Origin of the sequence: Roseateles sp. (genome assembly GCF_052436255.1) — a bacterium.
Taxonomy (GTDB): Bacteria; Pseudomonadota; Gammaproteobacteria; order Burkholderiales; family Burkholderiaceae_C; genus Pelomonas.
Genome location: NZ_JBQVNP010000001.1, coordinates 1 through 55,362 on the forward strand (window position 1 = coordinate 1; position 55,362 = coordinate 55,362).

The 55,362-nt window shown below is 68.0% G+C and carries 47 protein-coding genes, 1 tRNA gene and 1 riboswitch (1 of these 49 only partly in view); of the genes, 23 read left to right on the forward strand and 25 right to left on the reverse strand.

The genetic code is table 11. The features are described 5' to 3' along the window. Positions 1-16: 16 nt before the first annotated feature. Positions 17-556, reverse strand: coding sequence for a PEP-CTERM sorting domain-containing protein (locus ACT6S0_RS00005; RefSeq protein WP_444761906.1), 540 nt, complete (start codon positions 554-556; stop codon positions 17-19). 59 nt (positions 557-615) lie between these two features. After that, entirely contained in the window at positions 616-4,149 is a 3,534-nt protein-coding gene (gene mfd, locus ACT6S0_RS00010; protein ID WP_444761907.1) for a transcription-repair coupling factor, read from the reverse strand. A gap of 120 nt (positions 4,150-4,269) precedes the next feature. Between mfd and ACT6S0_RS00015 the strand changes: the two genes are divergently transcribed. The 5 genes from ACT6S0_RS00015 to ACT6S0_RS00035 all read left to right on the forward strand — a co-directional run bounded on the left by ACT6S0_RS00015 (position 4,270) and on the right by ACT6S0_RS00035 (position 10,954). Next, positions 4,270-6,042 carry a DUF885 domain-containing protein gene (locus tag ACT6S0_RS00015; protein ID WP_444761908.1) on the forward strand — a complete coding sequence of 591 codons (1,773 nt, stop codon included), beginning with the start codon at positions 4,270-4,272 and terminating at the stop codon, positions 6,040-6,042. 209 nt (positions 6,043-6,251) lie between these two features. Further along, complete coding sequence (locus tag ACT6S0_RS00020) at positions 6,252-6,917, forward strand: response regulator (RefSeq protein WP_444761909.1); 666 nt, start codon at positions 6,252-6,254, stop codon at positions 6,915-6,917. Continuing rightward, positions 6,914-8,275: an ATP-binding protein gene (locus ACT6S0_RS00025; RefSeq protein WP_444761910.1), complete on the forward strand. Its 1,362-nt coding sequence runs from the start codon at positions 6,914-6,916 to the stop codon at positions 8,273-8,275. The genes ACT6S0_RS00020 and ACT6S0_RS00025 overlap by 4 nt, the downstream gene beginning before the upstream one ends. Next, positions 8,254-8,718 carry a (2Fe-2S)-binding protein gene (locus ACT6S0_RS00030; RefSeq protein ID WP_444761911.1) on the forward strand — a complete coding sequence of 155 codons (465 nt, stop codon included), beginning with the start codon at positions 8,254-8,256 and terminating at the stop codon, positions 8,716-8,718. The genes ACT6S0_RS00025 and ACT6S0_RS00030 overlap by 22 nt, the downstream gene beginning before the upstream one ends. Before the next feature lie 73 nt (positions 8,719-8,791). Further along, the gene (locus ACT6S0_RS00035) at positions 8,792-10,954 is read left to right on the forward strand and encodes a molybdopterin cofactor-binding domain-containing protein (RefSeq protein ID WP_444761912.1); all 2,163 of its coding nucleotides are present in this window, start codon (positions 8,792-8,794) and stop codon (positions 10,952-10,954) included. A gap of 109 nt (positions 10,955-11,063) precedes the next feature. Here ACT6S0_RS00035 and ACT6S0_RS00040 read toward each other — a convergent pair whose 3' ends face one another. Further along, positions 11,064-12,101 (reverse strand): RNA methyltransferase, encoded by a 1,038-nt coding sequence (locus tag ACT6S0_RS00040; RefSeq protein WP_444761913.1) that lies wholly within the window; start codon positions 12,099-12,101, stop codon positions 11,064-11,066. A 42-nt stretch (positions 12,102-12,143) separates the two neighbouring features. Here ACT6S0_RS00040 and ispD point away from each other — a divergent pair, with 42 nt between their 5' ends. Then, entirely contained in the window at positions 12,144-12,854 is a 711-nt protein-coding gene (gene ispD / locus ACT6S0_RS00045; RefSeq protein WP_444761914.1) for a 2-C-methyl-D-erythritol 4-phosphate cytidylyltransferase, read from the forward strand. On the opposite strand, the gene ACT6S0_RS00050 is transcribed toward ispD, so the two are convergent. The 5 genes from ACT6S0_RS00050 to ACT6S0_RS00070 form a co-directional block, all read right to left on the reverse strand. Next, positions 12,817-15,837 carry an MSCRAMM family protein gene (locus tag ACT6S0_RS00050; protein WP_444761915.1) on the reverse strand — a complete coding sequence of 1,007 codons (3,021 nt, stop codon included), beginning with the start codon at positions 15,835-15,837 and terminating at the stop codon, positions 12,817-12,819. The two genes, ispD and ACT6S0_RS00050, sit on opposite strands and share 38 nt — an antisense overlap. Positions 15,838-15,966: 129 nt before the next feature. Continuing rightward, positions 15,967-16,806: a fimbrial biogenesis chaperone gene (locus ACT6S0_RS00055; protein WP_444761916.1), complete on the reverse strand. Its 840-nt coding sequence runs from the start codon at positions 16,804-16,806 to the stop codon at positions 15,967-15,969. A 61-nt stretch (positions 16,807-16,867) separates the two neighbouring features. Further along, complete coding sequence (locus tag ACT6S0_RS00060) at positions 16,868-17,332, reverse strand: DUF4402 domain-containing protein (RefSeq protein ID WP_444761917.1); 465 nt, start codon at positions 17,330-17,332, stop codon at positions 16,868-16,870. A 5-nt stretch (positions 17,333-17,337) separates the two neighbouring features. Then, the gene (locus ACT6S0_RS00065; RefSeq protein ID WP_444761918.1) at positions 17,338-17,775 is read right to left on the reverse strand and encodes a hypothetical protein; all 438 of its coding nucleotides are present in this window, start codon (positions 17,773-17,775) and stop codon (positions 17,338-17,340) included. 12 nt (positions 17,776-17,787) lie between these two features. Continuing rightward, complete coding sequence (locus ACT6S0_RS00070; protein WP_444761919.1) at positions 17,788-18,462, reverse strand: DUF4402 domain-containing protein; 675 nt, start codon at positions 18,460-18,462, stop codon at positions 17,788-17,790. Between the two features lie 279 nt (positions 18,463-18,741). Between ACT6S0_RS00070 and ispF the strand changes: the two genes are divergently transcribed. Then, positions 18,742-19,245, forward strand: a complete 504-nt coding sequence (gene ispF / locus ACT6S0_RS00075; RefSeq protein WP_444761920.1) for a 2-C-methyl-D-erythritol 2,4-cyclodiphosphate synthase — start codon at positions 18,742-18,744, stop codon at positions 19,243-19,245. Here ispF and ACT6S0_RS00080 read toward each other — a convergent pair. Together ACT6S0_RS00080 and ompR are read right to left on the reverse strand one after the other, a co-directional pair. Beyond that, positions 19,226-20,545 carry an ATP-binding protein gene (locus ACT6S0_RS00080; protein ID WP_444761921.1) on the reverse strand — a complete coding sequence of 440 codons (1,320 nt, stop codon included), beginning with the start codon at positions 20,543-20,545 and terminating at the stop codon, positions 19,226-19,228. The genes ispF and ACT6S0_RS00080 overlap by 20 nt on opposite strands. Positions 20,546-20,609: 64 nt before the next feature. Continuing rightward, positions 20,610-21,344, reverse strand: coding sequence for an osmolarity response regulator transcription factor OmpR (gene ompR, locus ACT6S0_RS00085; protein WP_444761922.1), 735 nt, complete (start codon positions 21,342-21,344; stop codon positions 20,610-20,612). Positions 21,345-21,515: 171 nt separating this feature from the next. On the opposite strand from ompR, the gene ACT6S0_RS00090 reads away from it, so the two are divergent. After that, complete coding sequence (locus ACT6S0_RS00090; RefSeq protein WP_444761923.1) at positions 21,516-22,181, forward strand: SIMPL domain-containing protein; 666 nt, start codon at positions 21,516-21,518, stop codon at positions 22,179-22,181. Here the strand turns inward: ACT6S0_RS00090 and ACT6S0_RS00095 are convergent, their stop codons facing one another. Beyond that, positions 22,182-22,952, reverse strand: a complete 771-nt coding sequence (locus ACT6S0_RS00095; RefSeq protein WP_444761924.1) for a 3-hydroxybutyrate dehydrogenase — start codon at positions 22,950-22,952, stop codon at positions 22,182-22,184. Positions 22,953-22,997: 45 nt separating this feature from the next. On the opposite strand from ACT6S0_RS00095, the gene ACT6S0_RS00100 reads away from it, so the two are divergent. The 3 genes from ACT6S0_RS00100 to ACT6S0_RS00110 all read left to right on the forward strand — a co-directional run bounded on the left by ACT6S0_RS00100 (position 22,998) and on the right by ACT6S0_RS00110 (position 26,257). After that, on the forward strand, positions 22,998-23,879 hold the full coding sequence (locus tag ACT6S0_RS00100; RefSeq protein ID WP_444761925.1) for an alpha/beta fold hydrolase: 882 nt from the start codon (positions 22,998-23,000) through the stop codon (positions 23,877-23,879). After that, positions 23,876-26,146, forward strand: coding sequence for a RelA/SpoT family protein (locus ACT6S0_RS00105; RefSeq protein ID WP_444761926.1), 2,271 nt, complete (start codon positions 23,876-23,878; stop codon positions 26,144-26,146). Before ACT6S0_RS00100 ends, ACT6S0_RS00105 begins: the two co-directional genes overlap by 4 nt. 34 nt (positions 26,147-26,180) lie before the next feature. Then, a tRNA-Val gene (locus tag ACT6S0_RS00110) sits at positions 26,181-26,257 on the forward strand. 135 nt (positions 26,258-26,392) lie between these two features. Here ACT6S0_RS00110 and ACT6S0_RS00115 read toward each other — a convergent pair. The 11 genes from ACT6S0_RS00115 to ACT6S0_RS00165 form a co-directional block, all read right to left on the reverse strand. Beyond that, the gene (locus ACT6S0_RS00115; RefSeq protein WP_444761927.1) at positions 26,393-27,823 is read right to left on the reverse strand and encodes an ATP-binding protein; all 1,431 of its coding nucleotides are present in this window, start codon (positions 27,821-27,823) and stop codon (positions 26,393-26,395) included. Further along, a complete protein-coding gene (locus ACT6S0_RS00120) occupies positions 27,820-29,409 on the reverse strand; it encodes a sensor histidine kinase (RefSeq protein ID WP_444761928.1) in 1,590 nt (529 codons plus the stop codon). Before ACT6S0_RS00120 ends, ACT6S0_RS00115 begins: the two co-directional genes overlap by 4 nt. A 59-nt stretch (positions 29,410-29,468) precedes the next feature. Further along, entirely contained in the window at positions 29,469-31,658 is a 2,190-nt protein-coding gene (locus ACT6S0_RS00125; RefSeq protein WP_444761929.1) for a S8 family serine peptidase, read from the reverse strand. Between the two features lie 107 nt (positions 31,659-31,765). Beyond that, a riboswitch (cyclic di-GMP riboswitch) is annotated at positions 31,766-31,856 on the reverse strand. Positions 31,857-32,120: 264 nt separating this feature from the next. Continuing rightward, complete coding sequence (locus ACT6S0_RS00130; RefSeq protein WP_444761930.1) at positions 32,121-32,951, reverse strand: arginase family protein; 831 nt, start codon at positions 32,949-32,951, stop codon at positions 32,121-32,123. Continuing rightward, complete coding sequence (locus ACT6S0_RS00135) at positions 32,942-34,186, reverse strand: hypothetical protein (protein ID WP_444761931.1); 1,245 nt, start codon at positions 34,184-34,186, stop codon at positions 32,942-32,944. Before ACT6S0_RS00135 ends, ACT6S0_RS00130 begins: the two co-directional genes overlap by 10 nt. 13 nt (positions 34,187-34,199) lie before the next feature. Next, positions 34,200-34,868: a methyltransferase gene (locus ACT6S0_RS00140; RefSeq protein WP_444761932.1), complete on the reverse strand. Its 669-nt coding sequence runs from the start codon at positions 34,866-34,868 to the stop codon at positions 34,200-34,202. A gap of 97 nt (positions 34,869-34,965) precedes the next feature. Further along, positions 34,966-35,556 (reverse strand): adenylyl-sulfate kinase, encoded by a 591-nt coding sequence (cysC, locus tag ACT6S0_RS00145; protein WP_444761933.1) that lies wholly within the window; start codon positions 35,554-35,556, stop codon positions 34,966-34,968. A gap of 13 nt (positions 35,557-35,569) precedes the next feature. Next, positions 35,570-37,159 (reverse strand): hybrid sensor histidine kinase/response regulator, encoded by a 1,590-nt coding sequence (locus ACT6S0_RS00150; protein WP_444761934.1) that lies wholly within the window; start codon positions 37,157-37,159, stop codon positions 35,570-35,572. Next, complete coding sequence (locus ACT6S0_RS00155; RefSeq protein ID WP_444761935.1) at positions 37,156-37,608, reverse strand: response regulator; 453 nt, start codon at positions 37,606-37,608, stop codon at positions 37,156-37,158. The genes ACT6S0_RS00150 and ACT6S0_RS00155 overlap by 4 nt, the downstream gene beginning before the upstream one ends. Continuing rightward, entirely contained in the window at positions 37,574-39,046 is a 1,473-nt protein-coding gene (locus ACT6S0_RS00160) for a sensor histidine kinase (RefSeq protein ID WP_444761936.1), read from the reverse strand. The genes ACT6S0_RS00155 and ACT6S0_RS00160 overlap by 35 nt, the downstream gene beginning before the upstream one ends. Further along, positions 39,043-40,017 carry an ABC transporter substrate-binding protein gene (locus ACT6S0_RS00165; RefSeq protein ID WP_444761937.1) on the reverse strand — a complete coding sequence of 325 codons (975 nt, stop codon included), beginning with the start codon at positions 40,015-40,017 and terminating at the stop codon, positions 39,043-39,045. Before ACT6S0_RS00165 ends, ACT6S0_RS00160 begins: the two co-directional genes overlap by 4 nt. Positions 40,018-40,526: 509 nt before the next feature. Between ACT6S0_RS00165 and ACT6S0_RS00170 the strand changes: the two genes are divergently transcribed. Together ACT6S0_RS00170 and ACT6S0_RS00175 are read left to right on the forward strand one after the other, a co-directional pair. Next, on the forward strand, positions 40,527-40,970 hold the full coding sequence (locus ACT6S0_RS00170) for a universal stress protein (RefSeq protein ID WP_444761938.1): 444 nt from the start codon (positions 40,527-40,529) through the stop codon (positions 40,968-40,970). Positions 40,971-40,989: 19 nt separating this feature from the next. Continuing rightward, complete coding sequence (locus ACT6S0_RS00175; RefSeq protein WP_444761939.1) at positions 40,990-41,811, forward strand: universal stress protein; 822 nt, start codon at positions 40,990-40,992, stop codon at positions 41,809-41,811. Between the two features lie 15 nt (positions 41,812-41,826). Here the strand turns inward: ACT6S0_RS00175 and ACT6S0_RS00180 are convergent, their stop codons facing one another. Beyond that, on the reverse strand, positions 41,827-43,110 hold the full coding sequence (locus ACT6S0_RS00180; protein WP_444761940.1) for an MgtC/SapB family protein: 1,284 nt from the start codon (positions 43,108-43,110) through the stop codon (positions 41,827-41,829). 281 nt (positions 43,111-43,391) lie between these two features. Here ACT6S0_RS00180 and ACT6S0_RS00185 point away from each other — a divergent pair, with 281 nt between their 5' ends. From ACT6S0_RS00185 to adhP, 4 genes are all read left to right on the forward strand, one after another. Beyond that, entirely contained in the window at positions 43,392-43,763 is a 372-nt protein-coding gene (locus ACT6S0_RS00185) for a TraR/DksA family transcriptional regulator (protein ID WP_444761941.1), read from the forward strand. Further along, positions 43,760-44,251 carry a c-type cytochrome gene (locus ACT6S0_RS00190; RefSeq protein WP_444761942.1) on the forward strand — a complete coding sequence of 164 codons (492 nt, stop codon included), beginning with the start codon at positions 43,760-43,762 and terminating at the stop codon, positions 44,249-44,251. Before ACT6S0_RS00185 ends, ACT6S0_RS00190 begins: the two co-directional genes overlap by 4 nt. A 181-nt stretch (positions 44,252-44,432) precedes the next feature. After that, on the forward strand, positions 44,433-45,806 hold the full coding sequence (locus tag ACT6S0_RS00195; RefSeq protein WP_444761943.1) for an MBL fold metallo-hydrolase RNA specificity domain-containing protein: 1,374 nt from the start codon (positions 44,433-44,435) through the stop codon (positions 45,804-45,806). Between the two features lie 33 nt (positions 45,807-45,839). Then, positions 45,840-46,853, forward strand: a complete 1,014-nt coding sequence (gene adhP / locus ACT6S0_RS00200) for an alcohol dehydrogenase AdhP (protein ID WP_444761986.1) — start codon at positions 45,840-45,842, stop codon at positions 46,851-46,853. A 161-nt stretch (positions 46,854-47,014) separates the two neighbouring features. Here the strand turns inward: adhP and ACT6S0_RS00205 are convergent, their stop codons facing one another. After that, the gene (locus ACT6S0_RS00205) at positions 47,015-47,512 is read right to left on the reverse strand and encodes an ornithine carbamoyltransferase (RefSeq protein ID WP_444761944.1); all 498 of its coding nucleotides are present in this window, start codon (positions 47,510-47,512) and stop codon (positions 47,015-47,017) included. A gap of 236 nt (positions 47,513-47,748) precedes the next feature. Beyond that, complete coding sequence (locus ACT6S0_RS00210) at positions 47,749-48,201, reverse strand: Fur family transcriptional regulator (protein WP_444761945.1); 453 nt, start codon at positions 48,199-48,201, stop codon at positions 47,749-47,751. Between the two features lie 75 nt (positions 48,202-48,276). Here ACT6S0_RS00210 and ACT6S0_RS00215 point away from each other — a divergent pair, with 75 nt between their 5' ends. The 6 genes from ACT6S0_RS00215 to ACT6S0_RS00240 form a co-directional block, all read left to right on the forward strand. Then, complete coding sequence (locus ACT6S0_RS00215) at positions 48,277-50,370, forward strand: TonB-dependent siderophore receptor (protein WP_444761946.1); 2,094 nt, start codon at positions 48,277-48,279, stop codon at positions 50,368-50,370. 13 nt (positions 50,371-50,383) lie between these two features. After that, the gene (locus tag ACT6S0_RS00220) at positions 50,384-51,118 is read left to right on the forward strand and encodes an ABC transporter ATP-binding protein (RefSeq protein ID WP_444761947.1); all 735 of its coding nucleotides are present in this window, start codon (positions 50,384-50,386) and stop codon (positions 51,116-51,118) included. Continuing rightward, a complete protein-coding gene (locus ACT6S0_RS00225) occupies positions 51,115-52,542 on the forward strand; it encodes an ABC transporter permease (RefSeq protein ID WP_444761948.1) in 1,428 nt (475 codons plus the stop codon). The genes ACT6S0_RS00220 and ACT6S0_RS00225 overlap by 4 nt, the downstream gene beginning before the upstream one ends. After that, positions 52,539-53,900, forward strand: coding sequence for a DUF3526 domain-containing protein (locus tag ACT6S0_RS00230; RefSeq protein WP_444761949.1), 1,362 nt, complete (start codon positions 52,539-52,541; stop codon positions 53,898-53,900). The genes ACT6S0_RS00225 and ACT6S0_RS00230 overlap by 4 nt, the downstream gene beginning before the upstream one ends. Positions 53,901-54,024: 124 nt before the next feature. Further along, positions 54,025-54,747 carry a metal ABC transporter ATP-binding protein gene (locus ACT6S0_RS00235; protein WP_444761950.1) on the forward strand — a complete coding sequence of 241 codons (723 nt, stop codon included), beginning with the start codon at positions 54,025-54,027 and terminating at the stop codon, positions 54,745-54,747. Continuing rightward, positions 54,744-55,362 carry the 5' portion of a metal ABC transporter permease gene (locus tag ACT6S0_RS00240; protein ID WP_444761951.1) on the forward strand. 245 nt of this gene lie beyond the right edge of the window, so only the first 619 of its 864 coding nucleotides appear in the window; its start codon is at positions 54,744-54,746; the stop codon falls past the right edge of the window. The genes ACT6S0_RS00235 and ACT6S0_RS00240 overlap by 4 nt, the downstream gene beginning before the upstream one ends.

The following is a 55,362-nucleotide window of genomic DNA, read 5'->3' on the forward strand; positions in this document are numbered from 1 at the left end:
GGCCAGGCGTGGCGCCTCAGCGGCGGCGCCGCGCCACGAGCTGCGCCAGGCCGCCGATCAACAGCGCCGCGCTGGCCGGCTCGGGCACCGGGGTGGTGTGCAGGTCGAGCTGGAAGAACGCGCCCGCGCCCACCTGCAGGCCGCGCATGTCGACCTTGAGGCTGTGCTCGCCGAAGTTGATGCGCGAGGCGTCGAGGCCCGCGATGTTGGTCGACAGCTGTACGCCCGAGATGACGGTGGCGTCGTCGTAGAGCGAGGTGAACTGGAACCGGTTGTGCTGCACGTCCAGAAAGCCGGTGCCGGTGCCTGCATAGCTGTAGCGGATGGCGTTGGCGCTGAAGTCCAGGCTCTGGGTCGACGCGGTCAGCACCTTGCACAGGTCAGCGCCGCTGCCGCAGCTGAGTTCGACGCCGGTGCCCACCACGACCTTGTCCAGCGTGTTGATCGTGTCCGCCTTGTCCACGAGGTGGTAGTGAACGTTGACCGTCGAGTCCAGCAGGCTTGCGGCACTGGCCAGCGAGGGCAGCAGGGCGGCCACGGCAAGAAGCTTCTTCATTCGCGTCTCCAACGATGAGGTGGCGCGACTCTAGGCAGGCACTTCCTCGTCGCAAGCCCCTAGCTTTGCCGAATCGGTGTACCAAGTAACCGCAAAACCTCCCTCACCGCCTGGGCGCGGTCCTGCGGGTTGCTGAGAACTTTTTCAACGCGCAACTTCTCGTTACCCACCAGCTTGATGTTGCGGTTCTTCTGCACCAGCTCGATCACGCGCATCGGGTCGATGGGCGGGTCCTTGCGGAAGTTGATGTTGATCAGCGTGGGCGCCGCGTCGATCTTGCTGACGCCGTAGGGCTTGGCGAGCACGCGCAGGCGGTGGGTGTCGAACAGGGTCTGGCCCTGCATGGGCAGCTTGCCGAAGCGGTCGGTGATCTCCTCGAGCATGGCGTCGATCTGCTCGTTCTTCTCGGCCGTGGCCAGGCGCTTGTAGAGGCTCAGGCGGACCTGCACATCGCCGCAGTAGGCGTCGGGCAGCAGGGCGGGCGCGTGCAGGTTGATCTCGGTGGTGGCGGCAAAGGGCGACAGCAGATCGGGCTCGCGGCCGGCCTTCAGCGAGCGCACCGCTTCGCTGAGCATGTCGTTGTAGAGCTGGAAGCCGACTTCCATCATGTTGCCGCTCTGGTGCTCGCCGAGCATCTCGCCGGCGCCGCGGATCTCCAGGTCGTGCATGGCCAGGTAGAAGCCCGAGCCCAGTTCCTCCATCGCCTGGATGGCGTCCAGGCGCTGCAGGGCCTGTTTGGTCAGGCCCTGCATGTCGGGCACCATCAGATAGGCATAGGCCTGGTGGTGGCTGCGGCCGACGCGGCCGCGCAGCTGGTGCAGCTGGGCCAGGCCGAACTTGTCGGCGCGGGCAATGATGATGGTGTTGGCGCTGGGCACGTCGATGCCGGTCTCGATGATGGTCGAGCACAGCAGCAGGTTGTGCTTGCCCTGCACGAACTCGCGCATGACGCGCTCCAGCTCGCGCTCGGGCATCTGGCCGTGGGCGATGACGATGCGCGCCTCCGGCACCAGCTCCTCCAGCTTTTGCCGGCGGTTCTCGATGGTGTCGACCTCGTTGTGCAGGAAGTAGACCTGGCCGCCACGCTTCAACTCACGCAGCACGGCCTCGCGGATGGTGCCGCTGCTCTCGGCGCGCACAAAGGTCTTGATGGCCAGGCGGCGCTGCGGCGCGGTGGCGATGACGGAGAGATCCCGCAGGCCTTCCAGCGCCATGCCCAGGGTGCGCGGGATCGGCGTGGCGGTCAGCGTCAGCACGTCCACCTCGGCCCGCATGGCCTTCATCGCCTCCTTGTGGCGCACGCCGAAGCGGTGTTCCTCGTCGATGACGAGCAGGCCGAGGCGGTTGAACTTGACTTCGGCGGACAACAGCTTGTGCGTGCCGACGACGATGTCCAGCGTGCCGTCGGCAATGCCCTCCATCGCCACCTTGATTTCCTTGGCCGAGCGGAAGCGGCTCATCTCCGCCACCTTGACGGGCCAGGCGCCGAAGCGGTCGACGATGTTCTGGTAGTGCTGCTCGGCCAGCAGCGTGGTCGGCGCCAGGATGGCGACCTGCTTGCCGCCCATGACGGCGACGAAGGCCGCGCGCAGCGCCACCTCGGTCTTGCCAAAACCCACGTCGCCGCAGACCAGGCGGTCCATCGGCTTGGGCGAAATCATGTCCTGGATGACGGCGTGGATGGCGGCGCGCTGGTCGGGCGTCTCCTCGAAGCCGAAGGATGCGGCAAAGGCCTCGTAGTCGTGGCCTGAGTACCTGAAGGCATGGCCCTCGCGCGCAGCGCGGCGGGCGTAGAGGTTGAGCAGCTCGGCCGCCGTGTCGCGCACCTGCTCGGCGGCCTTGCGCTTGGCCTTCTCCCACTGGCCGGAGCCGAGCTTGTGCAGCGGTGCTTCTTCGGCCGACACGCCGGTGTAGCGGCCGATCAGGTGCAGCTGGGCCACGGGCACGTAAAGCGTGGCCTTGTCGGCGTATTCCAGATGCAGGAACTCGCTGCTGCCGTCGCCCACGTCGATGTTGACCAGCCCCTGGTAGCGCCCGATGCCGTGGTTGATGTGCACGACCGGGTCGCCCACCTTCAGCTCCGACAGGTCCTTGATCAGCGCGTTGACGTCGCTGACCTGCTCCTGCTTGCGCCGCCGCCGGGTCGTCGGCATGGTCGCGAACAGCTCGGTCTCGGTGAAGAGCTGAACCGGCTGCTGCCCGTCGTTCCAGAAGAAGCCGGTCGCCAGCGGCGCCGCGGTGATCGCGTATTTCTCGTCACCGGCCAGGAACTCGGCCAGGTCCTTGACCGAGGGCGGTTCGATCTTGCTGTCGCGCAGCTGCTCCAGCAGGCTCTCGCGCCGGCCTTCGCTTTCGGCCAGCAGCAGCACGCGGTGCGGCGTGGCCTTCAAGTGGGCGGCCAGGCGGGCCAGCGGCTCCTGCACGCCGCGCTCGACGCTGATGTCGGGCAGCGGCCGGGCGAAGTCGACGGGCTCCGTGCCACGCACCGACAGCACGGCATGCGGCTTGGTCAGGCCGAAGAAGTCCTCGACCGTCAGGAAGAGCTCGCTAGGTGCCAGCAGCGGCCGCTCGGGGTCGTGCTGCAGGAAGCGGTGGCGCTCGCGCGTGTCCGTCCAGAAGCGCTGGATGGCCTCATCCACCTCGCCGTGCAGGGCCAGGCCCGCAGGTTCAAGCCCCCAGTTCGCGGCTTCGCCGCTCCGACCCCCCGAGGGGGCTGCGTCACCTTGGGGCGGCCCGGCGGTGCCGCCGCCGAGGTAGTCGAAGATGGTGGCCGTCTGCTCGAAGAAGATCGGCAGGTAGTACTCGATGCCGCCGCTTGCCAGCCCTTCGCCGATGTCGCGGTAGATGCGCGCCTTGCTCGGGTCGCCGTCCATCTTCTCGCGCCAGCGCTCGCGGAACTTCTTGCGCGCGGCGTCGTCCATCGGGAACTCGCGGCCCGGCAGCAGGCGCACCTCGGGCACGGGATAGAGGCTGCGCTGGGTGTCGGGGTCGAAGGTGCGGATGGAGTCCACCTCGTCGCCGAACAGGTCCACGCGGTAAGGCACGTTGGAGCCCATCGGGAACAGGTCGATCAGGCCGCCGCGCACGGCGTACTCGCCCGGCTGCACGACCTGGCTGACATTGGTGTAGCCAGCCAGCGTGAGTTGCGAGCGCAGCGAGGCTTCGTCCAGCCGCTGCTTTTGTTTGAAGTTGAAGGTCGTGCCCGCCAGGAAGCCCGGCGGCGGGAGCCGGGTGAGCGCCGTCGACGCCGGCATCAGCACGACATCAATGCTCTTGCTCTTGCGCGACTGCAGAAGTTCCCACAGCGTGGCCAGGCGCTCGGAGATCAGGTCCTGGTGCGGGCTGAAGCTGTCGTAGGGCAGGGTCTCCCAGTCGGGGAAGACGGCGACCTTGAGTTCGGGCGCGAAGAACTTCAGCTCGTCTTCCAGCCGCTGCGTGTCGCCGGGCTCGGCGGTGAAGATGGCGGCCATGCGGCCGGCGTCGCGCTGCTGCTGCACGAAGCGCGCGAGCAGCAGGGCGTCGGCGGAGCCGACCGGGCGGGAGTGGGTGAACTTCTTGCCCGGCGCAATGGCCGGCAGCGAGGGCAGCGTCATGGGGGCTCTACAAACGACAACAGCCCCAAAGCGGGGCTTGACCGGATTCTAGGGACGCCATGTCCTTTGGACTGTCGGCAGAGGCCTCGCTAGCATCGCGACCTTCACACCGGAGATTCCATGCGCCGTCGTCACGCCCTGAGCCTGCTGGCCGTCAGCCTGTCACTCAGCCTGCCCGCCTGGGCCGCCCCTTCTGAAAGCCAACGCTTCCACCAATGGCTGGACGCCCAGTGGGAGCTGGTGCTGCAGCGCCAGCCCATCCTGGCCACATCATTGGGCGACCCGCGCTACAACGACCGCCTCGTCGACACCACGACCGCGGCCTACCGCGCCCAGGCCCGGCGCGAGCTGCAGGCCCAGCTGAAGGCGCTGGCCGGCTTCGACAAGGCCAAGCTGGCGCCCAAGGACCGCATCTCCTACGCCATTCTCAAGCTCGACCTGGAACAGAACCTGGCGGGCGAGCGCTTCCCCGAGTGGATGCAGCCCATCAGCCAGATCGGCGGCCTGCCCAACTTCCTGGCGCAGATGGGCACGGGCCAGTCCATCCAGCCCTTCAAGACGACCAAGGACTACGACGACTGGCTCAAGCGCCTGGCCCTGGCCGTGCCCGTCTTCGACGGCAGCATCGCCAATATGCGCGAAGGCCTGAAGGCCGGTGTCGTGCAGCCGCGCGCGGTGATGGACAAGGTGGTGCCCCAGCTGACGGCGCTGGCCGTCGCCGACCCCGAGCAGAGCCTGTTCTGGGGCCCGGTCAAGAACTTCCCCGCGGCCGTGCCGGCCGCCCACCGCGAGCGCATCACGGCCGAGATGCGCAAGCTGCTGGCAGGCCGGGTGCTGCCCGCCTATGCGCGGCTGCTGGCCTTCGTGCGCGACGAGTACACGCCCAAGGCGCGCGCCAGCACGGCCTGGTCGCTGCTGCCGGACGGCAAGGCCTGGTATGCCCACCGTGTGCGCCAGTCCACCACCGTCGCGCTGACGCCGGACGAGATCCACGCCATCGGCCTGAAGGAGGTGGCGCGCATCCTCGGCGAGATGGAGGGCGTGCGAAAGCAGGTCGGCTTCCAGGGGGATCTCAAGGCCTTCTTCAAGCACCTGCAAGACGACCCCAAGTACTACTACACCAAGCCCGAGGATCTGCTGGCCGGCTACCGCGACCTGCAGACGAAGATCAACGCGCTGACGCCCAAGCTCTTCGACATCGCGCCCAAGGCCGACTACGAGGTGCGCGAGGTCGAGGCCTTCCGCGCCGAGAGTGCGGCGGGCGCGTCCTACCAGAGCCCGTCGACCGATGGCTCGCGGCCCGGGGTGTTCTATGTGAACACCTTCAACCTCAAGGCCCAGCCCATCTTCGGCATGGAGACGCTGTCGCTGCACGAAGCCTCGCCCGGCCATCACTTTCAGGTCACCATCGCGCAGGAAGACCAGGACCTGCCCAAGTTCCGCCGCTACGGTTCGTCCTATGTCGCCTATGTCGAAGGCTGGGCGCTGTATGCCGAGAGCCTGGGCAAGGAGCTGGGTCTCTTCACCGATCCGCTGCAGTGGTATGGGCGGCTCTCCGACGAGCAGCTGCGCGCCATGCGGCTGGTGGTGGACACCGGGCTGCACCACAAGGGTTGGACCCGCGAGCAGGCCATCCGATACATGCTGGACAACTCTTCCATGGCCGAGAGCGACGTCGTCTCCGAGGTCGAGCGCTACATCGTCTGGCCGGGCCAGGCGCTGGGCTACAAGATCGGCGAGCTGGAGATCACCAAGTTGCGCGCCCAAGCCGCAGAAGCGCTGGGCGACAAGTTCGACATCAAGGGCTTCCACCGTGTCGTGCTGACGGCGGGGCAGGTGCCGTTGCCGGTGCTCAGGGAGCTGGTCGTGGAGTGGGTCAAGTCCGCCCGCTGACTTGGCCCAGAGGCTTGAAGTGGCCTTGAAGCTGGGTGGCGGCGTGCCATCTTGAGCGCTGGTGCCCGTGGCGCATCGCGTGAGGCGCCGGCGTCGGCAGACGCGGTGCCGACCAGACTGCCCACTTCGGCCGGCGCCATCGGCACCAAGCCCAGCCCATAACGTTCCGTTAATGTCCGCCCCTCATTCTTTTGGGCAATGGAGGCGCCATGCGGATCTTGCTGGTGGAAGATGATGAGCTGATTGCGCAGGGCTTGCTGGCCGGTCTGCGCGTGCACGGCATGACGGTGGACCAGGTCGCCACGGCGGCCCATGCCGAAGCTGCCCTGGCGACGCTCGCCTGTGACGCTGTCGTCCTGGATCTCGGCCTGCCGGATGAAGACGGGCTCACATTGCTGCGGCGGCTGCGCGCCGGCGGCTGCGCCACGCCCGTGCTGATCCTGAGTGCGCGCGACGCCGTGCCTGACAGGGTGGCGGGCTTGCAGTGCGGGGCCGACGACTATCTCCTCAAGCCCTTCGACCTGAGCGAGCTGGTGGCGCGCCTGCATGCGCTGGCGCGGCGGGCTGCAGGCCGTTGCGTCGACGTCATCGAGCGCGGCGCCCTGCGCGTCATGCCCAGCCTGGGCGAGGTGATGATGCATGGCCGCGTGGTGCCGCTGCCGCGTCGCGAGCTGGCACTGCTGAGCGCCCTGCTCAATGCGCGTGGTCGCATCCTCAGCGTGGAGCAGTTGAAGGGCCTGCTGTACGACTTCAACGACGAGATCGAGAGCAACGCCGTCAACGTGCACATCCACCACCTGCGGCGCAAGCTGGACGCGGGCTTGATCGAGACGGTGCGTGGCGTCGGCTACCGCATTGCGGTGGGCATGGCATGAGCCTGCGCATCCGGCTGCTGTTGATGATCGGCGGCGCGCTGGTCCTGCTGTGGGGTGCCGTCGCCTTCTGGCTGCATGGCGACAGCGAACGGCAGATGCAGCGCATGCTGGACGACCGCCTCGTCACGGCAGCCTACATGGTGTCCGATCTGGTGACGCAGAACCCGTCGTTGTGGACGGCGAGCGCCGGCCCCCGGCCCGCGCTGCAGCCGGTGCTGTCGCTGACCGGGCCCCTGGCATGCCAAGTCAGCAGCGCGCGCGGCGAGATCCTCGTGCGCACGGCCGGCGCCTCCGGCGCGCTGCTCGACGGCGCCGCCGCCGGCTTTGCGTTCAAGTCCATCGAGGGTCTGACCTGGCGCACGTACACCGTCAACACGCAGGGCCTGGCGATCACCACCGCCGAGCGAGTCGCGGAGCGCTCGACGCTGCTGAAGAGCGTTGTGCTGGCCGCCGTGGCGCCGTTCGGCGCGGCGCTGCTGGGCGGGCTGCTGGTGCTGTGGTGGGGGGTCGGCAAGGCGCTGCAGCCGCTGGAGCGCTTGCGCGGCGAGCTGGCCGCACGTGCCATCGACGAGTTGGCCCCGGTTGCCGCCGGCGGGCGCCCGCGCGAGCTGCGGCCCTTCGTCGACACCGTCAACGAGATGCTGGCCCGCATCCGCGCCACGGTGCAGCGCGAGCGCCGCTTCACCAGCGACGCCGCGCACGAACTACGCACGCCGCTGACCGCCATCAAGGTGCACCTTCAGGTACTGCGCTTGTCCGAGGGCGACGATGCGTTGCGCGCACTGGACCATGCCGACGAGGGCGTGGCGCGCCTGCAGGCTGCGTTGAGCCAGTTGCTCATGCTGTCGCAGCTGGAAGCGCATGCCGGCGCGGACGGCCCGGGTCACACCGCGGTTGCCGACGTGGTGGCACTGGCGGTGCGCGACTGCGCGCCGGCGGGCGACCTGCGGCTGCAGGTCTTCAACCGCTGCGAAGAGGCTGCTGTCGCCGTGCCTGAAGCCCTGGCCGTCACCGCGCTGCGCAACCTGCTGGACAACGCCTGCCGCCACACGCCCGCCGATGGCTGCATCCGGCTGCATGTCGACTGCCTGGGCGGCAACGTGCGCATGACGGTGGCGGACACCGGCCCCGGGCTGGACGACGAAGGCCTGGCCACGGCCACCGAGCGCTTCTGGCGGCGTGGCACGGGTACCGGCAGCGGCCTGGGCCTGTCGATCACGCAGGCGGTGTGCGAGCGCTTCGGCGGGTCTCTCACGCTGGAGCGCTCGGACGAGGGCGGGCTGCTGGCCACCGTCAGCTTGCCGCAGGCAGTGATCAGCAACGACGAGGAGACGCAATGCTTTATCCCATCACCGTGAACGGACAACCGCGGCAGCCCGACGTGGAAGCGGACACGCCGCTGCTCTGGGTGCTGCGCGACACGCTCGGCCTGACCGGCACCAAGTTCGGCTGCGGTGCCGGCTTGTGCGGCGCCTGCACGGTTCAGCTGGATGGGCAGGCCGCACGCAGCTGCACGGTGCCGATCAGCGCGGTGGGCACTGCCCGCGTGGCCACCATTGAGGGCTTGTCGCCGGACCGCTCGCACCGGCTCCAGCAGGCGTGGATCGCTGAGCAGGTGCCGCAATGCGGCTACTGCCAGTCCGGCATGCTGATGGCCGCCGATGCGTTGCTGAAGGCCACATCCCGGCCGAGCGACGCGGACATCGACGCCGCCATGACCAACCTGTGCCGCTGCGGCACCTACAGCCGCGTGCGGCGCGCGATCAAGCGGGCCGCCGGCCTGCCGGTGGAGGCAGCATGAGCGCCGCGCCGGGCCGTCCCAGGCAAGCTCGCTCCCGCTTGGCGGGACCGGCCACACGTCGAAGGGGGCCCCGATGAGCGTCATCCAACTGCGGCGGCGGTGCCTTCTGCAAGGTGGCCTGGCGGGCGGCTTGATGGTGGCCGTCGCCCCGCTGCGCGCGAGTGCAACTGCCGGTGATGCAGGCGGGCAGGAGCTGCAAGGCTGGGTGCGCATCACCCGCGATGGCTCGGTGACGGTGCTGTCCAATACCAGCGAGATCGGGCAGGGCACCGGTACGGCCATCGCGCAGATCCTGGCCGACGAGCTGGACCTGGACTGGCGCCGCGTGAGCCTGGCGATGGCGCCGCTGGAGAAGCGCTACTTCAACCCCCACTGGGAGGAGTACGGCACCTACGGCAGCGGCGGTGTGGCCTACCAGATGGAGCCGCTGCGGCGTGCCGGCGCGCAGGCGCGCGCCATGCTGGTCGCCGCAGCTGCCGGCCAGTGGCAGGTGGCCGCCAGCGAGTGCGACACGAGCAGCGGCGAGGTCGTCCACCCTGCCAGCGGCCGCCGCACGGCCTACGGCCAGTTGGTGGAGCTGGCCGCGCGCCAGCCGGTGCCGGCGGATGCACCGCTGATGCCGCGCGAGCGCCTGCGCTACATCGGCCGGGACATGCCCCGCCTGGACATCCCGGCCAAGACCGATGGCAGCGCCGTCTTCGGGGTCGATGTGCGCATGCGCGGGCTGCTGAGTGCGGCCATCGTGCAGTGCCCGGTATTTGGCGGCCGGCTGGCCGGCGTGGACAGCGCGCCCGTGCTGCGCATGCCCGGCGTGCGCCAGGTGGTGCTGCTGGACGACGCCGTCGCGGTCGTGGCCGACTCCTACTGGCGCGCGCAGAAGGCCGCGGACGCGCTGCAGCCGCGCTGGGACCTGCGACGTGCCCGGCGGCCGGACAGCGCCCGCTACATGGCCGCGCTGCGCAAGGCGGTGCGCGGCGAGGGCGCCACCTTCTTGCCTGCGAACACCAGCGCCGCGCAGGTGAAGGCGCGCTACGCGCAGGCGGCGCGGCGCGTGCGGCGCTCGGTGGAACGTACCTACGCCGTGCCCTTCCTGGCGCACGCGACGCTGGAGCCCATGAACGCGACGGCCCGGGTCTGCGAGGGCAGCGCGGAGCTGTGGGTGCCGACCCAGTCGCAGACCGGCACGCAGAACGCGGTGGCCGCCCTGCTCGGCCTGCCGGTGACGGCGGTCACCGTGCATACGACGTTGGCGGGCGGCGGCTTCGGGCGGCGCATGGAGCTGGACTTCGCGCTGCAGGCCACCCGCATCGCCCAGGCATGCGGCGCGCCCGTCAAGCTGATCTGGAGCCGCGCACAGGACCTGCAGCACGACTTCTACCGCCCCGCCGCCGTGGTCCGGGTGACGGCCGGCCTGGACGGCGCCGGTATGCCGGTGGCTCTGCGGGTGGACTCCGCCTGCGAGTCCATCCTGCAGCATTCGCGGCTGGGCGAGTGGCGCGAGTACGCCCGCCCGGTGGACAACAGCGCAGCGGGCGACCTGCCCGATTACTACCGGTTCGCGGCCATCCAGATGCAGATCACTACGGTCGACGTGGGTGTGCCGGTCGGCTTCTGGCGCGCAGTGGCGGCGACGCAGAACGTGTTTGCCTACGAGTGCCTGATGGACGAACTGGCCCAGGGCGCGCGCATGGACGCGCTCGCCTATCGCCGCGCGCTGCTGCCGCCGGATGGCCGTGAGCGGCGCGTGCTGGACCTGCTGGCCGAGCGCTCGGCCTGGCAGCGCGGGCCGGCGCCGGGGCGGCACCGCGGCATGGCGTTTTCCCGTGCCAACGGCAGCCTCGTCGGCCATGTGGTGGAGCTGTCCGTGGACGCCGGCCGCAAGGTGCAGCTGCACCAGGTGTGGACCGTCATCGACTGCGGCATCGCGGTCAACCCGCACAACGTCCGCGCCCAGGTGGAGGGCTGCATCGTGTTCGCGCTGTCGGCGGCGTTCCATGGCGAGATCACGCTGCGCGGTGGTGCGGTGCAGCAGTCCAACTTCCACGACTACCGGCTGCTCGGGCTGGCAGCCACGCCGAAGATGGATGTGCAGATCGTCGAGAACCAGGAGAAGCCCGGCGGCGCCGGCGAGGAGGCCGTGGGCGGCCTGGCGCCGGCGCTGGTGAACGCCCTGTTCGCCGCCACGGGCCAGCGCATCAGGGAGCTGCCGCTGTCGTGTTCGGGCTTCTCGATCTGATCAGCCTTTGCCGCCGCCTGGCAGCGCCTCCCTCGGTTGCCTGTCGGCCGGCGCCCTGCCGCCAACTGCGCCGTCGGCTCGAACGTGTTGACCGCGGCGGTTCACTCCGTCAGGCGTGAATCCTCACCACGCGCGCCGGTCTGCCCAAGGCCTCACGGGCACGCAGCTGGCCGCAGCCGCCTTCGACATCCTGCCCGGCCGAGTCGCGCAGCTTGGTCAGCACGCCGCGACCGCACAGCTGGGCCGCGATGGCCCGCGCGCGCTCCCAGCTCGGCCGCGTGTAGGGCAGGCCGGGGGCGCTGTTGAACGGGATCATGTTCAACAGGCCGTAGCGGCCCTTGAGCAGGCGCACGATGCCGTCCAGCTCCTCGGGCCCGTCGTTGACGCCGTCCAGCAGCGTCCATTGGTATTGGGTCGGGTAGCCGCTGGCGCGGGCATAGGCATCCGCTGCCTCGACCAGTTGCTCGGGCGACAGCCGTGGCGCCCGCGGCAGCAGGTGCTCGCGCTTCGCGGCGTCTGTCGTGTGCAGGGACAGCGCCAGTGCCGGGCGCACCGGGGCCGCATGCAAGGCTGCGAAGGCACGTTCGTCGCCCACGGTGGAGAACACCAGCTGCTTGTGCGCGAAGCCGCCTTCGTGGCCCAGCAACGTGATTGCGTCCAGCACATTGACCAGGTTGTGAGCCGGCTCGCCCATGCCCATGAACACGACCTTCTTCAGCCTGGGGTTCTTGCGTCGCGCCATGACGACCTGCGCCACGATCTCCGCGCTGCCGACCTGCCGTATCAACCCGCCTACGCCCGTCATGCAGAACTGGCAGCCCACCGCGCAGCCGACCTGGCTGGACACGCAGACGCCGTCGCGCGGCAGCAGCACCGTCTCCACGGTCTGGCCGTCGTGCAAGCCCAGCAGCAGCCGCGCCGACTGGCCATCGCTGCCGGCATGCTCGCTGCGCAGTGCCAGCAGCCCGTCCAGCTCCGCCATCAGGCCCGGCAGCGCCTGCATGACGCCCTTGGGCAGCCAGCCCTGCAGCGGCCGCTTGCCGCCTTCGATGGGCAGCGCTTGCACCCAATGGCGCAGCACGCGGCTTTCATGGGCGGGCTTGGCGCCAAGAGCGCGCAGGCGCAGGCGCAGGTCGGGGATCAGCATGGTGGGGCCGATTGTCCGTCCGCCCGCGCCGAGAATGCCGCCATGAGCCCAGCCCGCTTCTTCGCCCTCGTCCCCGCCGCTGGCATCGGCGCGCGCTCCGGCGCCGGCATGCCCAAGCAGTACGTCGAGATCGCCGGCCGGCCCATGCTGGCGCACACGCTGGCGGCACTGGCGGCCGTGCCGCGCATCACGCAGACACTGGTGGTGCTGTCGCCGGATGACGACCGCTTCGAGGCGGCGCTCCCCGGGCATGCCGGCTGGGTGGCGCGGGTCGGCGGTGCCAGTCGCGCGCAAAGCGTGCTGGGTGGATTGGCAGAGTTGCGCCGCCATGGCGCGGCGCAAGAAGACTGGGTGCTGGTGCACGATGCCGCTCGCTGTCTGCTGCAGCCGGCCTGGGTCGATGCGCTGATCGATGCCTGTGCCGGCGACGCCGTCGGCGGGCTGCTGGCCCAGCCGGTCGCGGACACGCTCAAGGCCTGTGACGCCCAGGGACGCGTCAGCGCCACCGTCGACCGCCAGGGCAAGTGGGCCGCGCAGACACCGCAGATGTTCCGCCTCGGTCTGGTGGAGCGAGCGCTCGCGGCGATGGGCCGAGCGGCCACCGACGAGGCCAGCGCCGTCGAGGCCCTGGGGCTGGCGCCACGGCTGGTGCGCGCGCCGATGGCCAACTTCAAGGTCACGTGGCCTGAGGACTTCGCGCTGGCGGAACGCTGGCTCACGGCCCCAGCCGGAGCTCGAGGTCTTCGCCGCTGAGGAAGTCGCCGTTGGCCGGCACCTCGACAGCACGCTCAAGCGCCCCTTGCAGCTTCAGCTTGGCCGCCTGCTCCGGCGCGACGCGCAGCCGCAGCGGGCCGGGCGTGACCTGATGGAAGAGGTAGTAGCCATCGGCCGCGCTGGTTGTCGTGGCGATAACCCGGCCGCTGCCGTCCACAAGCTCCAGGCGTGCGTCGCCAATGCCGCGCCGCTTGCCGCCGGTCTCCAGCAGATAGACGGTGCCCTCGACTTCCGAGGTCATGATGACCGGGAATTCGAGCGGCTCGACGCGGCCGGGCCGCGGCAGCACCCGCACGCCCGGCACCAGGGGCTTCCACTGCGGGTCCTCCAGCGTCGTCGGGTCCAGCGCGATGTCGGCATAGCGGCCGGGGGCCAGGCGGCTCAGCAGCGCGACGCCGTCGGCGCCGGTGTGGCGCGGGTGCCTGCCGCCGCCGTTCAGGACGAAGCCGGCGTTGGGCACAACCTCCTCGCCGGCCTCGTAGACGCCATTCATGTTGCGGTCGACAAACGCGCGCGCCGACACCGCGCCGCTGCCGGCCAGCGGCTGGCCGTCAAGCTGCCAGCGGCCGTTGCGCGGGTCGCGGTCCAGCGCGACAAAGAGCTGCAGGCCAAGAGCCAGCTCGCGCTGGCTGGAGTAGCTCGCGCTCAGGGCCAGCCCGAAGCTGCCGAGGTTCTTGCTGAAGCCGGCGGACAGCAGCGTCAGGCCTGAATCCATGCTGCGCAGAAGCCCGGCGCTGAGCTGGTAGCCCTTGGCCAGGTTGCGGTCGGCGCTGATGGTGACGGCCTGCACGCTGGCGCCGGGTTGAAGCCGGTAGTTGACCTGCGCGTTCAGGCCGGTGTCGGCAACGCGCCGGCTCAGCTGCAGGGCGCCGTCCATGCCGGTGAAATCGCCGTTGAGCTGCCAGCGCAGGCTGTTGGACAGGGCCGTTCCTCGCACCATGAGGGAGGTGCGCAGGCTCAGCTGGACCTGGCTGGGCGCGCCATCCAGGGTCTGGCGCAGTGCGCTGAAGTCGAGCATGAGGTGTGGCAACGGGCCCAGCCGCACGCCACCCCGCAGGCGCAGCTCATCGCGCTGGCGGGCGCCACCGGCCACGTCGGCGAACGGGTCGCTGGCGAACCCGCCTTGCCGCCGGGTGTGCAGCAGGTCCAGCGCAAAGGCGCCCAGGCGCGTCTTCAGGCCCACCTCGCCCAGGGCGCCGCCACTGCGCATGGTGACGAGCTGCCCGCTGAGGATCAGCGTGTCCAGATAGGCCAACAGGCCGAGCTGGGCGTAGTCGAGCGGCTCGGCGGCCAGGCCGTTGACCAGCCGTGGCCGGCGCACGAGGCCCAGCTTGCCGGTCAGTTTGTTGCCGAGCCCGATGTCGGCCTGCGCCACGCCGCGCACCGAACCGTCATCGGCCACCTGGGCGGCCAGCGTGTAGACGACGTCACCCGGCTTCAGGCTGGCCTGGTCGAGCAGGAAACTCTGCTTCTCGACGCGCAGCTGACCCAGCGGCCCGTGGAAGACGAGGCGGAACTCGTTGGGACCAAAGGACAGCGGCAGGTCGTCGAAGGCGTACTGCCCGTCGGCTCGCGAGGACTGGTAGGCCAGCAACTGGTCGTTGTAGTACAGCGTCACGTCCCAGCCCGGCGGCAGGTCGCCCCGCAGGCTGTGGCGGTCGAAGCTGTTGGGCTGGTCCAGCGGCCGGTTGCTGACCATGGCGCCATTGCCCCGGGCGCTGCCCTGCATGAGATTGCGCACGCTGGGCAGCGCGATGTTGCCCAGGGCGACCGAGCGCGCCCGCAGCGGCCCGAGCAGGCCGGCGTCGGGATCGTTGCGGGCCAACGTCACGCGCAGGTCGGGCCGCGCCTTGTCCTGGGTCATGAGCACATAGGCGGAGCCCTCCATGCCGAGCAGGTCGCTGGTCAGGTAGGCCGTGTAGGCCGTTTTGTACTGGCGCGAGTGACGGCCGAAGCGGGCGTCGGCCCCGAAGGACTGATCGATGGACGGCACGTCGATCAAGCCAGGCGTCGACGCCGCATAGGGGTACCGGGGTCGGTCGGCGGTCTGCATGCCGGCCAGCGCAGCGGCCAGGCGCTCGCGCTCCTGCCGCTCCTGCAGCGGCAGCTTCTCGCGCGGCACGATCTTGAGCTTGAGCCGTGCCAAATCGACCTGCAGGTCAAGCGGCAACCAGCGCATCAGCAGGTGCCGGGAGACAAAGATGTCGTCACCGGCGACCGCGGCCAGGCGTGGCTCGAAGCGTTGCTCCCGTCCGCCGACGCTGACGAGCGACTCGCCCAGGTTGAGCGCGAAGTCCCGCGAGCGCGGTAGCAAGCCATTCGCGCTGCCTTCGTCCGGCCTGACCTGGATGGCCAGCATCAGCAACCGCGACAGCTCACCCAGCGGCAACAGGGTCTGCGTGCCGTCCTGGTAGGCCGTGAAGCTGTCGGATACGACTTGGCCATCCAGCTCCACTTCCAGCACGAGGAGCTGGTTCTCGTTGATGCGGCGTGGCCCGGTCGGGGGCGTCGGCGCAGACCGGGCTGTGGCCGCGTCGCTACTCGGACGCAGGCGCACCTGCCCGTGCGGCAGGTCGACGGCCAGCTCCAGCTTCAGCCAGCGCACCAGCAGTTGCGTCGATACATAGATGTCGCCGCCGATGGCCTGCGCCAGGCGCGGCTCGAAGCTCATACGGCGTTTGCCGACGCCCACGCTCGCCTCCGTCAGGTCCAGCGAGAATGGCCCGCCCGAAGCGGGCAGGGTGCCGACGGCGCGGCCCAGCGCGGCGTCCACACGGATGTCGAGGCCCAGCAGGCGCGACAGGGCGGCCAATGGCAGCAGTACCTGATAGTCCGCCTGGACGGCGTCGATGGGCTCGGCATTCGGGCGGCCGTCGAGTTGCACCTCGAGGCGGCGCAACGGCGTTGGTGCGTCGGCGGGGCCAGCCATGGCCAGCAACGGCGCGGCGAATAGGATGGCCACGGCAAGGCCACCGCGGCTGGCGCGGCCGAAGCCGCCGCAGCGTCCGGGTTGGCCAAAGCGGTTGGAGGCCGCAGGGCAACCAGGGGTTGGTGGCGGTGCCATGGCGCTCGTCGGGCGCGCGTGGGCTCGTCAGGGCAGGGTCAGGCGAGTCTCGGCCAGCAGCTTGCCACCGGATTCGGGACGCTCGCGCAACGAGAGCACCAAGGTGCCGCCGGGCAGGGCGCTGCCGGAGGGCAGCTGCAGCGGCAGTTGAACCCGCCGCGCCGTGTTGGGCACGTAGACGGCCACGCCGCCCGCACGCGCGATGTCGAAGCTCACACCGGTCGTCGTCGTGAAGGTGGCGAGCAAGTCGCCGTAGATGGAGCGATTGCCCTCACGCTTGATCTGGAAGCTGAGCAAGCCCGCGCCGGCTGTCGAAGGCGCTTGCACGGCCAGGTCGCTCAGCTCGACCTTGGCATGGGTGTCGCCCTCGCGCACGATGACGGGAATGGAGGCGCCGACCAAGGCCTGGATGACGATGCCGACGTCGTTGTTGTCGCGCTTGGCGAGGTCTTCAACACTGCTGCTGCCGGTGGCCTCGGCCACCCGGTCGAACTGCAGATGCGAGCGGTACTCCCCGGCGGCCAACGCTTCGGGCTTGCGCAGCAGAATGCGCACGATCTGCGAGCCGCCCGGCGGGATGGTTACCTGGCGCGGCGAATAGCGCAGCATGGAGTCGGCAAAGCGCTCCCCCGGGCCCGGGGTGTCGATGGCGATGAACTCGCCGTTGGGGCCCATGCGGCGGTTGACGAGATGGATGCGGTAGGTCTCGGGAGCCTTGCCCTGGTTCATCAGCTCGACCTGGGCGGCACGCTGCTGTTTGTCAAAAACGACGCGAGTCGGGAACAGCATCAGGTCGGCCCGCGCCCCATGCGACAGCATCAGCGCCCCAAGGGCGGCCGGCCACATCAGCTTGGTGAATGCACGCATGTCGAATGGTCACCGCGCTTGCATGACTCGAACCTTACATAAGCGACCGGTTTGTGGCGCATTACTGGTAATTGATGGTGACGATGAAGCTGCCGGCGTAGTTGCCCGTGGCTTGGCCACTGCCCACATCGAGTGTGGCGCCGACGTTGATCTGCTGCGTGCCGCCGCCGGACAGTACGCCGACGCCGGCGGGACTGCTGACAAAAGCGTTCACCGCCATGCTGCCACTGGCGCCGTCCGAAAGAAAGATGCTGCCGTCGGCTGGCAAGGAGATCGTGAATGCGGCGTTGGGCGTGCCGCTGACAACGAACTGGGCGGCGCTTGGAATGCCTGCCTGGTTGACGAGGATGACGCTGCCGGTCTTGCTGCGCGTGCCGCCCGTGCCGACGCTGACGGTCCCGCCGCTGCCCGCCGTGAAGCCGCCAAAAGACAGGGCGCCAGAGTTGCTCAGTGTCTGCGCGGGTGTGCCAAGGCTGGCGAGCAACATCACGCAAGGCAAGGCGAGTCGACCGGCCGGCCCGAGCATGGCGTTCAGTTGAAGGCGACGGTGATGACGAGCGGTGCCTCGCGACGCCCGCTGGCGCCGCTATCGGCAGCGACGGACACCGCCACGGCGGGGCCGCTCGGCGACAGGGTTGCTGCTGCTGCGGCGGCGGCATCCATGCCCGCGGCCTGGCTCCCATCGATCGCTGCGGCAATCCCCTGCGGCGAGGCGTCCAGCACGGGCGGTGGCGCGGCGGGCGATCGAGGCACGAGGGCGCCGGTGGCCGGGCCGGCCGGCAGGTCGCGGCCCTGCAACAGCGCTTCAACGCTGACGGGCACGCCCAGCCAGGCGTTGACGGAGGCTGGCAGCACGACGGTGGCGCTGGCACGGGCAGCTGCAGCCGCAGCCAGGGCGGCCCCTGGCGCCAGCAGCGCGCAGACCATTGCGGCACAGACACGCAGGGCTCGATGGCGTGCGGGCTTCATGGCCGCGTGGCTTCAGTTGTAGGCGACCGTCACCTTGACGGCACCCGTGTAGGTACCGGCAGCCTGTGCGCCGCCGACCGTCAGTTTGGCGCCGACGTAGATGTATGCGGCTCCGGCCGTCAGCGTGCCGGTCGTCGCGTCGGTGGTCTCGTCGGTCTTGCCGGTCGGGGTCGCCGTGGCGACGGCCTCGGTGATCCAGTCGACGGCCATCGTGTTGGCACTGGCGTCGGTCAGCACGCTGTCGCTGCCGGTGTAATCAATGGAGAAGGTGTTTGCGCCCTCGCCGGTCACGTCAAAGCGCGCGGCGACGGCGCTGACGCCGGTCGGCAGCACGGCAGTCCCGGAGCGGGTGCGCGCTCCGTCAGTCGCCAAGGTCACGGTGCCGTTGCCGGCAACCAGGTTGCCAAACACGAGGTCGGCCGCCTTGGTGACAGCAATCGGTTGAAGCACGACTGCGGTGGCGCTGGCGGTCGCATTGTCGGCGGCCCTGGCGGTATGCATGCTGACGACCGCCAGGAAAAAGAGGGTGCCCAGGGCCAACAGGCCCGGCGCAGGCATGACGCGGTGGAACGATGTAGACACAGGAGGCTCCTTGGCTATGGTTGAGCGTGGCCCGATGTTGAGGCCCGCTCCCCGGGCTTTTCGTCCGATGCGCAGCAACCATTCGCGGAGATTGAGCAATTGCACCGCTGCGTGCCAAAAGATGCAGACCTTGGCTGTGGGCGCCGGCACGGTGCAAGCCCCGCGGCCGCGACAGGCATACCGAAAACGGATGCGGGCCGAGCGAAGCGGCGCCTTGCAAACCAGACGGGTGTTGTGGCGGCGCCGCAGGAAATGCTGCTTACCAGCAGGGCCCCAACAGCAGGCAGCCGGCGGTCTCGACGCGCCGCGTCGAGCGCGGCCAGCTGGATGAGGAGCAGGCGTTTCTTGGCGGGCCGCACCACAGCAGCCAGCGACAATGCGGCGATGAACCCGCTGCCGCCCCTTCGCATCGGTGAGGGCTGGGACACCCACCAGCTCGTCATCGGCCGCCCTCTCGTCCTCGGCGGCATCACCGTTCCCCACAGCCATGGCCTGCTCGGCCACTCTGACGCCGACGCGCTGGCACACGCCATCACCGATGCGTTGCTGGGCGCTGCCGCCCTGGGCGACATCGGCAAGCTGTTTCCCGACACGGCCGACGAGTTCAAGGGCGCCGACTCCATGGTGCTGCTGGCCCAGGCCTACCGCCGCGTGGGCGAGGCGGGCTGGCAGCTCGTCAACCTGGACGCCACCATCGTCGCGCAGGCGCCCAAGATGGCCCCCCACATCCCGGCGATGCGCGCCCGCCTGGCCGAGGTGCTGGGCGTGGAGGCCGGCCAGGTCAACGTGAAGGCCAAGACGGCCGAGAAGATGGGCCCGGTGGGCGAGGGCCGCGCCATCGAGGCCCGCGCCGTCTGTTTGCTAACCCTCAACCGGCCTGCAGCTTGAGCACCGTCATCAGCCCGCCGCCCTGCGCATTGCTGATGGACAGCGTGCCGCCCAGGCGCTGCACCGATTTCTCGACGATGGCCAGGCCCAGGCCGGCGCCGCTGGCGGCCGTGCGAGCCGCATCGCCGCGGTAGAAGGGCGTCGTCAGCCGCTGCAGGCGGTCGGCCGGCACGCCGGGGCCATGGTCGCGCACGCGCAGCTCCACCCACGCCCCCTGGCGTGTGGCGCTGACGTCCACGCGCGCAGGCTCGCCGTCCGCATGGCCGTAGCGGCGTGCGTTCTCGAACAGGTTCAGCAGCACACGGCCCAGTTCGGTGTCGTCGACGAAGACCTTGATGGCCGAGCTGACCTGCACGCGAAAGCGGATCTGGTCGGGGTCGCGGAAGCCCTGCACCTCGCGCTCGACGATGTCGACGAGTTTGGTCTCGCGCAGCTGGGTCTCGTTGGGCCGCGCGTAGTCCATGAACTTGCTGATGATGGCGTCGAGCTGGTCGATGTCCTGCGCCATGAAGTGACGCGCCTGCTCGTCATTGACGCTCATCTCGGTTTCCAGCCGCAAGCGGGCCAGCGGCGTGCGCAGGTCGTGCGAGATGCCGGCCAGCATGACGGCGCGGTCCTCCTCCAGCTTGGCCAGTTCGCGGGCCATGCGGTTGAAACCCATGTTGACCTCGCGGATCTCACTGGTCATCGTCGTCTCGTCCAGGCGCGAGTCGTACTCGCCATCGCGGATGCGGCCGGCCGCGTCGGCCAGTTCGCGCAGCGGCTGGTTGATGAGGCGGGCGATCAGGGCCGAACCCACCACGGTGGCCAGCAGCGCGATGACCACCCACCACCAGTTGCTGGCCAGCGAGATCGACAGCGGGGTGGCACTGGTGCGCAGCCAGAACGCGTCTTCGCCGACGACGTAGCGCACCCACAGGCCCGACACATCGTTGACGCTGCGCGCGACGACGGTGTCGGGCCCGAGCGCCTGGCGCAACTCGGCGGCCAGCTGCTTGGCGAAGGGCGTCGTGTCGTAGGGCAGCCAGCGGTCGCTGGGCTCGGCCACGCGCACCTGCACGGTGTCTCCGCGCGACATCGAGCTGATGACGGCCACGCGGTTGATTGGGTCGGTGTGCTCCAGCGCGATGCGGCTGAGCTTGACGAGACCGGCCAGCTGCTCGGCCGACTCCAGCGCGCGCGGCTGGGCCTCCAGCAATTTGAAGGTGTACTGCCAGGCCAGCACCGCACCGGCCAGCAGCAGGGCCAGCCAGGCGAAGGTGCGCCAGAAGAGGTTGAGCGCGAGGTGGGGACGGGCCATGCTTTGGTCAGTTAGGGACAGAGCGACTCGCTGCGCTCAGGCGGTCTGCCCCGGGGAGTCGTGACTACGCGTTCTCGTCCGGCACGAAGACGTAGCCGACGCCCCAGACCGTCTGGATATAGCGCGGCTGTGCCGGGTCGGCCTCCAGCATCTTGCGCAGGCGCGAGATCTGCACGTCAAGGCTGCGGTCGAAGGGCTCGAACTCGCGGCCGCGGGCGAGCTGGGCCAGCTTGTCGCGCGACAGCGGCTGGCGCGGGTGGCGCACCAGGGTCTTGAGCATCGAGAACTCGCCGGTCGTCAGCGGCAGTTGTTCACCGTTCTTGGTCAGCCGACGCAGCGCCAGGTCGAACTCGAAGGGCCCGAAGGTGACCGTCATCGGCTCCTTGCTCGGCGCGCCAGGGGCCTCGGGCGGCGGCCGACGGCGCAGCACGGCGTTGATGCGTGCGAGCAGCTCGCGCGGGTTGAACGGCTTGGCCAGGTAGTCGTCGGCACCGACTTCCAGGCCGACGATGCGGTCTACATCCTCGACCTTGGCAGTCAGCATGATGATGGGCGTGCTGTCGTTGGCGGCGCGTAGGCGGCGGCAGATGGTCAGACCGTCCTCGCCGGGCAGCATCAGGTCCAGCACGATGAGGTCCACCGTCTCGCGGGTCAGCTGCTTGTTCAAGGCCCGACTGTCTTCGGCCAGCAGCACTTCAAAGCCTTCCTGCGTCAGATAGCGCCGGAGCAGGTCGCGGATGCGAGCGTCGTCATCGACGACGAGGATGCGGTTGGGACGGGGCGTGGCGCTGCTGTTCATCGCATTTCCTGAATATGTAACAGCGCCATTGTGAGCAGGTTGGAAACCGGCTTCTGTAGGACAGCACGCAGGCGTTACAGCTCGTTGCCAACGGCTCGGGCTAAGCTGGGCTTTCTTCCTTGCAAAGGCATCAATCCCATGCGTGTGGTCTTCCTCCTCTCGACGCTTGCAATGACCCTGTCTGCTCATGCGGCCCCTGATACCGCACCGGGGGAGCGCCTGAGCCTGTCCGCCAGCGCCAGCGCCGACATCACGCGTGACGTGCTTGGCGTCGCCTTCTCGACGACGCGTGAAGGCCCCGACGCCGCCGCGGTGCAGGCGGCGCTGAAGCAGGCGCTGGACGCGGCGCTCGCCGAGGCGCGCAGGGTCGCCAAGCCCGGCCAGGTCGATGTGCAGACGGGCAGCTTCGCGCTCTATCCCCGGCACGACCCCAAGACCGGCAAGATCAATGGCTGGCAGGGCAGCGCCGAGCTGCAGGTGGAAGGGCGCGACGCTGCGGCCATCGCGCAACTGACGGGCCGCATCGGCACGCTGACGATTGCCCGCGTCGGCTACAGCCTGTCGCGCGAGGCACGCGAAAAGGCCGAGGCCGACATCACCGCCCAGGCCATCACGCGCTACCGCGCCAAGGCTGCGGACTATGCGCGCCAGTTCGGCTACGGCGGCTACGTCGTCGGCGAGGTCAACATCGCCAGCGAGGACGCCGGGCCGCGGCCGATGATGGTCAAGGCCATGCGCATGGGCGCCGCGGAGATGGCCGACGCCGCACTGCCGACCGAGGCCGGCAAGGCGACCGTGACGGTCAGCGTCAGCGGCTCTGTCCAGCTGACGAAATAGTCAGACGGCGGTCCAGCCGCCATCCATCGCCCAGGCCTGGCCGCGCACGTTGATGGCGGCGTCCGTGCACAGGAAGACGGCCAGCGCGCCGAGTTCCTCCGGCGTCGTGAACTGCAGCGAGGGCTGCTTCTCGGCCAGCAGGCGGCGCTTGGCCTCGGTGTTGTCGACGCCTTCGCGCTCGGCCAGCGCGTCGACCTGCTTTTGCACCAGCGGCGTCAGCACCCAGCCCGGGCAGATGGCGTTGGCGGTGACCGGCGTGGTCGCCGTCTCCAGCGCGATGCTCTTGGTGAAGCCGACGAGGCCGTGCTTGGCCGCGACGTAGGCCGACTTCTGGGCTGAGGCCACCAGGCCGTGGGCCGAGGCGACGTTGATGATGCGGCCCCAGTTCTTCTTCAACATGCCGGGCAGGGCCAGGCGCGTGGTGTGGAAGGCGGAAGTCAGGTTGATCGCGATGATCGCGTCCCATTTCTCGACCGGGAAATCCTGCACCGGTGCCACATGCTGGATGCCGGCGTTGTTGACGAGGATGTCGATGCCGCCGAACTCGGCGTCTGCATAGGCCACCATCGCCGCGATGTCGGCGGGCTTGCTCATGTCGGCGCCGTGGTAGCCGGCCTTGACGCCCAGAGCCGCCACCTCGCCCTTGGGCCCGTCGACGTCGCCGAAGCCGTTCAGGATCAGGTTCGCGCCTTGGCGCGCCAGGGCGATGGCGATGCCGAGGCCGATGCCGCTGGTGGAGCCGGTGACGAGGGCAGTCTTGCCTTTCAACATGGTGGGTCCTTCTGGGTTGCTACGATGGTTTTAAAGGATTGCATCATGACCCAGCCCCGACTGCGCTTCGTCAATTGCCTGGACACGACCGGCCTGCATCGCATGGCCTACTGGGAGTGGGCCGGGCCGAGCGCCGATGCGCCCGTGCTGGTCTGCGTGCACGGCCTGTCGCGCCAGGGTCGCGACTTCGACGCCCTGGCCCGCGTGATGGGCGAGCGCTACCGCGTCATCTGCCCCGACGTCGTGGGCCGCGGCCGCTCCGACTGGCTGCGCCAGCCGTCTGGCTATCAGATACCGGGTTATGTCTCCGACATGGTGGCGCTGCTGGCGCGCCTGGATGTGGAGCAGGTCGACTGGGTCGGCACGTCGATGGGCGGCTTGATCGGCCTGGGCCTGGCGTCGCTTCCGCGGCCGGACGGCGTTGCCAGCCCGATCCGTCGCCTGGTGCTCAACGACGTCGGCCCGGCCATCCGCATCGAGGCGCTGCAGCGCATCGGCAGCTACCTGGGCAAGGCGCCGCGCTTCAAGTCGCTGGAGGAAGGTGCCGCCTATCTGCGCGGCATTTCCGAGGGCTTCGGCCCGCATACGGACCCGGAGTGGCTCAAGCTGTCCGAGCCGCTGTTCCGCGAGGAAGGCGGTGAATGGAAGTCGCACTATGACCCGGCCATCGCGCTGCCCTTCGCGGCCGTGACGCCGGAGCTGGTCGCCGCGGGCGAGGCGGCGCTGTGGGCCGCCTATGACCAGCTGCGTTGCCCAACCCTGCTGATCCGCGGGGCGGAGTCCGACCTGCTCAGCGCCGAGACGGCGCGTGCCATGACCCAGCGCGGGCCGAACGCCCGCCTGGTCGAACTGCCCGGCATCGGTCACGCGCCCACGCTCATCCGTGACGAGCAGATCGCCATCGTGAGGGACTTCCTCGGCCCATGAGAACCGGCTCGATGCCCGAGGGCGCGGCCACCGCGCCCATCGTTGCGCTGCTGGACGCGGGCGCGGCGCATTCCAATGCCGAGGTGGTGCGCGCCCGCGCGTTTGCCGAACCCTTGCTGGCCGCAGAGCCGCTGGACACCGGCGAGAACGCACTCGCGCATGCGGATGGCGTGGCTGCCATCCTGCAGGCCGTCGGTGCCGCCCAGGAGTTGCAGGCGGCGGCCTACCTGGTCTATGCGGCCGACTTCCTCAACAAGCCCGAGGAGGTCGTCGCCAAGGCTTTTGGCGACAGCCATGCCAGCCTCGTCATGCACACGCGGCGCCTGGTGCAGCTGCAGCGCGCCGCGCGCGTCGCCAAGGTCCAGACCGACCGCCGGAGCGATGTCCGCGCGGAGCAGACCGAGCGTGTGCGCAAGATGCTGCTGGCTTTCTCCCGCGACTTGCGCGTGGTGCTGCTGCGCCTGGCATCGCGGCTGCAGACGCTGCGCTGGTATGCGGCAGCCAAGCAGGCCTGCCCGGGCGAATTGGCGGACGAGTCGCTGAGCGTGTTCGCGCCGCTGGCCAACCGCCTGGGCATCTGGCAGATCAAGTGGGAGCTGGAGGACCTCGCCTTCCGCTTCCGTGAACCCGAGGCCTACAAGTCGTTGGCCAGGGCCCTGCACGAAACCCGCGTCGAGCGCGAACAGCGGGTCGAGGCCGCGCGCGCGGCGCTGCAGGCCGACCTCTACGGCCAGGGCCTGGCGGCCGAGGTGCAGGGCCGGCCCAAGCACCTCTACAGCATCCACAAGAAGATGCAGGGCAAGGACCTCGCGCTGGACCGCGTCTTCGATCTGCGGGCGCTGCGCGTGATCGTCGCCAGCGTGGCCGATTGCTATGCCGCGCTGGCGCGCCTGCACGAGGTCTATGCGCCGGTGCCGGGCGAGTTCGACGACTACATCGCCAAGCCCAAGCCCAACGGCTACCAGTCCTTGCACACCGTCGTCGTCGGGCCCGACGACCGTGCGATGGAGGTGCAGATCCGCACGCGCGAGATGCACGAGCATGCCGAGCACGGCGTGGCGGCGCACTGGGCCTACAAAGAGGCCGGTGCGCGCGGCTATGCCGGTGTCAGCGCAGCCGGCGAGTTCGAGGAGCAGGTGGCGCGGGCGCGCAAGGCTGTGCTGAACCAGTTGCTGGCCTGGGAGCGCGACACGGCGCAGGGAGCGCAGGCAGCCGGCGAGGCCTCGGCCTTCGACGACCGCATCTACGTCTTCACACCCCAGGCCACCATCGTCGAGCTGGCTGCCGGTGCGACCCCGGTGGACTTTGCCTATGCCGTGCATACCGACCTCGGCCATCGTTGCCGCGGCGCGCGCATTGACGGCCAGATGCTGCCGCTGAACACGCCGCTGCAAAGCGGCCAGACGGTGGAGATCGTCGCGACCAAGGAGGGCGGGCCATCGCTGGACTGGCTCAACCCCGAGCTGGGCTATCTGCAGAGCCAACGCTCGCGCGCCAAGGTGCGGGCGTGGTTCAACGCGTTGCAGCAGGCGCAGACGATCGCCAAAGGCCGCGAGCTGGTCGAGAAGCTGCTGCAGCGCGAGGGCAAGACGGCCCTCAAGCTTGACGAGCTGGCCGCGCGCCTGGGCTTCAAGGGCGCGGACGCGCTGTTCGAGGTGGTCGGCAAGGACGAGTATTCGCTGCGCAACATCGAGTTGCTGCTGCGCCCGCCGGAGCCGGTGGCCGACGAGAACGAGCTGCTCGCGCAGCGCCATACGCGGGGCCCGAGCGCGTCCGGCAAGGGTGGCGTCCTTGTGGTCGGCATCGACTCGCTGCTGACGACGCTGTCGCGCTGCTGCCGACCCGCGCCGCCCGATGCGATCCAGGGCTTTGTCACGCGCGGCAAGGGCGTGGCCATCCACCGTGGCGATTGCAGCAACCTGGCTGAGATGAAGCGGCGCTCGCCTGAGCGCGTCATCGCGGTGGAGTGGGGCGGTGCTGAAGCGGCGGGCAAGGGTGCGCCGGTCTACCCTGTCGATGTGCTCGTCGAAGCCGGCGACCGCCAAGGTCTGCTGCGCGATGTGCTTGAAGTCTTTGCCAAGGAAAAGATGAACGTCGTGGCGGTCAACACGCAGTCCATGAAGCCCGGTTCAGCCAAACCGCGGGCGGGCGGCGGGGACACGGCCTGGATGAGCTTCACGCTGGAGCTCTCGGATGCAACCAGGCTGACCAGGATGCTGCGCGAGCTTTGCGGCATCCCCGGCGTGCGTTCCGCGCGTCGCAAGTGAGCCCAAAAACTTCTGCTATAGTGCGCAGCTCTTCAGGCGCGTAGCTCAGTTGGTTAGAGCACCACCTTGACATGGTGGGGGTCGTTGGTTCGAATCCAATCGCGCCTACCAAATACGGTAGGTAGAACAAGCACTTGGCGGCAACGCTAGGTGCTTTTTCTTTGGGCTACGCGACTTTGCCCACTGAATCGGGCTACGACCAAGGGGCCACCTTCAAGGTCGAAATGCGATTGCGGCGACTCACCGTTAAGGGTGCGCGGCGTGAGTGGCCTGCGCCGTCTCGGCGCGCCGCACCGGCAGCGTGAGGCGGAACGTGGTGCCCTGGCCGACCAGGCTGTGCACGTCGATGCGCCCGCCGTGGCGCTGCATGATGCCGTAGGACAGCGACAGCCCCAGGCCTCTGCCTTGGCCTACTGGCTTGGTGGTGTAGAAGGGCTCAAAGATGCGCGGTTGCACCTCTGACGGAATGCCGCAGCCGGTGTCCTTCACTTCAAGCCATACATGCGTGCCGCAGTCGCAGCCGCTCTTGAGCGTGATGGTGCCGCGGCGCCCGGTGGGGATGGCATCTGCCGCGTTGAGGACCAGGTTCAACACCACCTGGTTGATCTGCAATGGCATGCAGTCAATCTCGGGCAACTGGCCGAACTCGCGCACCAGGTCGGCCTTGGGCTGCACTTTGCCTGCCAACAGGTTGAGTGTGGATTCGATGCCCTGGTGCAGTTGGACGCGTTGCCATTCCTGCCCGGTGTCGATCCGCGAGAAGTCCTTCAGGTCCTGCACGATCTGGCGCACCCGCATCAGGCCCTCACGCGACTCCTGCAGCAGCGTCGGCATGTCGTCGTGGAGGTAGTCTAGGCCCACCTGCTCCCTCAGCGCCGCCAGGGATGTGGCGGTGGGCGGGGGTAGCTGAGCCTCGGCCACGCGATAGGCACGAAGCAGTTCGAACAGCTGCCCTTGGTAGGTCTCCATGGTGCCGTTGTTCGCGAAGATGTAGCTGATCGGGTTGTTGATCTCGTGCGCCACGCCGGCCGCAAGCTGGCCGATGGACGCTAGGCTTTGCGATTGCACCAACTGGGTCTCGAGCTGCTTGCGCTCGGCAATTTCGACCTGGAGCGCTGCGTTGGCCTGCGTCAGCTGGGCGGTACGCGCGGCCACCGCCTCTTCCAACTGGTCGATCTGCGCTGCGGCCTGCTGCGTCGCCTGCCATTTGACGGACAAGGTGTTGGCGAGCTGGCTCACCTCGATATTGTCGAAGGGCTTCTTCAGGATGAGCAGCCGGTCGCGGGTTTCCAGGCGCTGCAGCACCTCCTCCCAAGAGGCGTCGGAGTAGGCGGTGCAGAAGACCACCTGCAGCCTCGGGTCGGCCCGCCACAGGCGTTCAACCGTTTCGACGCCGTCCCATCCGGGCGGCATGCGCATGTCAACGAATGCCACCCCATAGGGCCGGCCCTGCGCGAGCGCCTCGACAACGCGGGCCAGGCCTTCCTGGCCCTGGTAGGCCGAATCGAGCTCGAAGGGCGGGGCGGCCGCGGTGATCTCATCGCCGAACAATGCTGCTTTGGCCGCATCCAACGCAGACGCGGCGCCGAGTTCCGGCGCCAGGATCTTGCGGAAATCCGCGTGGATAGTCGGCATGTCGTCGACCAGCAGGATGCGGCGGTTCTCGAAGGAGTTCATGCCGGACTTTCCAGGGCAGCGGTCAGGGGGAGCTCAAGTGTGAATGTGGCGCCGGTTCCGGGGCCGTCACTGTGGGCAACCAACGTGCCGCCCATTTCCTGGGCCGCCAACACGCAACTGTGAAGGCCGAAACCGTGGCCGTCCTGCTTGGTCGTGAACCCGTGCGCGAAGATGCGTGTGAGGTTCTCCGGCGCAATACCACAACCGTTGTCAGCGATCAGCACTTGAAGGCGATCACCTTGGACCACGCGCACGCTCACGACAATGCACTGCTTAGCGCCGGCTGGCGCTTCCAACATGGCATGACGCGCATTGCCAATCAGATTCACCAGGATCAGCAACGTCCGGTGCTTGTCCAGCATCAACGCCGGCACGGCCTCGAACTTGCGTTCGACGCTCAGATGGCTGATGCCACCCGTATCAATGCGCAGCGCATCCTCGATCAGGTCGGTGATGCGTGCCGATTCAACCATGCTCGACGCGCCGGCATACGATTGCTGCGTCGCGACGATCTCCTTGATGTGGCACACGCTGCGCGTCAGCGCCGCCAGCTCGTCCAGGACCTGCTGGCGCTCTTCGGCCAACGCCAGCGATAGGTGCTTCAGATAGTCCGGCAACAGCCGGCCACGCGCATCTTTGGTGAGGTAGTCCCCCAGGTCCTGCGCGTGCGCGTCTAGCAGCGCCACCGCACGTGCCAGCCCTGCCGCCTCCGAGGCGCGAACCTTGGCGCCGATCAGCTCGGCCGACACGTTGACGCTGTTGAGCACATTGCCAACGTTGTGCAGGACGTTGGTGGCAATCTCGGCCATGCCCGACTGTCGCGCGTTCTCCAGCAGCTGCTTCTGCGCGGTCTGCTGTTCGCGAGCCTTGCGCACCGCTTCGGCCGCTTCCTCGCGCCGAAAGAAGAAGTGGCCGGTCGTCAGCAGGATCACTATGATTGGCGTGGCCGCGACCACGACGACGATGCCCGACTGCCGGAAGCTGAGAAACAGCAGCGTCGCCACTGACGCGTTGCCGGCGTAGGCGATGCCAAGCCAGCCGAATGCGTCGACGAAAGCCCTGATCGACAGCGGTTCGTTGCGCTTGAGCCGCGGCACCGCCGTTGCCATCACGGTGTTCAACACGAAGTAGCCGAGCGCGAACAGGACCGCACCGAGCAGGATTAGGCTGTCGCTTTCAAGTTGACGGCTGCGCAGTTCGCCTAGCGCTACATGCAGCGCCGTGCCAGCGCAGAACATGGCCACGCACGCCATCGCGGGGCTGGCGATGCGGCTGGTCCAGCGCTTGGAGGTGCGCCAGGCGCCCACCAACGCTTCCGCTCCCGATGCCAGGGCCGCAGCCTCAGGTCCATTCAGCAGCAATAGCAGGAAGATGAATATTTCCCCTGCGGTAAACGAATTTGTCGACCGCGGGATGCGCACCGGCACCAACCCCGCCAGCATCGCCAGCATCGTGCCGCCCAGCACGTGCAACCATGCCTCTGGCGAGAGGCTTACAACATGCAGCACCGAGTGAGCCAGCACCACGGTGCCGAGGCAGACAACCGTCCACCAATAGACCGCCGCCTTGCGGTTGTAGTCCGGCATCAATGCCTGGTGGACGCGCCGAGGCCAGGTCAGACCGGCCCCGGCGCTTGTCGCAACCATCATCGTTCGCCCGTGCGGAAGGTTTCGCTGAGCACCACGCCTTCACTCAGCACGACGCCCTCGCTGAGCACCACGCCCTCGCTAAGCACCACGCCTTCGCTGAGCACCACGCCTTCGCTCAGCACAACACCTTCGCTCAGTACGACGCCCTCGCTGAGGACGATTCCTTCGCTGAGCACCACGCCGCTGCCCGAGGCCAGCCATCCGGACAGGGTCGCCACCGGAATGAAGACACCCGTGCGGCCCAGCAACGAACTCCCGCCGGCCAGCGAGGTCAGCGTGACGACGCCATCAGTAAGGAGACGCTGTCCCGACTGCACGGGAACTGTCACACCCCTTGGCCATACCCCGCCGGTGCTGGCTTGAAAGATCAACCGCACCGCGCTGCCGCCTACCCATAGCAAACGCGGGTCGTACAGCGGCTGGTAGCGGGTGAAAAGCGTGCTGCCGCTATAGAGGTGGCGCCCCCCAGCAAAGATGATGCGACCCCACGGCACCGCCTGCCCGTTGATCATCGACACCGGCACGGGCATCGTTTGACCCGTCGCGAGCAGGGGCGAGCCGGCCACGATGCGGCCACTTGTGATCGCTGCTGAGATGTCGGCGCGCAGCGCACCGGCCAGTCGCACCGCACCGTCGACGTTCAGCAGCCCGGCACCCTGCTGCACCAGGTTGGCCCCCGGCAGGGCCTGCGCGGTGTACTGCAGAATGGCTTTCACCAGGGGCGGCGTGAGGCCTGGGTTGGCCTGCAACATCAGCGCAACGGCACCGGACACCACCGGCGCCGCGACGGAGGTGCCGCTCAAGTCCATCAACTCGTGGTCTCGCGGCTGCGCAATGCCGCCGTAGGGGGCGGACAGTGAGGGAAAGTTCGTCGCCAGCACGCTGCCAGCTGCCATGGGGCCGACGATACGGTTACCCGGTGCCACCAGGTCCGGCTTGAGCAGGTTGTCAGCGACTCGGCGTCCGTTGGGCAGGAACACACCGCCGCGCGTGGGGCCCCGAGAGCTGAAACGATTGACGGCGTCGTCGGCGCGTGAAACCGTCGCCCGCGTGTTGACCGAGCCCACGGTGATGACCGAGGGCTCGTGTCCGGGGGAGGTGATGGTGCCGTAGCGTTCCTGGCCGGCGGCGTCGCTTCCATAGTTGCCGGCGGCCACCACCACGACGATGCCGGCAGCGCCTGCGCCACGCAGTGCCAGGCACAGCGGGTCGGTCAGATACGACTCGGTTGAGTCGGCAGCTAGGCTCACGTTGAGCACGCGGATGTTGTATTCCTTCGCGTGCGCGATGACCCAGTCGATGGCCGCCAGCACATCGCTCAGCTCTCCTTCGCCGCGGTCGTCAAGCACCTTGACGTCGATCAGCGAGGCATTGGTCGCGATGCCACTCGACTCGGGCTGCCGAGACGTTGATCGGCCCACGGCGATACCCGCGACGTGGGTGCCGTGACCGTACAGGTCCGCCAAGCCTGAGCGCTCGTCCACGAAGGACCGCTCGGCTGCGGCTCGCTCTCGGCCACGGAGCGCTGCGTCTGATCTATCGACGCTTGGTTGCAAGGCAGGGTCTGCGCCCCCTTGCGTTACCTTCTCGAAGTCCACCGCACGGGCGACTCGCGAGCGGTTCCCGTCGGTGAACGCTGAGTGGTGCCATGCGATGCCCGAATCAAGCACTGCGACGCCGATGCCTGTGCCGTTGAGGCCTTGCGCCGCACCGATCGCGGCCATGCGCACGTCGGCTGCGCCGGTGGACGATTCGGTCAGGCTAAAGGTGCGGGCCGTGCGCCGGTTCGGTGAAATGCTTTGCACGTCCGGCCGCGCGGCGAGTGCGTCGACCTTCTCTACCGGCAGCATCACGAACAGTGCCGACATCGACTGGTAGCGCCAGTAGACCGTGCCTCCTGCCGCCAACACTGCGCTCCGCAGATCGGTCAAATCTGATGCCGTCGAGTTGCTGACGACCACGGCATGAACATAGCGGCGACCGGCCTGTTCTCGATGCCATCGGTGCTTGGGCGGATCGGCCGAGCCGATTGCCTGCCGCAGATCGGCTGCGATCTTGTCCCGCGGTGCCGCATGCGCGGGCGCCGGCCACAGCAGCGCCGCCATCATCAGCAGCAGGGCAAGTGCCGCATGAATGCGCGATTCGACCAGGACGACAAATCGAAGGGGAAGCGTGTTGACGGTCATGGCGTGCTTTCGTGGTTGCGCTGATCTGTACGCAAACGCCCGGTCGAGCGTCACAAAAACATCCGTGACGTGGAGCTGCCATGCCGGCGGGGAATACCGCGGCCATCGTTGGCGACCCCGCTGTCGTAACCCGCGGTGCGGGTCGTAGACCGGAAGCTTTGCGACCCCGGCTTTCGCTCGGGTGTGCCTTTGTCAATCAGTAAAAAAAATGTAATTCATATCTCGTCGTCAGAGCGCTGCGCCCCTGTGACGCTTGTGAACTAGTAGCGCTTCCGCGAGGCGTCGCGCGCAAAGTTACACATTCGCGCTCAGACGGTCCGCTGGGCGAACCTGTGTGCCGATCTGCACGTGCCCACCCAGCGCAAGTCGCTGTCCGCGCGGTAGACCTGCTGTTTCTGCACGACGACGCAGGGTTGAAGCGTCAGGTCGTCGCAGCGCGCCCGGCACGACATGAGCGTTGTCTCAGGGGCTTACCAGGGTGTTCAGAATCCCCAGGGCGGTCAGAGCGGTCTCGTTGTTGGCGTCCTGTTCGGCATGCCAGGCAGACACGGACACGGCAACGATGTTGTAAGCACGCAGCGCATGAAAAAACTTCGTCATCTCGGCCGTTCCAGGGCCACTGCGGACGTGGTACTTGAGCGCAGGCATTCGGTCTGGCTCGTCAATGACGTCGGTGTCCCAGTGCAGGTAGATTCGTTCATGCGGCCGCAGATGCGTCAGCGCTTCGCCCAGCGGGCAGCGGACGATCTCAGATGCCAGCAAGGCCTCGCGCTCGCCGGGATCGAGATCACGCGCATCCGCGAGGACGATCTGCCGCTGCGCGTAGGGCTGCACGCCGATGGTGGACAGGCAAGCACGTGTTGCCCGGCTGCGCGGGCCGTCGTCGGGGTCGACCCGGCCGACGAACATGGCCAGCGGCATGCCACCGATGTACTGAGTCTGGGAGCTGGACCAGGTATGGAAGTCGCCATGGGCGTCGAGCCAGAGCACTCGATCGGGGGGCTGGTCGGCTTGCTGTAGTCCGGCGAGCATGCCGAGGCTGGATACGCAATCCCCCGCGAGGCTGATCGGCCGGCAACCGCTTCGGGCCAGTGTCGCGACGCGTGTTGCCAGCAAGGCGTAGAGCCTCCCCAGGCTGCTCAGCTTTGTCACAGGATCGTCGATCCGCGTCTGGTTCAACAGAGCGGGAGCCAATACTTCCCAGCGGTGGAAGTCGACGTCGAGCACACGGCGCAGGCCGTCACGGCGCTGGCCCATCAGATAGGGCAGCAGGAGCCTCGCGTTCACAACCATCCGTCAGGCTCCATGGAGTAACCGAGCAGTTCCATCATCTCCCGCACCTCGGGCCGCCGGCCCAGGTCTGTCAACAAGGGGCCCCGTTTCTGCCAGCGCCTGGAGCGCGGCGGCTCGGTGGCCATCCTGACCGGCAGCGCGCCCGGCAGGACAATGGTGGGCAGTCCGAGGTGGTCGGTGACGCGCCTCAGCGTCGATGCAGGTGCCGCAACGAAATCTTCGAAGGCCACGCGCAGGCTGCAGACGCCGCTGCGCAGGACCGCCTCATGGACGGAGCGCCATTGATTCAGGCACACATCCTCCAATCTGGAGTCGATGAACTTTCGCCAGTTGGGAGGCATGTCGAACTTCCACCACCTGCGGCCGAACGGCACGATGTCGGAGTAGCCCGGAATGGCGAGTTCACAGCCGATGCTGCTTAGGTCGTGCGAGAAGAATCCCAGCGGGTAAAGCCAGCCGTCCATCAGGCCGTTGACCGACTGTGCGAAGCCCCGGGTCAGGTGGATGTAGGTCACCTCGGCGTTGGGGAACAGTTGCTCGTACATGCCGATTCGATAGGCATCAGACGGTGACTTGAACAGGAAGACAGCGTCTCCGACCTCCGCTGGCGCCAACGGCCGCCGCCTCAGCGCGGGTGCGACAAACGGGGGCTCTTCGATCTTCAGGGCCTCGTCAAAGAAACGCTGGCATTGGTCACTCGGGTTGGTGTGCCCGTCGTAATAGCTGATCCGCCAAGGTTGCTCGCTGAACACGGTGGAGAGGATCAGGCGCTGCAGTTCGGCTTCGCTGCGACGGTCGCCCTGGTCGAACTGGCTCAACGCGGCCCTCAGCGACAGTTGCAGACGATCGTAGACATCGGGGTTGGCGAAGTGCGACGGGAACTGCAGCAGCAGCCGGTTCCTCCACTTTCTCAGCAAGCAGTGGGTGTCAAGGAACTCGGTCGATGCAAATGAAATTTCGTCGAGGATGCTGCTCGCCAGCTCTGCGGCGTTGGCTACCTGTTCAATCTCATCACTGGCCGAGTTATGGTTGAAGCCATTCCCCGACAGTGCCAGCAAGGGCTCAAGCTCTCCGTCCAACGAAGCGATGCGGGGATGTTGGGCCAGTGCCTCCTTGAATAGGCTGGACCCACCGCGCGAGCCCGACAGGATGACGACCACCCGCCGAACCTTCGGGGCCAGTTCAGAGCAGGGAACGGCTCGGCGCGACTTGACGGTTTGTAGAGCGCTGTCCATGGCGTGGGATGCCTCAGGACCGCCTCATCTCGAAGGCGAAAAATTCCTGACGTCGGGTGTCGTCGATGACTTCGCTTGCCAGCTCCCTGATTTGCAGACCTGCCGCATGGGCAAGGCGCTTCACAGTCTCGATCTCACCGAAGTTGGACTGGACGAAGTAAATGCGCCCCAGCGGCTTGAGATGCCGGCCCACGCCTTCGAAGAAGCGAATGTTGGTCTTGAAATCGGTGTCCCATTGGGACATCGCCACCAGGTCGTGCGCCGGCTTGTTTCGAAACGGGAGGTTGGCGGTGATGACGTCGAAACGCTCGTCGCCCAGTGCCTCGAACAGGTTTGACTGCAGCACGGCCATGGTGTCGGCAAAGCCGTGCATCTGCAGATTGTGCGTTGCGCTCAACACGGCCGCTGGATTGACGTCAACGCCGACGACGCGCGAAGCGCCCCGGTAGCAGGCAAAGATGCCTATGACACCGGATCCGGTGCCGACGTCCAACACACTCTCGCCGGGCGCCACCGTGAAGTGCTTGACCAGCGGCATGCTGTCGGCGAAAGGCCAGAAGGTGTTCGGATAGACGAGGAACTCCTTGTCCAGATAGCGGACCTTCTGGCCCTCGGGCGGCACGGATTTGAAGAGCTGCTGGCGCTCGGCCTGCCACTGGTCGGTAAAGCCGGTCAAGTTCATGTCCCACCTCCGGGGTGTTTGTGCGGAAGATCCATCGCACGGTCCGTATCGCCGTGCGGGTCGCAGTCATGGTCCCGCCTCGCAAAGCGCAGCGCGATCATGTTGGTGCTATTGACCTGATGCCTCTCAGCAGCGCTTCGACACAGGTATCCAGCGACAGCGCGCCGGTCATCAATACGAGGTCGGGCTGCTCGGGCCGCTCGTAGGGCGCTGAAACACCAGTCACCTGCAGGGTCGCCCCCTGCCGGGCCTTGAGATACAGGCCTTTCGGGTCGCGTGCGATGCAGACCTCCACCGGAGCATCGACGAAGACCTCGAAGAACCTGCTTTCGGGAAAGCGCCCGCGAGCGCGTTCGCGGTCGGCCCGGTAGGGTGCAATGCAGGCGACGATGACGACGAAGCCTTCCAGTACGAACAGGCGCGCGACTTCGGAGATCCGGCGAACGTTCTCGCTTCGGTCTTCAGGCGAGTAGCCGAGATCGCGGTTGATGCCTTCCCGCAGGAGGTCCGCGTCGAGAATGCACGCTGCTTGCCCCTCCCATCTCAGGCGCTCCTTGAACGCGCCAGCCAGGGTTGTCTTGCCTGAGCCTGGCAGCCCGGTCAACCAATAGCAGATGCCGATCTGCATGCTGTCAGCCATGCGCTTCTCCTGATGATCGGCGCGTCGTAGGCCAGGTATCCATAACACCCGTTGGCACCCGTCACGGAGGCGTGCGCGTCGCCGCGAGGGTCAACAGTCGTGCCACTTGCGGCACGATCTCGCGGAAGGCGTTCTCCTTTTCGATCACCGCCAGAACGCCTGCCCGGCGCGCCTGCTCGCAGAGTTCGTCGGTGATCAAGCCGGAACTGATCGCGATGGGCAGTCCGGGCCGGATGACCGCCACCTCTTGCGCCACTTCCAGCCCCGACCGCCCTGGCATGTTGTAGTCGGTGATGAAGACTTCGACCCCTCGCGACGCATCCCTGACGGCGGCCAGCGCACTGTCGGCATCCGTAAAGCCGCTGCAACGATAGCCGGCCTTCTCGAGGGTCCGGACCATGACGAGCATGACGGTTTCGTCGTCATCGAGATAGGCCACATGCTCGCCACGCGCTGCGGCAACTGGCGTCGCTTGCTCCAGGGGCAGAACCAACGCTGGCGTCGAAGACGTCGCAGGCAGATGTACATGAAAGATGCTGCCCACCCCCAACTCACTGTCGACGGTGATGCTGCCGTGATGACTTGCGACGATGCCATGGACCACCGACAAGCCAAGACCCGTGCCCTGACCGGCAGCCTTTGTCGTGAAGAACGGCTCGAAGACCCTTGCGAGCGTCGATGTGTCCATCCCCATGCCTGTGTCCTTCACCCAAAGGTGAATGTGTGGACCCGCGACCAAGCCACGCATCCGTGCAGTGGCCGCGTCGACATGAGTGGCATCGAGCCCGATTTCGATTTGCCCGGCCTCGCCTCGCAAGGCATGCCAGGCGTTCGTGCCCAGGTTCATCAAGACCTGCTGTAACTGAGTCGCATCGGCGTTGGCATACAAGGGGGGGCCCGCGCACAGTCGAAGCTCAACACCGGCAGGTAGCGTCGCGCGTAGAAGGCGGAAGGTCTCTTCGACAATGGGCCTCAGCGCGATGTTCTGCAGTTGCTGAGGCCGGCGGCGGCTGAAGGTCAGTATCTGGCGGACCAGATCGCGGGCACGCAGGCTCGCCTGTTGAATCTCACCCAAAGCGACCTGTGCCGGATGCTCGGGAGCCAAATCGGCCCTGGCGAGTGCGAGGTTTCCAAGAATGGCACCGAGGATGTTGTTGAAGTCATGCGCGATGCCTCCGGCCAGTGTGCCGAGGGATTCCATCTTCTGGGCCTGGTGGAGTTGCGCCTCGAACCGGCTCAGCTCTGATTCAGCCTGCCGATGGGCGGCGCGCCGTGCCGCCTGTGCCAGCTCGCGCTCGAGAGCAGGCCCGAGCCGGCTCATGTTTTCCTTCATCACATAGTCGTTGGCGCCCGCCTGCATTGCTGCGACGGCCGTTTCCTCGCCGATCGTTCCCGAGACGAAGATGAAGGGAATGTCCAGGGCCGCCTTGCGGAACTCGGTGAGCGCCTCTAGCCCGCTGAAGCCCGGCATGCTGAAGTCGGAGATCACGGCGTCCCACGGTCCCTCGATCAAGGCCTGCCTCAGACTCTGCAGGTCCTGCACACGCTGGCAGTCCGGCTCAAAGCCCGCCCGGCGCAGCAGGCGCACAGCCAGGCGGAAGTCGTTTTCTGAGTCTTCGACTGCGAGGACCCTGATGCGGCGCTCGTTCATGGTGTCTGCCGCGGGGGAGGCAGGTTGAGTGCGAGCCAGTAAAGGCCAAGCACCTTGACGGCCTCTACAAACTCGACGAAGTCGACGGGCTTGCGGACATAGCTGTTGGCACCCAATGCATAGCCGGAGACGACGTCCTGTTCTTCCTTCGAAGAGGTCAGTATCACGGTCGGCAGCAGCGCCGTGCGCTCATCGGCGCGCATCGCCTTCAGCACGCCCAGGCCGTCCAGCTTCGGCAGCTTCAGGTCGAGGATGATCAGTGTTGGCAATGGTGCGCCTAGCCGCGCGGCATGGTCACCGCGCGCGAAGAGAAAGTCCAACGCCTCTACGCCATCACGCGCCACGACGAGCGGATTCATCAGATGGCTGCGTTTGAAAGCCCGCAGCGTCAGCGCGACGTCATCCGGATTGTCTTCAACCAGCAGGATGGTCTTGTTCTCTTCGTTCATCACCGTGCTCCGTTGGGCGGAAATGGAAGGTCGCTCCGTGACCGATGGCGGCGTCAGCCCCCAGCGCCCAGCCGTGGCGACGCATCACGCGTAGGACGATGGCCAGGCCGACCCCATTGCCCGGGAAGTCGGCCTCATGATGAAGGCGCTGAAAAGCACCGAACAGCCGGGAGGCGTAGGCCATGTCGAATCCGGCGCCGTTGTCCGAGACAAAGCAGACTTGTTGTCCGTTTTCGCGCCGGGAGCCGACCTGGATGGCAGCCTCAGGGACCTTGCTCGTAAATTTCCATGCGTTGTCGAGCAGGTTCTGCAACGCGATGGCGAGCAGCTCCCGATCGCCTCTGACGACGATGCCTTTTTGGATGTCCCATCGCACCTGGCGTTGCGGCTGCGACTTCGCCAACGCCGACGCCATCTCCTCGGCCATCTCGCTGAGATTGACATCCTGGATCTTCAGTTCTGCGCGCGTCACCCGCGCCAGGCCGAGCAGTTCATCGATCAGGCGGCCCATCTTCTGGCTGGCCCCTCGTATGCGTTGAAGACTGTCACGGGCCTCGTCGTCGAGCTTGTCGCCGTAGTCCTCCAGCAGTGCGAGGGAGAACCCGTCCATGCTCCGCAACGGGCTGCGAAGATCGTGGGAAACCGAATAGCTGAACGATTCAAGTTCCTTGTTCAGCCCAACAAGCTCCCGATTGCTGAGATCGAGCCGGTCGAAGGAGTCTTTGAGTGCGCGCGTCATCGCGTCGAAGTGGCGCGCCACGTCTCCCAGTTCATCGGTGCTCCCAACATCGAGTTCGTACGACCAGTTGCCGGCAGCGACCTCGCGGGTCGCGAACTCCAGGCGCGCGACCGGAGCAAGGACATCACGGCGAAAGAGCCAGGCGGCCACGCCCGTCAGGACCGCCATTGCCAACAGGCCGAACCCGGTGATCATGACGACGCGGCGCTGGGTCTGGTCGATCCGAACCCCCGCGTCGTCGATGAGTTGCTCGGCCTGCACGAGACTGTTCTGCTGAAGAATCAGTATCCGGCTCGACAACTGAGCTTCGAAGCGGCGCTGAATGTCGTCGGCGACCGTTGCGGGGGTCGTTGCAGCACCAACCTCGCCGAAGAGACGATGGCTCGCCTCTCCCTGGCTACGAAGGTTGGCCAGGATGGTCGCGGCGGCACCGTCGAGCGCGACGGGAGTTTCAAACAGGCGTTGGAGCCTCTGCCAGACGGCTTCTTCCTGCAGGCGTGCGCGCTCGCGTCGATTGAGCAGGTACTCGAACGTGACCATGCGCATGTTGTTGAGCGCGCCGGCGATCTCGACGCTGTGACGTCGCTGGGCCACGGCAGCGCGCACCTGCGCGTCGGCCCATCCGATGCTGACGGCGATGAGCACCATCGTGCCCAGCATCAGCGTCGCGGCCAGCTTGGCTTTGCTGCTGATCTTCATCGCGCCACCGTAACGCGCGCTGGGCGAACCGCAAGCAGCGGGTCCAGGGCCAGATGGGAAAGGAAGTTGGGCATGGGCTGAACCGGGGCGTAGCCGCGCGCCATGGCCCATGTTGCGACGTCTTCCAGCGTGACCAGCTGAGCCTGCTGCTGCTCGACTTCGAAGGTCATGTCCCGCCAGGATAGATCGAGTCCTTCAGGGCTGAGCTTGATGAGCTCAGCCAGAGCAGCCTTGGCTTTCTGGGGTTCAGAATATGCAAAGGACTCGGCTTGGGTCAATGCGAACAGCAGCCGACGCAACGCTTGTTGCTTCGTCCTTACGTATTCGTCAAGGCCAACCAGCACGTATCGTTGCGCATAGGCGTCCGGCGCGCGCAGCGAGACGAGGGTTTCGCCAAAAGCAACCTCGGCCATGTGGCGTACCGGCTGCCACGCCGCGACAGCATCCACCAGCCCATCGCGCAGCGATTCAATGAGCTTCGAAGGCGTCAGGTCGACCAGTTGAAGCGATTCGGGCTCGATGCGGTGACGCACCAGGAAAGCCCAAAGGAAATACTCGCCACTGGTTCCGAGGGTGACGCCGATCCTGCGTCCGTGCAGATCGTCGGGACCGCGGATGCCACGGTCAATGCGCCCGAGAACGGCAAGCTCGTTGGACGCGCTGGCCACCGAGGCAACGATGCTCAGTGGAGCGCCTTTGAGCACCTCGACAACGACCGGCACATCCGCCGCGACGGCGAGATCCGTCTTCCCACGCAACAGCTCAGTCAGCGCGGCCCTGCCATGTGTCTGCGGAACCAGCGTCGCGTCCAGCCCTTGGTCTCTGAAGAAGCCGCGGGCCGCGGCAAGATGGATCAGCCCCGAATGCGGCACCAGGGGAGTGGCGACCCGAAGCCTGGCTACCTCTGCCTCGGGCTCGTCACGGCGACGGGTCAATCCGTACAGCGAGGCCAGCGCGGCGAACGCACCCATGCCGACCAGGGCGTGGCGACGCCGTAGAACGGATGGGATCGGACCGTGCACTCGAACTCCCTAACCAGCCCCTACAACGGTGCGCCTGGAGTAGTTATTGCTGGCGCACGCGAACGTGAGAAGCCTACGGGCCTGCTCAGTCTTTGACAAGACTTCTTTGATGCTTTTTCGGCGTTGATCACTCCAGAAGTAGTGTTAGGGAAGGTTCCTTCTTCCCTGGATAGGTGGGAGCGAAGACGAGGCGCGCACCGCGCAGGTCAACCAGATCCTCGGCCTCCTCGGGGAGTACGGCCTGCTCCTGCCGCAGGGCATCGCCTACATCCCCCAGCGCGCCGGCAGGAGCAGGCCGGCTGCCACGCCTTTGATCTTGCGCAATGCTGGCAGCGCGGGCTGACGTAGGCTGCGAGCGGGTTCGGAACTCAGCGATCTCGATAGCGCGATCCGGACGAACTTGCCGGTTGTCGGACGAATCCCTGGTTTGGCCGACGCCTTCCTTTTGAGGTGCCGCTATGAAGATTCTTCTCGCTGTCGACGGCAGCGCTTACACCCAGCACATGCTCGCCTACCTGGCATTGCACGAACGCTGGTTCGAGCCGGGCCATGCCTACACGGTATTTCATGCCGTGCAAAAACTGCCGGGCGGGCTCATTGCCGCCATGAGCGACGAAGCCGTCCAGGCGCGTTACGACGCAGAAGCCGAGGAGGTCTTCGCACCCGTGCGGGACGCCTTGCAGGTGCGAGGCCTCAAGCCTGCGTTCCAGCATCGGGTCGGTGATCCGGGGCGGCTCGTGGCCCAGCATGCCGACCAGGGCGGCTACGACCTCGTGGTGCTGGGCTCGCACGGCCATGGCGCATTGTCGGCAATCGTGGTGGGCTCCGTCGTCACCAAGGTGCTGGCGCTGTGCAGGGTGCCGGCCTTGATCGTGCGCGGCCCGCTCGGCGACGCGCTTTAGCCGGGGACCGGAGACTGCCATGTATCGAAGCCTGCTGATACACCTGGACGAGGGCGCGCACTGCGCCGCGCGCGCTGACGTGGCGCAGAGGCTGGCGCGCCGCTTTGGCGCCCACCTCGTCGGCCTGGCGCCGAGCGGTCGGACGCCGGTCTCGCTGAGCTTTGCCGCGACCGCCATGCTGGCCGAGGCGGCGCAAGCCGTCCGCGCCGACGCGCAGCGGCGGGCCGACGACTTCGTGGCCGCCTGCCATGCCGCTGGGCTGATGTCCGTCGAAGCGCTGGCGGATCCTGAAGACGCGGTGGTCTCCCTTGTCGACCATGCCCATTGCAGCGACCTCGTCATCCTTGGCCAGGGCGAGGACGCTGCCGCGCGCGCCGTGGTCGAGCATGTCGTGCTGGAATGCGCGCGGCCTGCGCTGGTACTGCCCTATGCGGGCACCGTCGACCCCATCGGGGAGCGCGTTCTCGTGGCCTGGAACGACAGCCCGGAAGCCGCGCGTGCGCTGCGCGACGCGTTGCCAATGCTCCGCCAAGCGCGCGAGGTCACGGTGATGCGATGCGACGCCCCTGGCGGCTCGGTAGAGGAACTCGGCGCCGCCATCCAAGGCAAGCTGGAGGCCTTGCGCCGCTGGTTGATGTGGCATGGCGTGGACGCCCAGTTGCGGCTGGAGGTCTCGGACCTCGATGCTGGTGAGCTGCTGCTGTCGCGCGCCGCGGACCTGGGTGCCGACCTGCTGGTCATGGGGGCCTGGGGCAGGGCGCGCTGGACGCAGAGGTGGCTGGGCGGCGCGACGCGCACTCTGCTGGACAGCATGACGTTGCCGGTGCTGATGTCGCATTAGCAGGCACGGGCCGGCTCACAGCCAGGCCCAAGCTGCGGCGGCGCCGATGCTGCAGATGGCCACGCTCGCCAGGCCCATGCTCCGGCGCACATCGCCGCGCGCAGTCAGCATCACCATGGCGATCTTCACTACCGTGTTGGCGAGCAGGGCGGCCAGCACGGCCCAGGCAGTCCAGGCCGTAGAGACCGTCCTCATGGCGCCGGCGCTCCGGCCGCTGAGCGACAGCACGATGGCGTCGACGTCTGCCGCGCCGGCAAGCGCCGAGACGGCGATCAAACCGCCGGCGGGGAACTGTTGCTGGGCCAGCTTCACGATCACCAGTACGACCGCGAACAGCGCACCGAAGCGGATCGCCGCGCCCAGGCTGAACGGGTTCTTCAGCGGCGCGGTGCTTGCCGTGGCGGTGCTCGCGGCGGCAGCGCCGGCCAGGTAGTGCCGCAGTGCCAGTGCGCCGGATACCACGCTCATCACCACCAGTGGCAGCCACAGCGCGGCCAGCAAGGGCGGGTTGAGCACGGCGACGATGGTCATCACGCGCAGGAACATCACCAGCCACGCGCAGAGGATGCCGGCCGTGATGGCGCTGCTGTTGGCGGCGGGCCCGGCCCTGCGGCTGTCGCGTGCGAAGTTCAGCGTGGTGGCCGTGGACGACACCAGGCCGCCGGCCAGGCCGGTGATGGCGGCGCCGCGCGCCGGACCCAGCCAGCGCATGCCGACGTAGCCGGCCAGCGAGAGTGCCAGGATCAGCACGACCATCAGCCACAGCTGGTAGGGGTTGAGGGCCTGCCAGGGGTCCATCGTTTCGTTGGGCAGCAGGGGCAACACGATCACGGAGGCGATCAGCAGCTTGAGGCCTGCCAGGATGTCGTCAAGGCCCAGCCGTTGCACCAGCGCGTGCAGCGGCTGTTTGAATGCCAGCACCGCCGACAGCGTCACGGCCAGCGCCACGGCGAGCGCCTGGTGGCCGGTGGCCGCCAGGCCACCCAGCAGCACGACGAGCACGGCGGCGATCTGGCTGGTCATGCTCGGTGCGGCGTCCCGGCCATCGTGGCGCCACAGCACATGGCGTGTGACGGTCATCGCGGCGACGGCGGCGATCACCACCACCAGGAGCCACGGCAGCTGCAGCGCCTGGCCCAGCCATGCCGAGGTCGCGCCCGCCAGCGCCAACAGGGCATGCGTGCGGATGCCGCCGATGGTGTCGGCGGGCCCGGCGGGCCGCTTCTTCTCCCGTTCGATGCCGACCAGGATGCCGATCAGCAGCGCGGCAAAGAAGCCGCCGGCGAGCTCGGGGGTCATGCCTGCCGCCGCCGGTGCCAGCGCGGTCGACGGTCGAGTGGGTGCACCGGCAACATGGGTATCGGCATGGGCGTCTCCGGTGGAAGGGCGGGTTGCGGGGCCGTCATCGCGACATGAATCTATGCGGCTGCCCCGGCGGCGTCGTTGATCTGCATCAGTCGGGCTTCGTCGGTGCCTTCGTCGCCCGGCTTGATCCAGCGCAAGTCGGCCGCCGCGGCGCTGCCTAGCATGGGGCATCGCCGAGGTGCGGCGATGCCAAGCTCAGCAGAGGACCGAACAAGATGGAACTCCAGACCCAAGCCCACCTGCCCATGCTGCGCCAGCTGCTGCTCTACCGCCAGACGGAGCTGCGCGCCGAGGTGCATGCGGCGCAGCTGGCGCGTCAACGTCAGGCAGAGCAGGGCGACAACCCCGAGGTGAGCGACCTCAAGGACGGCGCCGAGCGGATGCAGCGCCAGCAGACCGAGGACTTCCAGGCCGGGCGCGACCTGCGCGAACTGCAGGACGTCGACGATGCGCTGGGCCGCCTGGATGCCGGCACCTACGGTGACTGCGCCGACTGTGGCGAGGCCATTTCGGTCGCACGTCTGCAGGCCCTGCCGTTTGCGCGCCTGTGTGCGGGCTGCCAGGCAGCCCGGGAGCATCGGGCATGAAGGCGCCGCGTCGCCTTGGCCTCGCGACGTTGAGTGCGGCCACGCTGGCCGCCGTGGCCGCGGGTTGCGCGGTGGAGGTGCAGAACACCAAGCCCGCGCAGGCGCTGGCACGCGAGGCCCTGCCGGAGGGCCAGCGCTACGTCGGCTGGCGGGTCTTCCAGCAGAAATGCGCGACCTGCCACGGCACGGCGGCGACCGGTTCTGCCGCCGCCCCCGACCTGCTGCCGCGGCTGCGCGAGATGGGCTCGCACCAGTTCGCCAGCCTCGTGCTCAGGCGCTATGACTGGATCCTCGCCGCCGCGGAGTCCGACCCGCAGGCCGCAGGGCAGAGCGCCGTGGCCGAGAAGATCCTGCAAGGCCGGGAGGCGGCGCTGGTGATGCCGGCCTGGCAGGGCGACCCCATGGTCACGGCCCACATCATCGACCTCTACGCCTATCTTGCGGCGCGCGCCGATGGCACCCAGGGACCGGGCCGGCCGGCTCGGTAGCCAGCCGGCAGGCCGACCGTCAGCGCCGGTTTTTTCACGGCGCAGCCACCGCCGCTCGCGGCGCTGTTTGATCTCACGCAAGGCTCTGTGCCATCGCGCTGGCTAGGCTGGCGCAACTCAGCAAGGAGACCTCGATGCCGAACACGCCGCGATATGAGTCAGCACGCCGCAGGGTGGCCCCATGAGTGCGTCAGCTGGGCTCAGCCTGCGCTTTCTGGGCGCCACCGGCACGGTGACCGGTTCGCGCTATCTCGTCGAATGGCAAGGCCGCCGCCTGCTGGTGGATTGCGGCCTGTTCCAGGGCCTCAAGCAGCTGCGCCTGCGCAACTGGGCGCCCTTCGCCGTGCCGGCCGCGTCTCTCGATGCGGTCGTGCTGACCCACGCCCACATCGACCACAGCGGCTTCCTGCCGCGCCTGGTCAGCGAGGGCTTTCGCGGGCCCATCCACGCCACGCCCGGCACCGCCGAGCTGCTGTCCATCCTGCTGCCCGACTCAGGTCGGCTGCAGGAGGAGGACGCGCGCTATGCCAACCGGCATGGCTTCAGCCGCCACACGCCGGCCCTGCCGCTCTACAGCGAAGCCCAGGCGCTGCAAAGCCTCAAGCAAGTGCGCCGGCACGAGTTCGGCCGCAGCTTCGACCCACTGCCCGGGCTGACGGCGGCCTTCAGCCATGCCGGCCACATCATCGGTGCGGCCAGCGTCCACCTGGCCACGGCGGCGGGGTCAATCAGCTTCTCGGGCGACCTGGGCCGGCCCGACGACCCGGTCATGCTGCCGCCGGCGCCAGCGCCGGATGCCGACATTGTCGTCATCGAGTCGACCTATGGCGACCGGCGCCACGCCGGCGCTCCCAGTGCCGACGCGCTCTGCGACGTCGTCGCCCGCACGGCCGCGCGCGGCGGCACGACGCTGATCCCGGCCTTCGCGGTGGGGCGGGCGCAGGCTATCCTGCATGCCCTGCTGCGCCTGAAGGCCGAGCGCCGCATTCCCGACCTGCCGCTCTACCTGAACAGCCCGATGGCCACGCAGGTCACGCGGCTGGTGCAGAGCCATGTCGACGAGCATCGCCTGACCGAGGCCGACCGGCGCGCCCTGGTCGAGAACGTGCGTTACGTGCGCACCGAAGACGAATCGCGCGCGCTCAACCGGCCGTCCTTCCCCAGCGTCATCGTCGCGGCCAGCGGCATGGCCACGGGCGGCCGCGTGCTGCATCACCTGGAGGCCCTGGCCCCCGACCCGCGCAACGCTGTCGTCTTCGTCGGCCACCAGGCCGCCGGAACGCGCGGCGCCACGCTGCTGGGTGGGGCTGAAAGCATCCGGATGCACGGCAAGTGGGTGCCGGTGCGCGCGCAGATCGCGGCCATCGACGGCATGTCCTCGCATGCCGACCAGGCGCAGCTGCTGGACTGGCTGGCCACGCTGAAGCGGCCGCCCCGCCATGTCTACCTGACGCACGGCGAGCCGCAGTCCGCCGACGCGCTGCGCCAGGCCATTGAGGAGCGCTTCGGCTGGCCCGCCTCCGTACCCGACTACCTCGACACCGTCACGCTCTGATCTCGTTGCCCCCCAGGAGTTGCCATGCCCACCATGAAAGCCGCCGTCGTTCGCGCCTACGGTGAACCGCTCAGTCTGGAGGAGGTGGCCATTCCCGATGTGCCGCCCGGGCAGATCCTCGTCAGGGTCGCGGCCTGCGGCGTCTGCCACACCGACCTGCATGCGGCCGACGGCGACTGGCCGGTCAAGCCGCCGCTGCCCTTCATTCCCGGCCATGAAGGCGTCGGCCATGTGGCGGCGCTGGGTGCGGGCGTCAAGAGCGTCCGCGAGGGCGACCGCGTCGGCGTGCCCTGGCTGCACACCGCCTGCGGCCATTGCGAGCATTGCCTGACCAGCTGGGAGACGCTCTGCGACGCGCAGCAGATGACGGGGTACACGGTCAACGGCAGCTTTGCCGAGTACGTGCTGGCCGATCCGGCCTATGTGGGCCACCTGCCGGCCAACGTCTCGTTCGAGTCGCTGGCGCCCATCCTCTGTGCCGGGGTCACGGTCTACAAGGGGCTCAAGGTGCTGGACGCGCGCCCGGGCCAGTGGGTGGCCATCGTCGGCGTGGGTGGGCTCGGCCACTTGGCCGTGCAGTACGCGCGCGCCATGGGCTTTCACGTCGTCGCCGTCGACATCGACTCCGCCAAGCTCAAGCTCGCCGCCCAACTGGGCGCGGAGCTGTGCATCAACGCCGCCGAGGAGGACCCGGTGGCCCTGCTGCAGAAGCAGCTGCGCGGCGTGCACGGCGCCCTCGTCACCGCGGTGTCGCGCGAGTCCTTCAGCCAGTCGCTGGGCATGCTGCGCAAGCGTGGAACCATGTCCATGGTCGGTCTGCCGCCGGGCGACTTCGCGCTGCCGATCTTCGATGTCGTGCTGAACGCCAAGACCGTGCGCGGCTCCATCGTCGGCACGCGCCAGGACCTCAACGAGGCCCTGCAGTTCGCCGCCGAAGGCCTGGTGCATGCCACCACGACGACACACCGGCTGGAGGACATCAACCGCATCCTCGACGGCCTGCGCCATGGCCGCATCGAGGGCCGGGCAGTGCTGAGCTTCGCCTGAACTTCAGCCGGCTTTCGCGCCGAGCTGGCGCATCTGCCGGCGCCACTTCGCCACACCGGCCTCGCCCAGGCGGCCGCGCTGCCCCGGCGTCCGCGCTACGGCAGGTACACAACGCGCTGGTGACGAGTTCTCGCCCGCCGCCCGACCGAGCCGGCCCCTCCTCAGCGGTTGACGCTCAGGACCAGCGCCGCCTGCAGGATGCGGCAGCGCCTGAGGGCCGGTGGCAGGCTGGCGCCCAGGTCCTTGGTCAGGGCGGCGGTCGGGTGGCCAGGCATGGCCAACCCGAAGAAGACCGGAATGCGCGCGCCTTGCGCGATGCGGCGCACGAGGGCCTCGGGCAGGTGCTGGCATTCGATCGCGTCATAGAGCTCGCTGAGCAGCCTCGCCACGGCATCGATCTGCTCGGCGCTGCTGCTCTCGTCCAGCCCTGGTGCGACCAGGGAGACCTGGGCGCCCAGCGCCGTCGCGGCGGTGACGAAGTCGCGCTGGCCTTCGTCGCCTGGCGTCATCGTGAAGAGAGCCAGCCGCTTGCCCCGCAGTGGCTTGAGCTGGACGGCGTCCAGATCTGCCAGCGCGCGTGCCTGTGCCACCAGCGCGGTGGCGGTCAGCGGCGCGGTGAGATCGGCGTTGGGGGCGAGGTGACGGGCAAGGGAACACATGCGGCGTCAGCGTATCGAAGCGATAGGGCGCGCCCTTTGACCGAGGTCAACCCGTTTGAATGCTCGTTGGAGACCGATCTTCGGTGACCGTTGGTTCGACGAGTGTTACGCACCGCCATCAGGCCACGCCACCGAAAGAGCACCATGCAGATGACTGCAGCACAACTCGCCATCGTCGAGACGCCAACAGGTGGCGAACCTGGCCCATCGCCTGCCGCGGCGCGCTTCGCATGTCCTTAGCGACGGCGCGGAGGCAACTCCTGGCACGCTGCGTGGTCATGTGCGTGGCCGGCTCCCTGACTCTTGGGTTTCGTCCTCTTTGGAGAGCAGTCATGGCAACGCCCGTAAAGGGTCAGGTCATGATCCTCCACTGTGAAGCCAGGAGGAGCCAGAGCAGCCAAATTGCCGGGGCAAGCATCGACTTCGAACACGCGCTGGCAGGTCAGGCACTGGAAGTGGTGATGGTGTCCGCCACCGGCCACTTCGTATCGAGCAACCTCGCCGGGCAGTAGTACCGAGCGCAGCTCGCCTTCTTCCATCAGCACACGCAAATTGCGATAGACGGTAGCCAGACTTAGACCAGGGGCGCCGGCTTCAGCAGCCTGCAGGATCTCTTGCGGCAGCAGCGGACGTGCAGCATCGGTAATTGCCTGCCGGATGGCCGTTCGCTGTCGGGTGTTGCGTTCCATGGGCTGAAGCTTAGCTTCGACATTAATGCAAATGACTTCGCATTATGATTAATGCATTGCCACACCTCTGACATCATGCTTTCTCGTCCGCTTCATCCTCTTGCGCTTGCCATCTCAACGCTCGTTGCAACGTTTGCGCAAGCCGAACCCGACGTAACTCTGCCGGCCGTAGAGGTTGTCGGGCGAACTGCGTCCGGGGCGTACCACGCCGGTGACGCCAGCGGCGCCAAGACGGAACTGCGGCTGCGAGAGCTGCCGCAGTCGGTGCGCGTCATGACGCGCCAGGCCATCGACGACCTCGGTGCCACCAAGCTTGACGACGTGCTGGACTACGTTGGCGGCGTATCTCGCCAGAACAACTTCGGCGGCCTCTGGGACAACATCGCCGTGCGCGGCCTCGCCGGCAATGAGAACTCCGGCATGGCCACGCTGCTGAACGGCTTCTCGTCCAACCGTGGTTTCAACGCTCCGCGTGATCTCGCGGGCGTCGAGCGCATCGAATTCCTCAAAGGGCCGGCCGCCGCGCTCTACGGCAGCAGCGAACCGGGTGGCACGCTGAACATCGTCTCCAAGCGCCCGCTCTGGCAGGCTGGCCATGCGCTGGAGGTCTACGCCGGCAGCTTCGGCCTCAAGCGCGCCGCGCTCGATAGCACCGGCCCGGTCAGCGCCGCGCTGGCCTACCGTCTGAACCTCGCCATCGAGGATCGTGACAGCTTCCGCGACCACGTCCAGGCACGCCGCGAAGTCATCGCGCCCGCCTTCAGCTGGAAGCTCGGCGCTGACACGACGCTGGACTACGCCGGCGAGCTGGTGCGTCACCGCACGCCGCTGGATCGCGGTGTCGTCGCGACGGCGGATGGCCGGCTGGGCGTCATCCCCCGTGAGCGCTTCCTCGGCGAGCCTGCGGACGGCGACGTGACGGTGGAAAACCGCACCCACCAGCTCATCCTGTCGCATGACTGGAACGCTGACTGGCGCAGTCGCATCGGCCTGTCCTCCCGTGAAACCTCGGTCCGCGGCTTTTCCACCGAACCGACCGCGCTGCAGCCCAGCGGCGTGCTGACGCGCCAGCGGCGCTCGCGCGACTTCGACTCCGAAGACCTTGCGCTGCAGGCTGAGCTGCAGGGCCAGCTTCGCACCGGCAGCGTGTCCCATGAACTGCTGCTGGGCGCCGAGGCTTATCGCTTCGATATGGATTCGGTGATGCTGCGCGTCAACCCGACGAGCGCCAACCCTTACGCCATCGACATCTACCGGCCGGTCTACGGCCAGCCCCAGCCCACGCCGGCGGCCAATACCGACACGCTGGAACTGCAGCGCAACCATGCCTTCTATCTGCAGGATGCGGTCACTCTCGCACCTCAATGGCGACTGGTGGCCGGCGTGCGGGTGGACCACTACCGCCAATCGCTGCGGAACCGCCGCAACAGCATGACGACACGCCAGGACCCGACGGCCACCTCGCCGCGGGTGGGCCTGAGCTGGCTGCCTGCGCCGCAATGGACTGTCTACGCCAGCACCGGCCGTTCCTTCCGCCCCAATGTCGGCACGGACTTCGGCGGCCAAGGTTTCGCGCCCGAGAGCGGCCGTGTGCTGGAACTCGGCAGCAAGTGGGAAAGCGCCGACCGCCGCATGGGGATCACGGCAGCGCTGTTCGACATCCGCAAGCGCAACGTGCTGACGGCAGACCCGGTCAACACCGGCTTTTCCATTGCCGCGGGTGAAGTCGGCAGCCGAGGGCTTGAGGTCGACTTCGCTGGCCAGATCAGCACGCACTGGCGCGTCAATGCGAGCCTCGTTCTCAACGACGTGGAGGTCAGGCGCGACAACACGCTGCCGACCGGCACGCGTCTGCTGAATGTGCCGAAGGTGAACGGCAGCCTGTTGGCGGTCTACGAGGGCGTGGTCGGCAACGGCCAGCGGTTCGGCCTTGGCGGCGGCGTCACACATGTCGGCGCGCGAATCGGCCAGACCGCGACGAGCTTCGAGCTGCCGGACTACACGACCGCCAAGTTGGTCGGTCACTGGCGCATCAGCCCGTCGCTGCGCGCGACGCTCGACGTGGACAACCTCTTCGACACCACCCACTACACCAGCTCCTACAGCCGCGTTTGGGTCACGCCCGGTGCGCCGCGCACCGTGACGCTGGGCCTGCAGGCCAAGTTCTGAACGCGAGTCCGACATGAGTTCAACGACCACCCCGCTGCTGGACGTCGCGGATGTCGCCGCCGGCTACAACGGCCTGGACATCCTCAATGGCCTGACGCTGCAGGTCGCGCCCGGCGAGATCTACGCTTTGCTCGGCGCCAACGGCGCCGGCAAGACGACGACGCTCAACCTGCTGCTGGGCTTCGTGCGCGCGCGCCGCGGCCGTGTGCGAGTAGGCGGCGTGGATCCCGCGCAGGACGCAGCGGCCGTTCGGCGCCAGGTGGCCTACATCCCGGAGAACGTCGCGCTGTATGAGCACCTGACCGCGCGCGAGAACCTGGACTACCTGCTGTTTCTTGCCGGCCAGCCGCAGGACGCTGCTGCCGTCGGCGCGGCGCTGTCAGGCGCGGGCTTGGACGCCGCCGCCCACGATCGCCGCGTGGCCGGCTTCTCCAAGGGCATGCGCCAGAAAGTCGCCATCGCGCTCGCTCTCGCCCGCCACGTGCCGGCGCTGCTGCTGGACGAGCCGACCTCCGGCCTCGACCCCCAGGCCGCCGCCGAGTTCAGCCGGCTGCTCGGGCTGCTGCGCGCGCGCAGCGTTGCCATCCTGATGGTCACGCACGACCTGCTTGGCGCCGCCGAGGTGGCCGACCGCATCGGCTTCCTGCTGGCCGGACGGCTGGTGGAAGAAGTGCGGGCGTCGGGCTCCGACCGTTTCGATGTGCGCGCACTGCAGCGGCACTACGCCGCAGCGGAGGTCGGGGCATGAGCATCGTGCGCCGCGTCGCGGCCGAAGAGCTCCGGCTGATGCGCCGCGACCGCGTCGCGATGCTGGGCCTTGTGCTGTTGTTGGTGCTGAGCGCCATCGCGGCGTTCACGGCCTGGGAGTATCAGCGTGGCGCCCAGGCCGAACGCCAGCACCGGCAGGCCCAGGTGGCGCACGAGCTCGAGGCCCAGCCCGACCGCCACCCGCACCGCATGGTGCATTACGGACACTTTGTGTTCCGCCCGCTGACCGCGCTCGCCGCATTCGATACCGGCATCGATCCCTTCACGGGCCATACGCTCTTCCTCGAAGGCCACCGTCAGAACAGCGCCAACTTCGGCGATGTGCGCCAGTCCTCGCTGCTGCTGCGCTTCGGCCAGCTCACGCCGGCCTTCGTGCTGCAGGTGCTGGCGCCGCTGCTGCTTGTCTTCATCGGCCATGCCGCCGTCGCGCGCGAGCGCGAGAGCGGCACCTTGCGCGTGCTGCTGGCGCAGGGGCTGCGGCCGGGCCAGTTGGTCGCTGGCAAGCTGCTGGCACTCTCCGGGGTGGCTGCGCTGATGCTCGCGCCGGCGCTGCTGGCGCTGGCGGGCATCGCACTTGGCATGCCGGCTCAGGCAGGCCTGGCGCTGGCACTGGGACTGGCCTACGCGGCATGGCTCGCAATGTGGGCGCTGGGCGTGGCGACCGTGTCCACCCTCGCGAGCCGCGGGCGTGACGCGCTGATGGCGCTGCTTGCGCTGTGGACGGTCAGTGTGGTGCTGCTGCCCCGGCTGGCGCCGGAAGTCGCAGCGGCCACGCTTGCGCTGCCCACGCGGCTGGAGATCGACATCGCCGTCGAGCGCGACCTGGCGGCCCTCGGCGACAGCCATAACCCGGACGACCCCTACTTCAACGAGTTCCGCCGCAAGGTGCTCGCTCGGTACGGCGTCTCGCGCGTCGAGGACCTGCCGGTCAACTACAAGGGCATCGTCGGCATGGAAGGCGAGCGGCTGACCAGCCAGCTGTTCGACCGCTATGCGCGGGAGAGTTTCACGCTGCAGCAGGCCCAGGTGGAGCGGCTGGAGTTCTTCTCGCTGCCCAGCCCTGTCATCGCGCTGCGGCGTCTTTCCATGAGCATTGCCGGCACCGACCTGTCCTCTTATCGTCGCTTTCTGGAGCAAGGCGAGGCGCACCGCTACGCGCTGATCCAGGCGCTGAACCGGCTGCAGGCAGAGAAGCTGACCTGGGCCTCGGACCGCAACAGCCGCGAGAGCCGCATCAGCAAGGAGCACTGGCACGGTCTGGCCGAGTTCAAGTTCGTGCCGGAGCCGCCCGCCGAGGCCCTGCGCCGTGCCGAGCCGATGGCGGCGGTGCTGCTGGTCTGGCTTGGCGCGCTTGGCGCAGCGCTGGCATTCGCGACCCGGCGGCTGCAGGGAGCCATGCGATGAGCGCGCTGCGCTATGAATGGCGCCTGCTGGCGCGGTCGCGCTGGGCCGTCTGCGCGCTCGTGCTGCTGTTGGCGCTGAGCGCCATCGCCGTCGTGTCGGGCCTGCGCGAGGTGCAGCGCCAACACGACACCATCGCCCGCGTCGCCGCGCTGCAGCAGCAGGAACTTGCCGGGCAGGCCCCCAAGCTGACGCGCCGGGGCGACGCCGGTACGGTGGCCTACTACGCCTTCCTCAGCACCTGGGATCCGCCGTCGTCTGCAGCCTTCCTGGCCCAGGGTCTGCGTGACGTTTCGCCCTTTGTGCTGCGCGTGCGTGCGCTGGCATTGCAGTCGCAGCTGCATGAGGGCGAGACCTTCAACCCCGAGTTGGCCTTGGCCGGACGCTTCGATTTCGCCTTCGTGGCGGTCTATCTGCTGCCACTCTTCCTGATCGCGTTGCTGCACGACCTCGTCAGCAGCGAGCGCCAGTCCGGCCGCCTGGGCACGCTGCGCGCACTGCCCGGTGCGGGGCCAAGCCTGTGGCAGCGCCGTGCCGCGCTGCGTGCGGGGCTGGCGTCGCTGTGTGTGCTGCTGCCGGCGGCTGCGGGTGCGCTGGCCAGCGGGATGCCGGCCGGTGCGCTGGCCGCCGTCGTCGTCGCCGTGCTGGCGTATGTGGCTTGCTGGTCGGGACTGGCGCTGCTCGTCGCCTTGCGCGGCGGCAGCTCGGTGGCGAATGCGACCACGCTGATGGGTGCCTGGGCCGTGCTGACGCTCGTCTTGCCCACTGTGGGCAACGCGGCGCTGGCGCGAAACGTGCCGGTGCGTCAGGGGGTTGAGCTGATGCTGGCCCAGCGCGAGACAGTGCATGGAGGTTGGGACCGTCCGCGGGAGGAAACACTCGCGCGCTTTTTCCAGACCCATCCGCAATGGCAGCACACCGCGCCGCTGCCGGCCGGTTTCCACTGGAAGTGGTACTACGCCTTCCAGCAACTCGGCGACGAGAGCGTGGCGCCCCAGGTTGCCGCCTATCGCGAGAGCCTCATGGCGCGCCAGCGCGCCACCGACGCGCTCGGCGTTGCGCTGCCTGGCGTGGGACTGCAAGCCGTGCTTCACCGCGTGGCGCGCACCGACCTCCTCGCGCAACTGCGCTATCAGGATGCGGTCACGGCCTTCCATACGCGATTGCGCAACCACTACTACCCCTACCTGTTCGAAGCACGGAGATTCGGCGCTGACGATTTCGACCGGCTTCCGCGTTTCGAGCCTGCCGCCGATGCGCCGGAAGTCCCTGTGACGCCATTGGCGGTCCTGGCACTGCTGGGCTGCGCCGTGCTGGCCCTGGGCCTTCGCGCGGCCGGTCGTGTTGAGGGGCTGCGTTGAATCGGGTGCTCTCCATGTTGCCGGCGGGCAGTCTGCTGACTTGCAGCGCTGCGGCGCGGTTGTGGGTTGTCTTGGTTCCGCTGGCCATCTTGTGGTGCCTGGTGGCCTGGGCGATGGCGGCGCCGTGAACGCAGTCATCTTGCGCGACCTCATCGTCGCCCATCGCGGACAGCTCGCCGTGGGGCCGCTGTCGGGCGCTTTTGAGGCCGGCACCGCGACGGCCATCGTCGGTCCCAACGGGGCGGGCAAGAGCAGCCTGCTTGCTGCCATTGCCGGCCGGCTTCTGCCTGTGCAAGGCAGCGTTTCGATCAGGCCAGGCCTGCATCACGCGTGGCTGGAACAACACGCCGCGATTGACCGCAGTCTTCCCCTGGCCGTTGCAGACCTCGTGGCTTTGGGCGCCTGGCAAAGCATGGGGCTGTGGCGCGGGTTGGGACGCGATATGCGCAGACGCGTGGAAGGTGCACTGGAGGCCGTCGGCCTCGCAAGCCACCTGAAGCGGATGATCGGTGAACTGTCCGGCGGCCAGTTACAGCGCGCGCTGTTCGCCCGCGTGCTGATGCAGGATGTGCCGCTCATACTTCTGGACGAGCCCTTCAACGCCATCGATCCGCGTACGACCGCAGACCTGCTGGCCCTGATCTCGCGCTTGCGCGGCGAGGGCCGCACCGTCATCGCGGTGCTACACGATCTCGGTCAGGTGCACGCGCATTTCGACCGCACGCTGCTGCTGGCGCGCGAGCCTATCGCCTGGGGACCGACCTCCGAGGTGCTGACGCCCACCCAGCTCCGCCGCGCGCAGCTGGGCATGTCGGGCTGGCATGTCGGAGAGGATATGGCGGCATGACGCTCTACGCGCTCGCCATCTCTCCCTTCGTGGAGTTCGGCTTCATGCGCCGCGCCCTGGTGGCTTGTCTTGCGCTGGCCTTGGGCAGCGCGCCGGTCGGGGTGTTGCTGGTGCTGCGCCGCATGAGCCTCGTCGGGGACGCGATGGCGCACGCGCTGCTGCCCGGCGCGGCATTGGGGGCGGCCGTGGCTGGTTTCTCGCTGTGGGCCATGAGCGTGGGGGGCTTCATCGCCGCGCTCGCGGTGGCGCTGATGGCCAGCTGGCTGACGCAGCGCACCGCGCAGCGTGAAGACGCTAGCTTCACGGCGCTCTACTTGATCGCACTGGCCGCTGGCGTGATGCTGGTATCCAGCCGTGGCAGCAGCGTGGACCTGACGCATCTGCTCTTCGGCAGCGTGCTGGCGGTGGACGATGAAGCGCTGCTGCTCGTTGCGGGCGTGGCGTCTGCCAGCCTGCTGGCGCTGGCTGCCGCCTACCGGCCCCTGCTCGTTGCCTGTATGGACCCGGCCTTCCTGCGTCAGATGGGTAGCGGCGGCTGGTCCAGCACCTTGCTCCTGGTGCTGGCCGTAGCGAATCTTGTCGCCGGCTTCCAGGCCTTGGGCACGCTGATGGCGG

What these genes read in the sequence shown, in the direction of transcription:
- ACT6S0_RS00005 (WP_444761906.1), bottom strand. Translation starts at nt 556, where the DNA reads ATGAAGAAGCTTCTTGCCGTGGCCGCCCTGCTGCCCTCGCTGGCCAGT.
- mfd (WP_444761907.1), bottom strand. Translation starts at nt 4,149, where the DNA reads ATGACGCTGCCCTCGCTGCCGGCCATTGCGCCGGGCAAGAAGTTCACC.
- ACT6S0_RS00015 (WP_444761908.1), top strand. Translation starts at nt 4,270, where the DNA reads ATGCGCCGTCGTCACGCCCTGAGCCTGCTGGCCGTCAGCCTGTCACTC.
- ACT6S0_RS00020 (WP_444761909.1), top strand. Translation starts at nt 6,252, where the DNA reads ATGCGGATCTTGCTGGTGGAAGATGATGAGCTGATTGCGCAGGGCTTG.
- ACT6S0_RS00025 (WP_444761910.1), top strand. Translation starts at nt 6,914, where the DNA reads ATGAGCCTGCGCATCCGGCTGCTGTTGATGATCGGCGGCGCGCTGGTC.
- ACT6S0_RS00030 (WP_444761911.1), top strand. Translation starts at nt 8,254, where the DNA reads ATGCTTTATCCCATCACCGTGAACGGACAACCGCGGCAGCCCGACGTG.
- ACT6S0_RS00035 (WP_444761912.1), top strand. Translation starts at nt 8,792, where the DNA reads ATGAGCGTCATCCAACTGCGGCGGCGGTGCCTTCTGCAAGGTGGCCTG.
- ACT6S0_RS00040 (WP_444761913.1), bottom strand. Translation starts at nt 12,101, where the DNA reads ATGCTGATCCCCGACCTGCGCCTGCGCCTGCGCGCTCTTGGCGCCAAG.
- ispD (WP_444761914.1), top strand. Translation starts at nt 12,144, where the DNA reads ATGAGCCCAGCCCGCTTCTTCGCCCTCGTCCCCGCCGCTGGCATCGGC.
- ACT6S0_RS00055 (WP_444761916.1), bottom strand. Translation starts at nt 16,806, where the DNA reads ATGCGTGCATTCACCAAGCTGATGTGGCCGGCCGCCCTTGGGGCGCTG.
- ACT6S0_RS00060 (WP_444761917.1), bottom strand. Translation starts at nt 17,332, where the DNA reads ATGCTCGGGCCGGCCGGTCGACTCGCCTTGCCTTGCGTGATGTTGCTC.
- ACT6S0_RS00065 (WP_444761918.1), bottom strand. Translation starts at nt 17,775, where the DNA reads ATGAAGCCCGCACGCCATCGAGCCCTGCGTGTCTGTGCCGCAATGGTC.
- ispF (WP_444761920.1), top strand. Translation starts at nt 18,742, where the DNA reads ATGAACCCGCTGCCGCCCCTTCGCATCGGTGAGGGCTGGGACACCCAC.
- ACT6S0_RS00080 (WP_444761921.1), bottom strand. Translation starts at nt 20,545, where the DNA reads ATGGCCCGTCCCCACCTCGCGCTCAACCTCTTCTGGCGCACCTTCGCC.
- ompR (WP_444761922.1), bottom strand. Translation starts at nt 21,344, where the DNA reads ATGAACAGCAGCGCCACGCCCCGTCCCAACCGCATCCTCGTCGTCGAT.
- ACT6S0_RS00090 (WP_444761923.1), top strand. Translation starts at nt 21,516, where the DNA reads ATGACCCTGTCTGCTCATGCGGCCCCTGATACCGCACCGGGGGAGCGC.
- ACT6S0_RS00095 (WP_444761924.1), bottom strand. Translation starts at nt 22,952, where the DNA reads ATGTTGAAAGGCAAGACTGCCCTCGTCACCGGCTCCACCAGCGGCATC.
- ACT6S0_RS00100 (WP_444761925.1), top strand. Translation starts at nt 22,998, where the DNA reads ATGACCCAGCCCCGACTGCGCTTCGTCAATTGCCTGGACACGACCGGC.
- ACT6S0_RS00105 (WP_444761926.1), top strand. Translation starts at nt 23,876, where the DNA reads ATGAGAACCGGCTCGATGCCCGAGGGCGCGGCCACCGCGCCCATCGTT.
- ACT6S0_RS00115 (WP_444761927.1), bottom strand. Translation starts at nt 27,823, where the DNA reads ATGAACTCCTTCGAGAACCGCCGCATCCTGCTGGTCGACGACATGCCG.
- ACT6S0_RS00120 (WP_444761928.1), bottom strand. Translation starts at nt 29,409, where the DNA reads ATGCCGGACTACAACCGCAAGGCGGCGGTCTATTGGTGGACGGTTGTC.
- ACT6S0_RS00125 (WP_444761929.1), bottom strand. Translation starts at nt 31,658, where the DNA reads ATGACCGTCAACACGCTTCCCCTTCGATTTGTCGTCCTGGTCGAATCG.
- ACT6S0_RS00130 (WP_444761930.1), bottom strand. Translation starts at nt 32,951, where the DNA reads ATGGTTGTGAACGCGAGGCTCCTGCTGCCCTATCTGATGGGCCAGCGC.
- ACT6S0_RS00135 (WP_444761931.1), bottom strand. Translation starts at nt 34,186, where the DNA reads ATGGACAGCGCTCTACAAACCGTCAAGTCGCGCCGAGCCGTTCCCTGC.
- ACT6S0_RS00140 (WP_444761932.1), bottom strand. Translation starts at nt 34,868, where the DNA reads ATGAACTTGACCGGCTTTACCGACCAGTGGCAGGCCGAGCGCCAGCAG.
- ACT6S0_RS00150 (WP_444761934.1), bottom strand. Translation starts at nt 37,159, where the DNA reads ATGAACGAGCGCCGCATCAGGGTCCTCGCAGTCGAAGACTCAGAAAAC.
- ACT6S0_RS00155 (WP_444761935.1), bottom strand. Translation starts at nt 37,608, where the DNA reads ATGAACGAAGAGAACAAGACCATCCTGCTGGTTGAAGACAATCCGGAT.
- ACT6S0_RS00160 (WP_444761936.1), bottom strand. Translation starts at nt 39,046, where the DNA reads ATGAAGATCAGCAGCAAAGCCAAGCTGGCCGCGACGCTGATGCTGGGC.
- ACT6S0_RS00165 (WP_444761937.1), bottom strand. Translation starts at nt 40,017, where the DNA reads ATGGGTGCGTTCGCCGCGCTGGCCTCGCTGTACGGATTGACCCGTCGC.
- ACT6S0_RS00170 (WP_444761938.1), top strand. Translation starts at nt 40,527, where the DNA reads ATGAAGATTCTTCTCGCTGTCGACGGCAGCGCTTACACCCAGCACATG.
- ACT6S0_RS00175 (WP_444761939.1), top strand. Translation starts at nt 40,990, where the DNA reads ATGTATCGAAGCCTGCTGATACACCTGGACGAGGGCGCGCACTGCGCC.
- ACT6S0_RS00180 (WP_444761940.1), bottom strand. Translation starts at nt 43,110, where the DNA reads ATGACCCCCGAGCTCGCCGGCGGCTTCTTTGCCGCGCTGCTGATCGGC.
- ACT6S0_RS00185 (WP_444761941.1), top strand. Translation starts at nt 43,392, where the DNA reads ATGGAACTCCAGACCCAAGCCCACCTGCCCATGCTGCGCCAGCTGCTG.
- ACT6S0_RS00190 (WP_444761942.1), top strand. Translation starts at nt 43,760, where the DNA reads ATGAAGGCGCCGCGTCGCCTTGGCCTCGCGACGTTGAGTGCGGCCACG.
- ACT6S0_RS00195 (WP_444761943.1), top strand. Translation starts at nt 44,433, where the DNA reads ATGAGTGCGTCAGCTGGGCTCAGCCTGCGCTTTCTGGGCGCCACCGGC.
- adhP (WP_444761986.1), top strand. Translation starts at nt 45,840, where the DNA reads ATGAAAGCCGCCGTCGTTCGCGCCTACGGTGAACCGCTCAGTCTGGAG.
- ACT6S0_RS00205 (WP_444761944.1), bottom strand. Translation starts at nt 47,512, where the DNA reads ATGTGTTCCCTTGCCCGTCACCTCGCCCCCAACGCCGATCTCACCGCG.
- ACT6S0_RS00210 (WP_444761945.1), bottom strand. Translation starts at nt 48,201, where the DNA reads ATGGAACGCAACACCCGACAGCGAACGGCCATCCGGCAGGCAATTACC.
- ACT6S0_RS00215 (WP_444761946.1), top strand. Translation starts at nt 48,277, where the DNA reads ATGCTTTCTCGTCCGCTTCATCCTCTTGCGCTTGCCATCTCAACGCTC.
- ACT6S0_RS00220 (WP_444761947.1), top strand. Translation starts at nt 50,384, where the DNA reads ATGAGTTCAACGACCACCCCGCTGCTGGACGTCGCGGATGTCGCCGCC.
- ACT6S0_RS00225 (WP_444761948.1), top strand. Translation starts at nt 51,115, where the DNA reads ATGAGCATCGTGCGCCGCGTCGCGGCCGAAGAGCTCCGGCTGATGCGC.
- ACT6S0_RS00230 (WP_444761949.1), top strand. Translation starts at nt 52,539, where the DNA reads ATGAGCGCGCTGCGCTATGAATGGCGCCTGCTGGCGCGGTCGCGCTGG.